This is a genomic window from Pseudoalteromonas sp. OFAV1 (assembly GCF_021532595.1).
Lineage (GTDB): Bacteria > Pseudomonadota > Gammaproteobacteria > Enterobacterales > Alteromonadaceae > Pseudoalteromonas > Pseudoalteromonas lipolytica_C.
This window is the reverse complement of sequence record NZ_JAKGBG010000016.1, coordinates 1-57,671: the sequence shown is the minus strand read 5'-3', so window position 1 is coordinate 57,671 and position 57,671 is coordinate 1. Positions and strand designations below refer to the sequence as shown.

57 protein-coding genes and 1 CRISPR repeat array (1 of these 58 running past the window's edge) are annotated in these 57,671 nt (G+C 34.4%); of the genes, 33 read left to right on the top strand and 24 right to left on the bottom strand.

Translation table 11 applies throughout. The features are described from left to right. The 7 genes from L1267_RS11060 to L1267_RS11035 all read left to right on the top strand — a co-directional run. A protein-coding gene (locus L1267_RS11060; RefSeq protein ID WP_235382859.1) for a hypothetical protein crosses the window boundary here: on the top strand, positions 1-27 show its 3' end. It extends 180 nt beyond the left edge of the window; the window shows 27 of its 207 coding nt (coding positions 181-207); its start codon lies beyond the left edge, outside the window; the stop codon is at positions 25-27. A 108-nt stretch (positions 28-135) separates the two neighbouring features. Continuing rightward, complete coding sequence (locus L1267_RS11055; protein WP_235382858.1) at positions 136-390, top strand: hypothetical protein; 255 nt, start codon at positions 136-138, stop codon at positions 388-390. A 66-nt stretch (positions 391-456) separates the two neighbouring features. Next, positions 457-2,643, top strand: a complete 2,187-nt coding sequence (locus L1267_RS11050; RefSeq protein ID WP_235382857.1) for a preprotein translocase subunit SecA — start codon at positions 457-459, stop codon at positions 2,641-2,643. A 15-nt stretch (positions 2,644-2,658) separates the two neighbouring features. Next, positions 2,659-3,303, top strand: a complete 645-nt coding sequence (locus L1267_RS11045) for a glucosaminidase domain-containing protein (protein ID WP_235382856.1) — start codon at positions 2,659-2,661, stop codon at positions 3,301-3,303. Further along, the gene (locus tag L1267_RS23805) at positions 3,278-3,724 is read left to right on the top strand and encodes a prepilin peptidase (protein WP_442960559.1); all 447 of its coding nucleotides are present in this window, start codon (positions 3,278-3,280) and stop codon (positions 3,722-3,724) included. The genes L1267_RS11045 and L1267_RS23805 overlap by 26 nt, the downstream gene beginning before the upstream one ends. 83 nt (positions 3,725-3,807) lie before the next feature. Next, entirely contained in the window at positions 3,808-5,394 is a 1,587-nt protein-coding gene (locus L1267_RS23760) for a GGDEF domain-containing protein (protein WP_235382855.1), read from the top strand. Between the two features lie 13 nt (positions 5,395-5,407). Then, positions 5,408-5,914 (top strand): hypothetical protein, encoded by a 507-nt coding sequence (locus tag L1267_RS11035; protein ID WP_235382854.1) that lies wholly within the window; start codon positions 5,408-5,410, stop codon positions 5,912-5,914. Positions 5,915-6,059: 145 nt separating this feature from the next. Here the strand turns inward: L1267_RS11035 and L1267_RS11030 are convergent, their stop codons facing one another. Then, positions 6,060-6,635, bottom strand: a complete 576-nt coding sequence (locus L1267_RS11030) for a hypothetical protein (RefSeq protein ID WP_235382853.1) — start codon at positions 6,633-6,635, stop codon at positions 6,060-6,062. An 80-nt stretch (positions 6,636-6,715) separates the two neighbouring features. Here L1267_RS11030 and L1267_RS11025 point away from each other — a divergent pair, with 80 nt between their 5' ends. From L1267_RS11025 to L1267_RS11015, 3 genes are read left to right on the top strand one after another with little or no spacing between them, the layout of a single operon-like run. Further along, positions 6,716-7,222, top strand: a complete 507-nt coding sequence (locus L1267_RS11025) for a hypothetical protein (protein ID WP_235382852.1) — start codon at positions 6,716-6,718, stop codon at positions 7,220-7,222. A gap of 1 nt (position 7,223) precedes the next feature. Next, positions 7,224-7,769, top strand: a complete 546-nt coding sequence (locus L1267_RS11020) for a hypothetical protein (RefSeq protein ID WP_235382851.1) — start codon at positions 7,224-7,226, stop codon at positions 7,767-7,769. Positions 7,770-7,779: 10 nt separating this feature from the next. Next, positions 7,780-8,532 carry a hypothetical protein gene (locus L1267_RS11015; protein WP_235382850.1) on the top strand — a complete coding sequence of 251 codons (753 nt, stop codon included), beginning with the start codon at positions 7,780-7,782 and terminating at the stop codon, positions 8,530-8,532. 30 nt (positions 8,533-8,562) lie between these two features. Here L1267_RS11015 and L1267_RS11010 read toward each other — a convergent pair whose 3' ends face one another. Continuing rightward, on the bottom strand, positions 8,563-9,192 hold the full coding sequence (locus L1267_RS11010; RefSeq protein ID WP_235382849.1) for a cyclic nucleotide-binding domain-containing protein: 630 nt from the start codon (positions 9,190-9,192) through the stop codon (positions 8,563-8,565). Between the two features lie 143 nt (positions 9,193-9,335). Here L1267_RS11010 and mfd point away from each other — a divergent pair, with 143 nt between their 5' ends. Further along, positions 9,336-12,710, top strand: coding sequence for a transcription-repair coupling factor (gene mfd / locus L1267_RS11005; RefSeq protein WP_235382848.1), 3,375 nt, complete (start codon positions 9,336-9,338; stop codon positions 12,708-12,710). A gap of 43 nt (positions 12,711-12,753) precedes the next feature. On the opposite strand, the gene L1267_RS11000 is transcribed toward mfd, so the two are convergent. Beyond that, positions 12,754-13,569, bottom strand: a complete 816-nt coding sequence (locus tag L1267_RS11000; RefSeq protein ID WP_235382847.1) for a fibrinogen-like YCDxxxxGGGW domain-containing protein — start codon at positions 13,567-13,569, stop codon at positions 12,754-12,756. A gap of 211 nt (positions 13,570-13,780) precedes the next feature. Here L1267_RS11000 and L1267_RS10995 point away from each other — a divergent pair, with 211 nt between their 5' ends. The 3 genes from L1267_RS10995 to L1267_RS10985 are packed head-to-tail and all read left to right on the top strand — an operon-like array spanning position 13,781 to position 15,671. Next, a complete protein-coding gene (locus tag L1267_RS10995; protein ID WP_235382846.1) occupies positions 13,781-14,662 on the top strand; it encodes a thioredoxin fold domain-containing protein in 882 nt (293 codons plus the stop codon). A 4-nt stretch (positions 14,663-14,666) separates the two neighbouring features. Then, positions 14,667-15,077, top strand: coding sequence for a hypothetical protein (locus tag L1267_RS10990; protein WP_235382845.1), 411 nt, complete (start codon positions 14,667-14,669; stop codon positions 15,075-15,077). A 3-nt stretch (positions 15,078-15,080) separates the two neighbouring features. Then, complete coding sequence (locus L1267_RS10985; RefSeq protein ID WP_235382844.1) at positions 15,081-15,671, top strand: hypothetical protein; 591 nt, start codon at positions 15,081-15,083, stop codon at positions 15,669-15,671. Between the two features lie 101 nt (positions 15,672-15,772). Here the strand turns inward: L1267_RS10985 and L1267_RS10980 are convergent, their stop codons facing one another. Beyond that, entirely contained in the window at positions 15,773-18,682 is a 2,910-nt protein-coding gene (locus L1267_RS10980) for an AAA domain-containing protein (protein ID WP_235382843.1), read from the bottom strand. Between the two features lie 142 nt (positions 18,683-18,824). Here L1267_RS10980 and L1267_RS10975 point away from each other — a divergent pair, with 142 nt between their 5' ends. Further along, positions 18,825-19,184 carry a TraR/DksA family transcriptional regulator gene (locus tag L1267_RS10975; protein WP_235382842.1) on the top strand — a complete coding sequence of 120 codons (360 nt, stop codon included), beginning with the start codon at positions 18,825-18,827 and terminating at the stop codon, positions 19,182-19,184. Between the two features lie 27 nt (positions 19,185-19,211). Continuing rightward, complete coding sequence (locus tag L1267_RS10970; RefSeq protein WP_235382841.1) at positions 19,212-20,042, top strand: NAD-dependent epimerase/dehydratase family protein; 831 nt, start codon at positions 19,212-19,214, stop codon at positions 20,040-20,042. Positions 20,043-20,048: 6 nt separating this feature from the next. On the opposite strand, the gene L1267_RS10965 is transcribed toward L1267_RS10970, so the two are convergent. Next, entirely contained in the window at positions 20,049-20,474 is a 426-nt protein-coding gene (locus L1267_RS10965) for a hypothetical protein (RefSeq protein ID WP_235382840.1), read from the bottom strand. 194 nt (positions 20,475-20,668) lie between these two features. Next, positions 20,669-20,977, bottom strand: coding sequence for a hypothetical protein (locus L1267_RS10960; protein ID WP_235382839.1), 309 nt, complete (start codon positions 20,975-20,977; stop codon positions 20,669-20,671). A gap of 48 nt (positions 20,978-21,025) precedes the next feature. On the opposite strand from L1267_RS10960, the gene L1267_RS10955 reads away from it, so the two are divergent. From L1267_RS10955 to L1267_RS10935, 5 genes are all read left to right on the top strand, one after another. Next, positions 21,026-21,658 carry a hypothetical protein gene (locus tag L1267_RS10955; RefSeq protein WP_235382838.1) on the top strand — a complete coding sequence of 211 codons (633 nt, stop codon included), beginning with the start codon at positions 21,026-21,028 and terminating at the stop codon, positions 21,656-21,658. Positions 21,659-21,703: 45 nt separating this feature from the next. Further along, complete coding sequence (locus tag L1267_RS10950; protein WP_235382837.1) at positions 21,704-21,970, top strand: hypothetical protein; 267 nt, start codon at positions 21,704-21,706, stop codon at positions 21,968-21,970. Between the two features lie 115 nt (positions 21,971-22,085). Continuing rightward, complete coding sequence (locus tag L1267_RS10945) at positions 22,086-22,937, top strand: hypothetical protein (RefSeq protein ID WP_235382836.1); 852 nt, start codon at positions 22,086-22,088, stop codon at positions 22,935-22,937. 15 nt (positions 22,938-22,952) lie between these two features. Continuing rightward, positions 22,953-23,819, top strand: a complete 867-nt coding sequence (locus L1267_RS10940) for a hypothetical protein (protein WP_235382835.1) — start codon at positions 22,953-22,955, stop codon at positions 23,817-23,819. Positions 23,820-23,849: 30 nt separating this feature from the next. After that, positions 23,850-24,704, top strand: coding sequence for a hypothetical protein (locus L1267_RS10935; RefSeq protein WP_235382834.1), 855 nt, complete (start codon positions 23,850-23,852; stop codon positions 24,702-24,704). 20 nt (positions 24,705-24,724) lie between these two features. Here the strand turns inward: L1267_RS10935 and L1267_RS10930 are convergent, their stop codons facing one another. Beyond that, entirely contained in the window at positions 24,725-25,261 is a 537-nt protein-coding gene (locus tag L1267_RS10930; RefSeq protein ID WP_235382833.1) for a DUF1064 domain-containing protein, read from the bottom strand. Between the two features lie 167 nt (positions 25,262-25,428). On the opposite strand from L1267_RS10930, the gene L1267_RS10925 reads away from it, so the two are divergent. From L1267_RS10925 to L1267_RS10915, 3 genes are all read left to right on the top strand, one after another. Beyond that, complete coding sequence (locus tag L1267_RS10925) at positions 25,429-26,208, top strand: hypothetical protein (protein WP_235382832.1); 780 nt, start codon at positions 25,429-25,431, stop codon at positions 26,206-26,208. 195 nt (positions 26,209-26,403) lie between these two features. Next, positions 26,404-27,648, top strand: a complete 1,245-nt coding sequence (locus tag L1267_RS10920; protein ID WP_235382831.1) for an HlyD family secretion protein — start codon at positions 26,404-26,406, stop codon at positions 27,646-27,648. Beyond that, positions 27,645-29,744, top strand: a complete 2,100-nt coding sequence (locus L1267_RS10915; RefSeq protein WP_235382830.1) for a peptidase domain-containing ABC transporter — start codon at positions 27,645-27,647, stop codon at positions 29,742-29,744. The genes L1267_RS10920 and L1267_RS10915 overlap by 4 nt, the downstream gene beginning before the upstream one ends. 62 nt (positions 29,745-29,806) lie before the next feature. On the opposite strand, the gene L1267_RS10910 is transcribed toward L1267_RS10915, so the two are convergent. After that, positions 29,807-30,676 carry a BspA family leucine-rich repeat surface protein gene (locus L1267_RS10910; RefSeq protein ID WP_235382829.1) on the bottom strand — a complete coding sequence of 290 codons (870 nt, stop codon included), beginning with the start codon at positions 30,674-30,676 and terminating at the stop codon, positions 29,807-29,809. A gap of 124 nt (positions 30,677-30,800) precedes the next feature. Here L1267_RS10910 and L1267_RS10905 point away from each other — a divergent pair, with 124 nt between their 5' ends. Further along, the gene (locus L1267_RS10905; protein ID WP_235382828.1) at positions 30,801-32,252 is read left to right on the top strand and encodes a BspA family leucine-rich repeat surface protein; all 1,452 of its coding nucleotides are present in this window, start codon (positions 30,801-30,803) and stop codon (positions 32,250-32,252) included. A gap of 39 nt (positions 32,253-32,291) precedes the next feature. Here L1267_RS10905 and L1267_RS10900 read toward each other — a convergent pair whose 3' ends face one another. Together L1267_RS10900 and L1267_RS10895 are read right to left on the bottom strand one after the other, a co-directional pair. Beyond that, positions 32,292-32,498 carry a hypothetical protein gene (locus tag L1267_RS10900; protein ID WP_235382827.1) on the bottom strand — a complete coding sequence of 69 codons (207 nt, stop codon included), beginning with the start codon at positions 32,496-32,498 and terminating at the stop codon, positions 32,292-32,294. A gap of 388 nt (positions 32,499-32,886) precedes the next feature. Further along, on the bottom strand, positions 32,887-34,221 hold the full coding sequence (locus L1267_RS10895; RefSeq protein WP_235382826.1) for a hypothetical protein: 1,335 nt from the start codon (positions 34,219-34,221) through the stop codon (positions 32,887-32,889). 64 nt (positions 34,222-34,285) lie between these two features. Between L1267_RS10895 and L1267_RS10890 the strand changes: the two genes are divergently transcribed. After that, on the top strand, positions 34,286-35,680 hold the full coding sequence (locus L1267_RS10890; protein WP_235382825.1) for a hypothetical protein: 1,395 nt from the start codon (positions 34,286-34,288) through the stop codon (positions 35,678-35,680). Between the two features lie 33 nt (positions 35,681-35,713). Here the strand turns inward: L1267_RS10890 and L1267_RS10885 are convergent, their stop codons facing one another. The 3 genes from L1267_RS10885 to L1267_RS10875 form a co-directional block, all read right to left on the bottom strand. After that, complete coding sequence (locus tag L1267_RS10885) at positions 35,714-36,241, bottom strand: hypothetical protein (protein WP_235382824.1); 528 nt, start codon at positions 36,239-36,241, stop codon at positions 35,714-35,716. Between the two features lie 24 nt (positions 36,242-36,265). After that, positions 36,266-37,687 carry a fused MFS/spermidine synthase gene (locus L1267_RS10880; protein ID WP_235382823.1) on the bottom strand — a complete coding sequence of 474 codons (1,422 nt, stop codon included), beginning with the start codon at positions 37,685-37,687 and terminating at the stop codon, positions 36,266-36,268. A gap of 230 nt (positions 37,688-37,917) precedes the next feature. Beyond that, entirely contained in the window at positions 37,918-39,297 is a 1,380-nt protein-coding gene (locus tag L1267_RS10875; protein WP_235382822.1) for a PhoH family protein, read from the bottom strand. 181 nt (positions 39,298-39,478) lie between these two features. Here L1267_RS10875 and L1267_RS10870 point away from each other — a divergent pair, with 181 nt between their 5' ends. Continuing rightward, positions 39,479-40,396: a hypothetical protein gene (locus L1267_RS10870; RefSeq protein WP_235382821.1), complete on the top strand. Its 918-nt coding sequence runs from the start codon at positions 39,479-39,481 to the stop codon at positions 40,394-40,396. A 125-nt stretch (positions 40,397-40,521) separates the two neighbouring features. Further along, positions 40,522-42,195 (top strand): DEAD/DEAH box helicase, encoded by a 1,674-nt coding sequence (locus L1267_RS10865; RefSeq protein WP_235382820.1) that lies wholly within the window; start codon positions 40,522-40,524, stop codon positions 42,193-42,195. A gap of 63 nt (positions 42,196-42,258) precedes the next feature. After that, positions 42,259-43,247: a CRISPR direct-repeat array (repeat unit 28 nt; unit sequence GTTATCCGCCACATGTGCGGCTTAAAGA). Between the two features lie 151 nt (positions 43,248-43,398). Here L1267_RS10865 and L1267_RS10860 read toward each other — a convergent pair. Next, complete coding sequence (locus L1267_RS10860; protein WP_235382819.1) at positions 43,399-44,409, bottom strand: AI-2E family transporter; 1,011 nt, start codon at positions 44,407-44,409, stop codon at positions 43,399-43,401. A gap of 239 nt (positions 44,410-44,648) precedes the next feature. Between L1267_RS10860 and L1267_RS10855 the strand changes: the two genes are divergently transcribed. After that, a complete protein-coding gene (locus L1267_RS10855) occupies positions 44,649-47,015 on the top strand; it encodes a hypothetical protein (RefSeq protein ID WP_235382818.1) in 2,367 nt (788 codons plus the stop codon). A 46-nt stretch (positions 47,016-47,061) separates the two neighbouring features. Here L1267_RS10855 and L1267_RS10850 read toward each other — a convergent pair whose 3' ends face one another. Further along, complete coding sequence (locus L1267_RS10850) at positions 47,062-47,274, bottom strand: hypothetical protein (protein ID WP_235382817.1); 213 nt, start codon at positions 47,272-47,274, stop codon at positions 47,062-47,064. Positions 47,275-47,436: 162 nt separating this feature from the next. On the opposite strand from L1267_RS10850, the gene L1267_RS10845 reads away from it, so the two are divergent. Next, entirely contained in the window at positions 47,437-48,090 is a 654-nt protein-coding gene (locus tag L1267_RS10845) for a hypothetical protein (RefSeq protein ID WP_235382816.1), read from the top strand. 60 nt (positions 48,091-48,150) lie between these two features. Here the strand turns inward: L1267_RS10845 and L1267_RS10840 are convergent, their stop codons facing one another. Together L1267_RS10840 and L1267_RS10835 are read right to left on the bottom strand one after the other, a co-directional pair. Further along, positions 48,151-49,623 (bottom strand): ankyrin repeat domain-containing protein, encoded by a 1,473-nt coding sequence (locus L1267_RS10840; protein ID WP_235382815.1) that lies wholly within the window; start codon positions 49,621-49,623, stop codon positions 48,151-48,153. Between the two features lie 91 nt (positions 49,624-49,714). Then, a complete protein-coding gene (locus tag L1267_RS10835; RefSeq protein ID WP_235382814.1) occupies positions 49,715-50,515 on the bottom strand; it encodes a hypothetical protein in 801 nt (266 codons plus the stop codon). Between the two features lie 155 nt (positions 50,516-50,670). Between L1267_RS10835 and L1267_RS10830 the strand changes: the two genes are divergently transcribed. Next, the gene (locus L1267_RS10830) at positions 50,671-51,210 is read left to right on the top strand and encodes a hypothetical protein (protein ID WP_235382813.1); all 540 of its coding nucleotides are present in this window, start codon (positions 50,671-50,673) and stop codon (positions 51,208-51,210) included. A gap of 77 nt (positions 51,211-51,287) precedes the next feature. After that, positions 51,288-51,554, top strand: coding sequence for an HU family DNA-binding protein (locus tag L1267_RS10825; protein ID WP_235382812.1), 267 nt, complete (start codon positions 51,288-51,290; stop codon positions 51,552-51,554). Positions 51,555-51,594: 40 nt separating this feature from the next. On the opposite strand, the gene L1267_RS10820 is transcribed toward L1267_RS10825, so the two are convergent. The 7 genes from L1267_RS10820 to L1267_RS10790 all read right to left on the bottom strand — a co-directional run bounded on the left by L1267_RS10820 (position 51,595) and on the right by L1267_RS10790 (position 56,534). Continuing rightward, a complete protein-coding gene (locus tag L1267_RS10820) occupies positions 51,595-52,431 on the bottom strand; it encodes a hypothetical protein (RefSeq protein ID WP_235382811.1) in 837 nt (278 codons plus the stop codon). 80 nt (positions 52,432-52,511) lie between these two features. Further along, positions 52,512-52,706 (bottom strand): hypothetical protein, encoded by a 195-nt coding sequence (locus tag L1267_RS10815; protein WP_235382810.1) that lies wholly within the window; start codon positions 52,704-52,706, stop codon positions 52,512-52,514. A 12-nt stretch (positions 52,707-52,718) separates the two neighbouring features. Continuing rightward, the gene (locus tag L1267_RS10810; RefSeq protein WP_235382809.1) at positions 52,719-53,087 is read right to left on the bottom strand and encodes an RNA chaperone Hfq; all 369 of its coding nucleotides are present in this window, start codon (positions 53,085-53,087) and stop codon (positions 52,719-52,721) included. 152 nt (positions 53,088-53,239) lie between these two features. Further along, positions 53,240-54,001 (bottom strand): hypothetical protein, encoded by a 762-nt coding sequence (locus tag L1267_RS10805; RefSeq protein ID WP_235382808.1) that lies wholly within the window; start codon positions 53,999-54,001, stop codon positions 53,240-53,242. 86 nt (positions 54,002-54,087) lie between these two features. After that, positions 54,088-54,906 carry a hypothetical protein gene (locus L1267_RS10800; RefSeq protein ID WP_235382807.1) on the bottom strand — a complete coding sequence of 273 codons (819 nt, stop codon included), beginning with the start codon at positions 54,904-54,906 and terminating at the stop codon, positions 54,088-54,090. A gap of 136 nt (positions 54,907-55,042) precedes the next feature. Further along, positions 55,043-56,176, bottom strand: coding sequence for a PRTRC system protein D (locus tag L1267_RS10795; protein WP_235382806.1), 1,134 nt, complete (start codon positions 56,174-56,176; stop codon positions 55,043-55,045). A gap of 61 nt (positions 56,177-56,237) precedes the next feature. Further along, positions 56,238-56,534, bottom strand: a complete 297-nt coding sequence (locus L1267_RS10790) for a hypothetical protein (RefSeq protein ID WP_235382805.1) — start codon at positions 56,532-56,534, stop codon at positions 56,238-56,240. A 233-nt stretch (positions 56,535-56,767) separates the two neighbouring features. Here L1267_RS10790 and L1267_RS10785 point away from each other — a divergent pair. Next, a partial coding sequence (locus L1267_RS10785) for an RNA-guided endonuclease InsQ/TnpB family protein (protein ID WP_235382804.1) occupies positions 56,768-57,671 on the top strand: 904 nt, incomplete at its 3' end.

The window sequence follows — 57,671 nt, the reverse complement described above, 5'->3', positions numbered from 1 at the left end:
TCATTTAAAAAAATACTCAGTCCATAAGTAGCTTAACTAAAAATACTTAAAATATAATTCTGACCAAAAAAAAGGTAACTGTCCATATAAAACTTAAAATTATCTAACTCAATTCTTGGGTAAATTACACACCATATGGCGACTGTGATGGTTATATTGGATGTTGTAGGTGAGACACTTCGGATGTCGCGAGTTAATGACAAGGCAAAAAATATTATCATTAATAATGAAGCCGCTGAAAATATCCCGGCCACCTTTGGTGAAACAACATTACCGATAGCTAACTTCACCTGTAACGTTAAGAAAATGACTAGAATTGAACAAAAAACGCTCTTAATGAAGATTCTAACTATACTCATGACGATGTACCTGTTTTGGTTATTTATATAATCTCAAAGATACTTTACATAGCATCTCTTATCAAATAATATCCTCACAAATTATAGTGAGGTACTTATGCTTTCAATCGTAAAACAAATTATCAACATAAAGAACAAAATTAATATCAAAGCCTACACAAAACAGGCAAAGAATGTAATTGAACACATTAAAGATATTACACAAAAAAGCGACCAAGAATTGAAAAATTCTTTAAGTAAGACAAATAATGTCAATAATGAGCTTCTTGTTGCGTTGCTGTGTGAAGTGGCAACACGTTCTTTAAGAATGACGCCTTATCCAAATCAAATAAAAGCAATTATGGCATTAATCGATGGAAAGTTTATTGAAATGGAAACTGGTGAAGGCAAGACATTAGTTTTCTCATTAGCATCAGCTGCTCTTGCCATTAAAGAAAGAAAAGTAGTCATATCTTCAGCAAATGAATACCTAAGCGAAAGAGACTACAATTTCAATAAGCCGTTTTTTGACTTCCTAGGTCTGGATACTTCATTAATAAAACACAATCACACTCACGAAGAAAAATCTAAATCCTATGTTTCAGATATTATTTTTTGTGACCTCTCAGAAATTGCGATGGATTATTTACGTTCTGCAATGGCTAAAAGTGTAGATACTTTTATTGATATTAAGACAGATGTTTTACTTATTGATGAAGCCGACAGTGTTTTGCTTGATAAAGCAATTAATGCGATTACAGTATCAAAGCCTGTAGATTTGGATATTGAGTCAATGATGAATGCGTTAGCGTTCGTAAAGGACCTTAATGTTTTTACAAATGCAGAGCAAGAGTTAGATATTTCAAACACAGATTATGATGCTGTTATATATTCAATTAGTAACGAACTTGTAATTTCAGACGCGACTTACTCTAAGTACGAAAACTATTTAATTTCAAAATCTATCATCACGGATGACTTTGAACTTTATAACGCGATTAATCTAATGAAAGTTGTAGCACTTGAATCTGCTATCAGAGCAATGTATGAATACCAAAACGGTAAGCATTATATTGTACACAAAAATAGTGTGGTTCCTCTAGACAGGGACAGTGGTCGTGCTGCCTTTGGTAAGTTTTATAATAGCGGTGTACAACAAATGCTTGAAATTAAAGAAAAGGCTAATGTTACAGAAGAGCATGCGCCGCTAGCTTCGATTTCTGTTCAACGCTTTGTGTCTCTCTTTAACATGGTACTAGGCATGTCTGGCACATTAGTAGAAGACCGAGAAGAGCTTGCGAACTTGTATGGAGCCGATATAGTTGTAATCGAAAGAAATAAACCATTATTAAGAAATGATGTGGGCGACTTATTGTTTGTAGATAAAAAGAGTAAGTTAAAGCATACTATTGAAATGATCCTAGAAGCACATAAAAAAGGTCAACCTGTATTAGTAAGTGCAAGAAGCGAAGGTGAAGCTAATGAAATAGCAAGTTCACTCGATTCGTTGATGATTTCATTTAATCAAATAAAAAGTTCTGATCCATTAAATGAATCACAGATTGTCAAAAAAGCAGGCATGCTAGGCGCAATTACAATTTCAACAAGCATTACTGGTAGAGGTACTGACATCATTCTTGGTGGTACTGAAAAAGTAGACCAACAAAAAGTGATTGATGCTGGTGGCTTATTGGTAATTGGTTACGGAAGGCAGTATTTGGCTAAACTCGACAGACAGCTAATTGGTCGTTCGGGTAGACAAGGTGATGTAGGAAAGACAGTTATTATCAGCTCTCTCGACGATGAAATTTTGGCACCGTACAAAGCCTCTTCTATTAAGAAGCTATTAATTGACGCCGGTGTGAATGTAAATTTACCTATCCAGAACAAAGGGATCTCTAAGTCACTTACAATAGCCCAAAAAAGAGCTCACTCAGAAGCGGTTAAAAGTAGAAAATTGTTATTTTCGATGCTGTCTGAAATGGAGTCACAGAGGGACATAGTGTTCGACATCAGAAAGCAACTTCTTCTTTCTTCTGATGAAGAGTTTAGTATCTACTTAAGTTCAGTTGCCGGAAAGTCTTTAACAGTGGATGAGGCCGTAGAACTTCGTGATACAGCACTATGTATTTTTGATAGTGCATATGAAGATTATCGATTGAAAGTTAAGGATATTATGTCAAATATAGGATTGAGAGGGGCTGTAGTAAATAACATGGGTGTCGAAGTAAAGAAAGAGTTGTTTAGAACCTTCGAAATATTCTTGAACTTATACGATGAAGATATTCGTAATCACTGTCTGTAAATTTTAGGGGGTAGCATGAAGCTATACATGATTTTACCGTTAATAGCATTAACGAGCTTTTCGTCTTACTCATTTATTCAAAAAAGTGTACCGCCAGAGTATAAATCTGGCGTAGAACTCACAGAGTACAAAGCAAGCTTTATAAACTTCTCTAAGTTTGCTTTGGGCAATAGTATGAGATTTATTGATATCAATAGAACCCGCTTAATTTCAATAAGTGAAAAAGATAGTTTATCAATCTCGGATAGAGATTACATTAAATCGATGTCGGAAAAGTACGGTCTAGAAAATGCAGACATCAAAGAACTATTAGAGCGTGTAAACCTAATTCCACTAGGTATGGCAACTGGGTTAATAATTCACAAAACAACGTGGGGAACTAACTCTGTTTTGATGGACCTAAATAACCCATTTGGTGTGGAATTAAATGGCCAACTCAAACAATACAAGTCTATTGAGGATGGTATCGAAGCATATATTGAACTTCTAAATACGAGTCCAGACTACAAGAGTTTTAGAGATGCAAGAGCACAGCTGATGAAACAGAATGACTCATTAAAGACTGAAAAATTATTGCACTTAATTATTGATAAAAACTCAACCGATTACAAAGAAGTTCTATCAATAATTTCTAATGAAAATCTTTTATATTTGGATTGAGAATATGTATCAATTTTTCAATGATTTACGTGAGATGTCATTTCTGTACCCAATATCTTTTAGTATATATTTCTTTTTGATGGGTAGCTGTATCGGAAGTCTTTTAAATTTTCTGATATACAGAATGAAAACGAGTGCTGGTGTGCTTACCCTAAGATCAGGTTGTGACTACTGTCATACCCCGATACCCATTTGGTATAATGTACCTGTAGCAGGGTATTTAATTTTGCGTGGTAAAACAGCATGTTGCAGTAAGAGGCTGGATAAGTCACACTTATATTTAGAGGTTGTGAATGGTATGCTTTACGGTGTGCCTGTGCTTATATGGGGGCTATCAAATAATGTATTACTATACTTTTGTATTTCCACAATAGTCTCTATATTAATTAGCTGGGTGTTCTTTCAGCCTCAAAAAAAATGACAATTATATCTGATTCGATTGGAGTTTTTTCAATCGATCAGATATAATAGGCTGCGCAAACATGAGGAAATTAGGTTAGTTTCGTGACATCAGATTTAATAACAGAACGCACTGTAAAAGAGATGAAGGTTTCTCTCGCCCAGCTTTTAAAAGGTTTGGAAGGAGAGTACCCATCAATTGACGGTCGAATTAACCGAATGCTTACTGAAATTAATAAATCAGAAGCTACATTTGTGTTTTCTCAGGCGGTTAGTGCGTTTGTTAAAGTTAGAAAGTCAGAAGCCTTGAAAGAAACGGGCCGAATTTCTGATGAATTTAAAAAGTGTCTTGGTAAATTAAAAACTATTAACTTAGACTACATTGATCCTAATAGTAGAGATGCAATAGATCAAAGCATTAAATTACTTTCTGAACAAGAAAGCGATGTTACTTTAATCCTAGAATCAATGACTAAGGCGCTTAACTCTCTTAGTCGTGAGAGTGAGAGTGCAAGGCAGAAGTCTAAACAAATAATCGGCGATGACCACGATCATTTAAAGCACAATGGCGGAAATATAGTCGCGGCAGATGTCCAATCTGCATCCCTAAGGCTTGGCAGAGACCTGAAGAGCATATGTAATGCTTTGATAAATACTTACCCAACAGATAAAACGGTTAGGAACCTTCATTCACGAATTCAAGAAGTGGGCGGCAAAGCAAATACGTTTTTCACATCCCTTGAAATTATGGGCGAATTGTCTAATTATTTGAAGTCAATAATTAGCCGTTCAGGCCTGCATACACAGGAGATGCTTGCGTCTATTCAAGAGCAAGTTTTGGAGATGTGTAGCCAATCAGCTGCACTACAAGAATTATCTATTCATTCCAGTAATAATACCGACACAATGCAGGATGATGTTACCAAAAAATTAGAGACTCTAAGATTAAGAGCTAAACAATGTAAAAGCGTCGAAGAGAGTCATGCTTTACTTTCAGAGTCGATTGATAGCGTTAATGAATTAATTGAACAGTATGTTAATGTTCAACAAAAGGTTAATTTATCAAATAGAAACAAAATTAACTCGCTTAATAATGAGTTGAATACAGCTGTTGGCAAAATCAAAAAACTGAATACACAGATCAGTACAGCAAGCGATGAATTACTAATTGATGAACTAACTAAGGTCGGTAACAGAAAGGGTTACACTCGGAGATTGGAATCAGAAATTAAACGCTTGAAGTCAAATAATATCAACACCTTAGCTCTTGTTATCTTTGATATTGATAACTTCAAAAGCGTAAATGACAATTTTGGCCATGTTATTGGCGATAAGGTAATTAGCCGCGTCGCTGATATAACCGTCAATATGATTCCAAAGTCATGCTATTTTGCTCGTTATGGCGGGGAAGAGTTCGTTCTGATATGTCCTGATATTACTAACAAAGTAGCGGCAAGTTTGGCCCATAAAATTAAAAACCAAATTGCATCTAGAGAGTTTAAGTTAAAAGGCAGAGATGAGCCAATCAAGATAACAATATCTGCTGGTGTGTCACAGTTCTCAAGTAATCTTGATTACCCGTCAAAAGTATTTGAAGATGCTGATAGGGCGCTTTATATGGCTAAAAATAGAGGTCGAGATAAAGTTGTTGTCTGCTTAGATCAGCAATTTCTAACGTTAAAAGATAATTAAATAAGGTATTTATATGTTAAATTCACGTTTTTTTTCTGTATGTTTGTTGTTTTTTACAGTTCTATTTTCTACAAATTCATTTTCATCTCAAAGCGTCGAAGTAGCTTCTGAACTCTACAATTATAAAACAAAACAATCTGAAAACGTCAATTTTGAAGGATTAACTAAGGAACAGGCACTAAATTATTTACCTAGTGGCAAATTAATCGAAGAGTTGTTTGATACACATTTATTAGAAAATGAAAATATTTCTTTGGCGCTTCTAAATACATTAATTGACATTCAGAAAGCTAAAAATAAAAATGATCAGGTTGAGATGTTTAGCTTCATTAAAATGAAAAAGGTGTATGTAGATGTATCTAAGTTGAATGAAAAGTCTGCACTTGAGTTTTTGCCACAATCTGACTCTATTCAAGACTTATTTCGTTTTCACCTAAAGCAAACTAAATCTGTTATGAAAGCTTTAAATTTAACGTATAAAGATGCAATGAGTGTATTAAACGAAGTGAACTCGAAATAAAAACAGACTTTTCATTAAGCTTATTCATTTGAAACCCTAAACGCCAGAATTTATCAATTCTGGCGTTTAGGGTTTATTAAGGTATTAAAGTAATTCACCTTTGATATTACGGAAGAATCCAAAGATGTGCAGATTAGTGGTAAGCTTATCTTTTGAAATGCAAGCTAATAGTTTGATGCCCTTCCAAATCATTATTTGATACGTATTTAGAGTACTTAAAGTTTTTTTCAGCATCTCTAATTTCTGATTGAGTTAAGCCTTCAATATAGCTTTTTTTGATTGCATCTTCGAAATATGATTTGATTAGCTCATATTCTGAGTTACTAATTTCTGTTTGAGTAAAGTCATTATTAGATATGCTATAAATTTTACTATTAGAGGCGGGGTAGAACCCTAACTTATCTACTGTATAATCGAAGTATGGATTTAGTTCACCTTCATATTTAATCATTTCCGAATAATCAACAGTCTCACTGTCCACATCCAGAGTGTATGTGATTTCAATTTTCAAGGCGTCTTTTCCATTAAACAGTCTTACATTATTAACAGAACCCGATAACTCAACATTACCGCTATATCTCAGGTATGTGTCATTTCTATTAGAATTGATCTGTTGAACCTGTTTTTCCATAATTGGCAAAGAACTAACGTTTTGAATGATAGAATCATCAGCATTAATTGATGATGATAAAAAAAGTGTCGTAAAGATAACATTTAGCATACTTGCCCACCGTATAAGTTTTAAACAGAATTTAATTTTGCTATTGTAGTTTTACAGATTTCAAATTGTGAAGCAACATTTTGGGAAATATAAGATATCTTATTTTAGAAAATGATGGTGAGAACCGTATAATAAGCGAGTTTCAGACAAATAATGTATGGCTGGCCATTTCTGATGTCTTATTAAAATCTAAATTTAAGGTCAGAAACGGTTTATCTACTAAGATAGAGTTTACTCACAAAAAAGGTGCTTATACGATGGGAGCATTATTTTTTGATGTGTCATTTTTTAGCGAAGATAAGTTAGTGGGTAAGGTAGTATTTAAATCAAAAAAAGCTTTAGAGGATAAGGATTATTGGTCATTGGATACAGTTGATTTGTATGCCGGGACTCAGTACAAAAAATCCCTCATTGTGTATGAAGAAAGGTTGCGAGAGTTCATGAATGAAAGAAGCTTGCTCTTAATTCCATTGATATCTTTTGCTATCAAAAATAAAGATCATCCCATATGGGACAATTACAGTGGTTCGGATAAATCCCTTGGTGGAAATGGTTCGATAGACATTTCAAAACCTTTAGTGAGGTAGTATGAATAAATTATCTGCGATATTGTCAGTTGCATTTTCTATAATATATTTCTACACGTATTATTTTACTGACACCCTAACATCAATGAGTACCAGTGAATTACTTGGGATTTCTCTAATTTTTTCTTCTATATTGATAACTTTTGTTGCCTTGATCTTAAATACTGTTCGTTCAGAAACCCGAGATGAAGGTTGGCCTTATGTTGAGGGCAGAATAACAGAAGTAGAAGAGAAATCGTTCCTTATCTTTAAATCATATAAATTAACATATAAATATAGAATTAAAGATATTGAATACATGAATGATCGATTTAGCACTTCAAAAACATGGCTGTCTCTTGGGCAATTGATGTTAAATCCAGCATTCAAAACAGCTAATGTAGCTCAATTTAAAGGTAAAATAGTAAAGGTTTTCTTTAATCGAGAAAACTATTGGGATAGCGTAATAACAAAAAGTCATAGGGCATTTGTATATGATAATTTGAAATATCCCGCACTATCTTTAATTGCTATAAATATGAATTTTTTAATCTGTTTATTAATTTAGGGAGGTATCAATGTTTACTTTCATTCATATGCACAATTATAACTATAATGCGTTGATTGAGATAGATAATAAGCAATACACTGTACAGCCCCCATTCAAAAAGAAGAAAGTAGCTAGCATAGAAGCTGACAAAGAAGGCTTTCGACGTAGTTTTGCCACAGCTAATGGGTTGAGAGATTATTTACTTTTGCAATATTATTTTCTTGCTTTAGATGGGTTTTATGACCTCATAAAAAAGGTCAATGAAGGCTCTCTTGATATAAAAACTACTGAGCAATTAGAAAGAAAAGTTATTACCAAGCTTGAGAATCAAAAATTTCTATTGCATGAAAACCCGCTTGTGTTAAGAAATTATATGCACACATACTTAATGTTTTTTCCAGCTAATGAAGTTCAAGAATTTTGTGAAGACTATTTTCATGGCTCTAAAATCCATAACTTAATAAATCATGATCTTAAGCTATTAGGTGTCTGGAACAAGGATAAAAAAGCATTTGTAGAGTTATTGCACCTAACCTACCTTCCTAGAATGAAAAAATTTAAGAAATGGCAATCATATATGAAGGCCACATTCTCATTGTGGCTTATAAGTGTATTACATGGATATAAAGATTCAGATGCTCTGAGGATTGAGTACTCTGATGCATGTAAAGAATATGAGAGGAATACAGGGCTTGACCCTAACTACTCGCGATTCCAGAAGTATACCGATCGACGGTCCAGAACGAACTATTACAATGAACACAGAAGCAAGCAGAAGTGATATCTGCTTGCGATACATAGGGACAAAAAACTAGTTTAAATATTTATGAAAGACAACAATGGTTTTCCCGACATACGAAATCTTTGCTTGTTCACTAAGTTCTGACACGGCTTTACCAGCCATTTCTCTAGAGCATCCGATCATTTGCCCAATTTCTTTGCGCGAAATTCTTATTGATTTACCATCTGGATGTGTAACAGCATTATCTTTTTGTGACAGCTCTTTAAGAAGACTCCATACCCGATGAATTACATCTTGCGTTACGATACTTTCTGTACGACTTGTGGTTTCTTCTAGCCTGTTGGAAAGCATATTAAAAAGATAAACCATTGGTTCGTTATCTGTTTTGATATACTTTTTAAAGTAGTCGTATTTAACCTTTGCTAATTTAACTGGCTCTTTACATGATATTCGAGTCGTTCTTTTGTGACCTTCAGCAAATAAGCCCAATTCACCAAAGATGTCACCCCTGCCCAATTCTCCTATGAGAAAAGTTGATGAATCTTTTTCTTTGTGAACAGAAACACTCCCTTCAAGAATTATGTAAAATGAATCAGCGACTGTTCCCTCTAAGAAAACAGGGTTATGCTTCGGTAACTCAATGATTTCTGATGAACTAATTAGATTTGAAAAAATATTGTTGACGCCTATGTATCTCATAAAAAAACACCTTATCTGAATATACTGCAATTTTATGGCTAAATTTAAAACAAAGAAAGTAAAAGTGAGATTAATTTAACTTGACTTTTTTATGTTATTTGGTAGATTTGTAAACAATAAAGTAATAACAAGTAAACATCGTAATGAAAGATTCTCTCTTAATTCCTGCAATTAAAGATATTATTAACCTTGATTCAAATAAAACCATCGCGGTTATAGCACGTGATGCTGAACACGCTGAAGAAATTTATGATTTGATGTCATTTTTCATGCCTAGCGTAAAGAAAAGCATTGTGCCTAGTTATGAGTTATTACCTTATGATAACCAACCTCCGTCTGTAAAGCACATTTCAGATATTAATCAGTCACTCACTAAGATTCTGACTGAGAGCGGTATTTATATTTGTACTGCTCAATCAATGATGGAGAGATACCAGAGTACCGATGATTTTACTGCTAGCTTAATAAACTTAAAGTTAGGTGACTCTTTTGTTGCTGATGATTTCAAAGCCACTCTTGAAGAAATTGGATACATGGATGCATCTACTGTTCGAGACCATGGGACGTTTTGTTTCAAGAATGATATTGTTGATATTTATCCAGTAGGTGAAGATCTTCCGTGTAGGATTTATTTGAAATATAATAAGATAGCAAAGATCGTTTCATTCAATGCTGATACTCAACGGAATGGTCACGAGATTTCAAGTTTCAATATTTTCCCGGCTTATCCAGTTCCGTTTACAGAAGAAGAACGTATTCGATTTTGTTCAAATCATTGGAATCAATTTAAAAATCAAAAAGATGAACGATACTCTAGTTGTAAAAATGGGGAAATGTTTGGTGATGCTTTAGCATTTCTACCATTCTTTACTGAAAAATTATCAACACTCATTGATTACTTTCCTAGTAAGACGCAGTTCATAACTAATATTGACTTAGATGGTCAAGTCGAGAAATTTCAACAGCTATGTGAATTTAGATATAAAGAGCTTTCGGTCAATCAAAACGTTATTAAGCCTAGTGATGTTTTTGCGTACAACGAATTGATAGAGAACTTAATTTCAGTTAATGCTATTCAATTAACAGAAGAGTTTGCATCTAATTTAGGCTTTAAAGACACTCAAATAATAAAGCAAGATAAAGCAAGTGCAACTTTAACTCAGGTTATGAAATGGGGTGAAACTGCTAAGAAAGTTCTATTTGGTGTTAATTCAGAAGCACGTGAAAGGCAGCTAAGAATTCTTTTTAGTATGAAGCGAAAAACGCTTGCTCATATAGAAGATTGGAACGACTTTACGAATGCTGATGACGGCTTCTATTACACGTATTCTAGCTTTTCATCTGGTTACTTTGATGCTAACAACAATATTTTGGTTATTAGTGAAAGAGAGTTCTTTGGTACACAAAGCTACACTGAAATTGAGTACAGCGAAGATGCCAGCAAACTTGAGGACGATATTCTAGATACAGAAATTGGTTTCCCTATAACTCACGCGACTAAAGGAGTGGGCCGTTTTCTAGGTCTAGTTCGAAAACCAATCTCGGATGATATTGAAAGAGAATTTGTTCAAATTGAGTATGCTGACAACTCATCAGTTTTTGTTCCTATCGATAAAATAGACCAATTATCAGAATATAAAGGTCTAGACCCAGAATCAGCACCATTAGATGATGGGAAAGGTGCAAAATGGTTAAGTAAAATAGCTGAGCTACAGAAAGATGTCTCTGAGGTAGCAGAAGGCTTAATAAAAGCAAAAATTGCGCATCATATCGAAAAAAGACCGCCATATGTCAAAAATACATACGAGTACAATAAATTTGCTAGTGGCTTTTCATTCATGATGACCCAAGATCAGCAGGCAGCTGTTAATGACATTATTACCGATCTAACCGGCGATAAAGCAATGGACCGCTTATTAATTGGTGACGTTGGTTATGGTAAAACTGAAATTGCTATGAGAGCGTGTTTCCTTGTAGCTAATAATGGAAGACAGTGTAGTGTCTTGGCGCCAACAACATTATTAGCATCACAGCACTATGAAACATTCAAGCGCCGCTTTGAAGGCACTGGAAAGAATATCTGCTTACTTACAAGTAAAAATAAGAGTGAAGAAAGAGAAACTCTTAAAAAAATTAATACTGGCGAGATTGATATTGTTATTGGTACACATAGGTTACTACAAGCTGATGTGAAATTTGCTGACCTAGGGTTACTAGTTATAGATGAAGAACACCGTTTTGGTGTGAAGCAAAAGCAAAAAATTTCAGATATAAAAGCAAATTTAGATGTTTTAGCTTTAACCGCAACACCAATACCACGAACTTTATCTTCTGCTCTTCATGGTATAAGAGATGTTAGTACCTTAAAAACTGCACCCTCAAAAAGACTAGCTATACGTACAGAGAGCCATGTCTTTGATAACGAGACGATTCGTGTTGCGATTCAACGCGAAATGTTGCGTAACGGCCAAGTGTTCTTTTTACATAACAATATTGAAACAATTGAGGAAATCACCAATTTGATTTCTGAACTAGTTCCAGAAGTAAGAGTTCGATTTGCTCATGGTAAAATGAAAGAAATTGAGTTATTTGATTTAATGTCGAAATTTAGAGCTCATGAGTTTGATGTTCTTGTTTCAACCACCATCATTGAAACTGGTATTGATATTCCAAATGCCAATACAATTTTAATAAATAATCCAGAAAATTTAGGATTAGCTCAGATGCACCAAATTAGAGGTCGTGTCGGTCGCGGTAGAAGACAAGCTTATGCGTATTTACTTACACCGCAAGATAAGACTATTTCAGAAAAATCACGTAAACGAATCGAAGCTATGACTGAAAATTCAAATCTCGGAGGCGGGTTTGAATTATCAAGCGTTGATATGGAAATACGAGGTGCTGGTGAGGTTTTAGGTGAGAAGCAAAGTGGACATATCAACTCACTAGGTTATGACTTATATTTTAAAATGTTAAATATGGCCACAGCTAACTTGGAGCGTGACCCAGAGTTTAAAGCAATGTTACTGCTAGAGTTTAGTAAATCGCGTATTGAAGAGGTTGTTAGCTCAAATGAGACATTAGAAAATAGAGTTGAGTTGGAAACGAACTTGCAAATGGATTCTTCAATACCAAGTTCCTATATTGAAGATGACTCAGTAAGAATGTATGCCTATCGAAAAATCATTAAGGCTAATTCGCAAAATGATATTTCTGAATTGAAAGCTGAGCTTATTGATAGGTATGGTCCGATGCCTCAAGAGGCTGAAGATGTATTTGATTTTTTCCTTGCTAAAAGAACTATTCCGAAACTTGGAATTAAGAGCATTAACCGTAAGTCAAACATATTCTTTGTTACCGGCTTCGATACATTTTCAGATTCTTACGTTGAAAAGTTATCCAAGCAGTTCGGAACGAATGCAACTGTACTTCCTACCGGAAAAAGGGAGATTCAAATAACTCCTACTGATGATGCTTTAGTTGAAATCAAGTTACAGGATTTCATTATAGAGCCTTAACAAAATGGCCCCGGTTCTTAAGTCGGGGCCATTATCATTTTACTTAACGAATAAATATTTTAGATTTTGTTAGCAATAAGTTTTCATCATCAATATCCTGATCATTCAGAATTCTTAGTGAGATTTGCGAGCTAGTAGGTTTATCAAGCTCTCTATAGAACTCTTTATCTTCAAATAATGATTTTTTATAGACTTTATTTTCCCAGCCAGATGATGCATTTCCTGAATCGCACATGTAATCAGTTCCAACGAATGACGGCGGCAATGTTCCACCTTCTGATGGACATTTTGAAAGACTATTACTGCTGGAATTATTGTTTATAGCAACTGCATAAGTATAAATATGGCTTCGTTCTTGATTTTCATTTAATAGCGAAAGGGAGGCGCCATCAACATATGCATAATTAATATCCGAGCTTGCACCATACCTTCTAAATCCGTCAGTACTAGCCACTTGAACTAGCCCTATTTGACCTCTAATTTCAGAGTAATTTATGCCCAAAGAGCTTATAAGGGTTTCACTCACTATAGACTGCTTTTGGCAACCGTTCTCAGTGAATTCAAAATTAGATGGGCACTGACCTTTCTTGAAGTCGTATTCACTTACTAATGTCCATCCACCACCATCTGTTACTTGATCACAAAAGACTTTTTTAGATGGTCCAAAATACCCATATGGAAATATTACTTCATAACCAGAAATAGCATTTGGGTTTATTTCTTTAATTTCACTGCAACTTTTAACATTTTCATAATCGAAAATGGTTTTAGGTATTTCAAAACGATAAGTATTTACAGCGCAAACATTAAAAGAAATGGCAGCAAGAAAAGATATTGCTGCCGCACATGAAAATTTCATATAAGGTCAACTTTATTATTATTTTTATTGTTGGGTGTATTTTATATGATTATGATTCTTTGCAATAAAATGTTTTGAGCTATTCTTCACTATTAATAAACTTTAGTGGTAAATATCTTTTTTTGCACCTTACATAAAAACCTAAAATAACTTGAATACAATTTATGATAAGGTATATTGACGAAATTATTTTTAAGATTGAGTAATATTTATGAAAGCCAGTAGCGTAATTGTTCTAATGTTAGCTAATTTAATCACCATGGGATATTTGTTCTTGGTAGCACCTTCAACTATTGCCCATATGGGGCAAGAGAAAACTTTCACTGAAGAAATCGAGTTAAATAAAAAGATAGGGTTGTTGCTACCCAAAATATACGGCTCAAGTAATGATGCACAAATCCTTGAAATAAAACCTATTAATAATGGTGAACTAATCTCTGTTTTTGTGGCAAATGGTGACCACATTGTTTTCAACTCTACCGCAGAATATGGTGTCTTATCATCACGTAGTGGTGTTAGGGTTATCGATATGATAAACAGCAAAGATATTACAGATGCTCATAGAGCTCAAATGCTGAACTCAATTTTTGATGAGCATGAGGCAATGTTAATTTCAAAGCCTAGTGGTACAGCAAGGGGAACGATTTACATTGGAAAAGACCCTCAATGCGGATATTGTAGAAAGCTTGATGGTGAGATTGATAAAATTGTTGATGCTGGTTATCAGGTTAAATCATATCCTTTGATGATTTCTACAGGCAGTAAAACAATAGCTGAACTTACATATTGTAGTTCTGAACCAGAAAAAACGTATTCATTATTATCTCAAAATATACGCCGAATTAGAGAAGAGTCAAAAGTACTCTCTAAAGTAGGTGACCCGGTGGTTGTTCTTGAAAACCAAATTAAGAAATTCGCGAAGGCCAATGATTTGGTTATCGACTCTGATTGTATTGCCCCGGTAGATGAAATTTCTAACAAGCTAAAACAGATAGGTTTCAAAGGAACTCCTCTAATCTACACATCAACCGGCAAGATTATTAGAGGGTATAAAGATGCTACATTTATCATCAGCCAGCTAGAACAGGGTTAGAATAATGGATTTGATAGGGGTACTTCTAACTATCATTGCTGGAATTTATAGGCTTTATTATGAGAATAAGGCCTATATCTCCTTAAATGAATTTAGCACAACCGAAGCAGAGTTATATGATCTTCGTATAGAGAATAGGTTTTCATATTTGCGATATAAGTTTGTATTAGACGGCATCAGTTATGGGGGAGGGAATGTAAATCCTGTCCTTTCGATTAAGTCTGAAGAGCAGAAAGTTCTCTCTGATTATGTAACTACAATCAAAGCTAAAAGCAAAGGCGTTGGAGATAAAGTTAAAATATTTTACAAACAAAACGACCCTTCAATTAACTATATTAAAGAACCTATGTGGGCACTACCCCTCGATGGAGTATTTCTAGTTGTAGCGCCAATTCTCTACATTATCCTAAGGTAAGATATGTCTTTTTTGTTGTTGTTCTCATTAATTTTACTCCTTACTGTTTATAAAACTATAAATGAGCTGAATCATATCGACTCTAAAATGGAAAAGCATCTAGCTGTATTTGAGTCAGATACTTATGAAAAGTTACCTGCAAGGTTAGTTGATATTGGTGTGTATTCTGCTTATAACTTTCCTAACTACATACCGCCTGAAATTATAAACCATCCTGATGAGAATACAGCTATGGAACTGGCGAAAAAGCATGGAGAAAATATGTACATAGAGGAAAACAAAATGCAATTTGAAAGTGCGCAGGATGGTGTCTTTATTTGTATGGAATATTTTTATGATGGTGTTAAACGTAAAGCTTTTAAAATAACGCCATATCCTAAGGCAGGCTGTTTTAAAGATGTGTTGAACAAGGTCGCTAAAGAAGATAAGCATTTTGTGTACTTTAATCGTCGAACAAATAAAGCGTTCATAAAAAAAATAACAAAAACCGATATAGCAGATTACTTTAATGAAATTAAAAATAAAACGCTTAAAACTGCCGGGATCATTACAGCAACCTCATTAGTTCTAGGTTTAATCCTGACTGTGGCATAAGTAAAGTATCGTAAGCATTTAAAAGCTCATTAGTTGCTTATGCCTCGATATGGGTTAATGAGCTCTAAATACGTTAGATAGAACCTGTCATAACTTTTCATTTAAGCTATATGGGACCGATTTATAAGCTTAGCTATGTTTCCTTTTATGTTACAGAGGTAATCATAATTACCTACAACAATTAGCCTATATCTAGCTCTACTTGCAGCGACATTAATTAAGTTTGGTTTAGCATTAATGAAGTTGTGATTAAATTGCTCATTGGATACAACCATACTTAGAATTACTATATCAAATTCTGTGCCTTGGAAAGCATGCACAGTGCCGATCTTTTTATTATTGAACCTATGGCCTACTAAATTCCTTAGCTCACTCTGAAGGCATATAGATTGGTTTTGGTATGGAGTAATAATCCCAACTTGGGCTTCAATGTCAATACCATTTTCCTTCATTTCTAATAGCATTTTCTTAATTGCTGATATTTCTGAGTAGCTAACATTTCGAGTCTTTGTTAAGTCTGGCTTGCAATCAATAAATGTAATTGGGTGAGCGTAAATTTGCGAAAATAAAGTTTCTTTTATTTTTGAAGCTTTCGTCTTATTTATTAAACCATCATAGCCTGCTATTTCTATGAATAAATCGCTTATTTCTGGCAAACACCTTCTGTGCTCATTAAGGATGATGCTATTACCTGTTTCTTTGAAGCTACTGCTTAAGCAAAAGGCTGAGCGTTGAAAGGCTGAGGATTTCAATGGATGATAGATGGAATGCTTGTCATCTATATTATGTTTCTTGTAGAACTCCATAATCCTATTTTGATCTATATTGATAATCGGCTCTAGTTGTTTTTGGTCCCCTACGACACATACTTTATCTGAGCGTAACAATAAGGTCGGCATACAGAAAATAGGAGACATTCCAGATTCATCACAAATAGATAAACTGAACATTCTTCCGCTAATAAAGTAATTGTCATTAACATGCAATACATTACCAAGGGAAGATAGAGTCGAGGTAATTACTGGAAATATTAGGCCGATATTATTTAAAAACTCTTCGGTGTTTTCAATTTTAGCGTATGTTTTATCCGGATCGATATGAGAGGACCAAGTTTCTAACGCCGGAACAATTGTGTTCTTGTTTAATTTGGCTGATAAAATTAAAAACTCAATCGATAGTTTGAATAAAAGGTATGTTCGTTTAGAGTTTCTTACTCTAAACTCTTCATCTGCTGCGGCTACCTTTCGTTTTTTTAAGAATATATCAAGCAAACTTGTGTATCCATTAAGTTCGTTATTGATATTGACAAGTTGAGCCTTTAATTTACGTGCTTCATTTCGAAGCTCGACTAGTTTAGGCAGATCGTGTAGTTTCAATTCGTTAAGAAAACGTGTGTGACTGTCGATTTTTTCATGTGCGACTCTATTATCTTTTTTTGCAAATAAAGTAATTAGGAAGTTTATCCATGAGCCAATTGAACTTTCCAAATTATGTTCTTTGTCATGGTAGTTAGAAATTAAATCATAATTATAAAAATCATCTTCAAGTAGTTTGTCTTTGATACTCTCAAGTTTGAGTCGTTGAATAATCTCCATAAATTGATTGTATTTATTTTTTACTGTTTGAATCTGTAGTTTGATTCTCTTTCTTTTGTTTAATAGCGAAGTTACATGGCTTTTCGTTGCATTAACAGTGTTAGAGTAGTTAGGAGTTACTCCGAACAATAGTGACACCTCCTCAATTAAATCATTGAGAGTCTTTATTTGCGTATTCTTCGATAGTAATGCGCACCTAGATAGTTCAGATTCAGTAAGTTCATTCGAAATTCGTTGTGTCGATGAGGTTAGACTGTTTCTTGCTTCCAACAGTTTTGTTTTTATCTTATTATATTGAGCAATATTAACATTAGAGCCCTGCAAATTTGCTATTGCTCGTTCAATTTTTTTAGTAGCATCTCTTCTTTTTTCTTTGTTGCCTACGTTTAGGTTAATTGACCATGCTAACTCATCTGGAAAGCTTTCTTCTAATCGCTCAATTACATTCTCAACGGCTTTGTTCGTATAAGATGTTATAAGTATTGGTTTAAAATCAGCTTGACGACCCTCTGCTATTGATATTGCCCTTTCAGTTATTTGATCAGCAATTGCGGACGTTATCATGGTCGTTTTACCTGTCCCCGGAGGGCCTTGAACTGAGACTATATCTTCTGATCTGCGTAGCTCAGATAATGATTGAGCTTGACCATGGGATAAGGGTGTCTCTTGGAATGAGCCTAAAAAGAATTGCTCAACATCCTTTTTATTGGTTTCTGTTCTAAATAAAAAGTCATTGATGATTTTTCTATCTAATAAAACCTTGTTTTCTATATATGACAGAATATCCTTTTTAAAGATAAGTGTGGCATCTGAAAAGTCACTGTACTTTAATACACCTTTGTTAAATACCTTTACTTTAATTGACTGTCTTTCTAAATCTGAAGTAATGAAGGCGAGTAAAGAATCCAAAGCTAACTTGAAATTTAGGTTAAATTCACCGGTCAAAAATTCTATAAAATTAATGATACTGTCATCTAAGTTGATGGCGTCTTCATCATATCCCATTTTTACGAAAGTGTCGGTGACTACACCTATTTTAGTGTCTACAGACCAAGGATTAATATTAAACTCCTGTGATTTATCGCCAGAGATTATTGTCCTTTCAAAATCAGTTAGGTCTACAAAAAAGAGTGGACTTATCTTCCCTTTAATTTCTATCAAAGGAAAGAAAAACACTGGCCTCGAATCGTTATTTCTTAACAGTAAAGATTTTTTATTAGACTTAAGGATCGAAGAGAGCTCTTTAGATACTTTAATATTTACGCTATCACGTTGGTTGGATACGATATTATTTTGATCATCTAAAGATATAAATTGATGACTATTAATTTTGCCACCCAATTCAGTCTTTTGAATATCTTGTTCTCTCACACACGAGAGCCAAAATGCAAGGATATCCTCAGCTCTATTACTCATAACGTACTCACTTTTTGACCAAGTCTTTATTACTTTATACCTTTTTGGGATCAAACTCTCATCATTTTTTTATAAAAGATGTGAGAAATTATTATAATGCGGTTGAAAAATAATAATTATAAATAGAAAAGGTTTTACTTTTATGGAACATTACATAAGCGATAACAGAATTAAAGAATTTGAATTAACACTAAATTCAGAGTTGGCAGCTGCTCGCGCTTCTTTACTGAATAATGAAAAAGAACTTGCAGAAATCCGCGAAGAACGTTGCATAGATATGCTTGATAAGGCATCAAATTCTGATTCTGAACGAAAATTAGAGTCAAGTACAGCTTCTTTGAAAATACGCGCAAAAAAGATCTTAAAAATATTGAAAAGCATGGATGATTTTGGGTATTGTATTAAATGTGGTGAAGAGATTGGTGAGCAACGATTGTCAATTGATGTTACATTTGATTGTTGTGTGTCATGTATGACAAAGCTTGAATCCAGTCCAAAGTAAATCAATAAAATAAATTAAGTGTAATATATGGCTAAAATGTGCGTACTTATTATAGGTGCATCTGGTTTTGTTGGAAAATATGTCGCAGAAGAGTTGATGAATCAGGGGCATGAAGTTAGAGGCACCTACTTTCGAGGCAAGACATTACCAGATGCTAAAGGGACAATTAACTTCAAAGGTTATTATCTTAATAGCCTTTTCTTAAATGATGAGAGTTATTTGCAAAGTATGGTCGAGGGCGTTGACATTATCCTCGATTGCACTTCTGTTGACCTGAAAAATAGACTAGAGCTTTGTAATAAATTAATTTCGTATAACAATAAAGTTCAATTCTTCCTTTTAGGAAATGGCCTAAAGCAAGTAAATACTGCTAACGTTTATGTTTTGAACTCCTCGCCTATTATTGGCTTAAACTCAAAGTTTACTAGCGAAGTTGTGGAAAATAGTAAATCTAAGATAGTTCTATCACCAGTTCCAAGTCTGGCCGCAGGTTACCCAATTCATATTCATGATTTTGCAAGTATTGTTTGTAAGTTTTTCGATTACATTCTTGATAATGAAGCAGCCATGCTGAACTTGCCTAGAGAACTTTATATAAAAGGTGAACAAAAGATTACTATAAGGTTTATGCTTGAAACTATAGCAAAGGTCTATGGAGAAAAAATCTTAGGTTCATTCCATTTAGGTAAGCTATCAAATTCAGCAAATAAATTTTTATTTGAGCATGCAGATAAAGGATTTTCAGAGGATAGTTGGCAGATCATGTCTAATTACGATAAGAAATATGAAGGACCAAATTTAGCTGATTTAGTGGATTACAAGTGTTTGTCTTTATCATCAAGATTAACTAATAATTAGTTAACTTCAATCTTTAAGCTTATTGAAACCTAGTGGGGCTAAATTTTTTTTATCATTAAATTTAGCCTTGTTATGGAAGTGCCAATTTATCAAATTATCGATTCCTTTCTCAAAAATAGAAGCTTCTGTTGGGCAGTTTAATGCGCTCTTTTCTAGTGCTTCTTTGAGGAGATTGACCATAAAGTTGAGGTCGTTAACGTAATCAACATAATGCAAAGACTGACTTTTACTCCCGTTCATTATTTCTATTTTTAGTCCGACACAGGAATGATCTTCTTTTTCCGACGCACTATCGAAAACGAACCAAACTATTGATTTCAAAAAACCTCCGTCTATAAACTTCCTTGTATTCGGCATGTTTATAACATCAGTAGCTGAATTGGGTGAGTTTTTGAAAAACAAAGTTATGCCTTTTGTTTTGCTTGCATGCATTTTTGTTGCTTATTACTTTTATGAATATTACCACGGGTAGGTTACTTTACCAATTCTTAATTGGCGGTAATGGACTAGTTATGTAGTCAAACCTAAACCCAAATTCGTAAATGGATTTTTAAAAATCCAAAAATAAATCAAAGCAATATATAGGCCAACTTTTTGGCGCTCAGTAAAGTAGTTAAGTTTCTGTATTATTTTAGAGGCCTTTTCGGTATGCCCATTGCGTTTAATAAAGCGCTATCATGTCCATTTTTTATTGCATCATCGATTACTTTTTCCATAAATTCATCAAGTGACCATGTTTCATGCAAATATGCCATATATTTGATTTTATTGAAATTTGACCTTTCTTCATTCAGGCAAAAACTTTCAAACGTGTTGGGATCTACTTGAAAAGTTGCAAACATTGGGATTTTGAATTGCTTTGCTACTTCAGATACGACATTCATTTGCGGCTTAATTGAACGTTTGTATTCTTCACTAATCCTGCCTTTGGCCATAAAAAACACTCTTTTGGTATAATCATTAAAAAACATATTAAATTGATTATGATCTTTATTACACCCCAAAAACAGTTAAGTTCTTCACCTAGTCGAAAAATCGCCGAAGAGTACACTCGTAAAAATTTGGATTCTGATGCCCTAGCTGAATATTGGGTAGAGCAAATTACAGAAGGCTACAAAAGTACAGTTTCAAATGAAAACAATCTAATTATTTCTGTTGATCATTCAATTTCTGTTGAACAAAGTGTGTACAAAGATTTAATTGCGCAAGCGACAATTTTAAATCTCGCATTTCCAAAACAGCACTATTCTTTAAAAACATCTGTTAGTCTAGGGTTTTCATGCCCTTCAAAAATAGAATCAGAGTTTAAGAATTTAAAAACGGGCATGCCTACTCACCAAAAGCTAAAAGCCGTTATTTCTCAATTCAATTCAGATAGTGGTGATGATTTCAAATTTTCAAAAGAAAACATGGCTTGTATTCGATTTAAAGCAGAATTTGAAAAGCCAATGTTAAGTTCAAAAATTGAAGGTATAGAAGATCAAAGTGAAAGAATGTTCGAAACACTAAAGAAGCACATCACTTTTAAAGTTAGAGAGCTTCTATCTGAATTAACAAATGAATTTAAAATTAAAATAAAAAACGAAAAAAGTTCAAATTTTTCTTTAGATAGGTAAATAATCGACTATATACTTAATTGTGTTAATTAAGGAACGTGAAAAATGAACAGTTACTTTGAAAATAGAACAGCTTTTAAAAAAGCTCAAAGCCAGTCTGAAGTAGTTGATGCTAGAAATTATAAAATTTCACAAGCAGATATACCGTTAAGTAAAGAAAATGTAGAGCAGTTCTTTACTGATCATCCGCAATATAGAAGTTTTCCTCAAATGGTATCATTATTGAGTAACAATGATGGACAGCAGAGTGATGCAATTATTAATCTCTATGAGTTCGCAATTCATAAGGATAGAACAGCTTTTATTTTTTAGAAAGTAAACGAGATACTATCTAGTTGTTCGTTTTGCGTCCTAATTAACATATTTAGATTTTCCTTACTTGTTCTCGAGCTATAAAATAGTAATAAAAAAGTTAGTCGAGAATAAAATGAACATTTCACTTTCCACACAAAGTAAAGCCACTCTTTATCTATCAATAGGTTTAGCATTGTCTGCTATATCTTTTAATTCATCTGCTAACTCTTACCTAAAGCCAGCTAATGCAAAAGAGCAGATCGAGAGCTACTTCAACAAACAGAATAAGACTAATCAATATGATGACCCTTTCTTGAAGTTAAGCTTAGAGTACAAGGATATTGAGCTAGAAGAACGTCAAACTCAGACGTATCCACAAGTTGATAGCAAAGTATTAGATTATATTGAGAATATGACTGAGATCATTCAATCTAGAAAAGTCGCTCAAGAGCAAGAATTAACTGACCTTAGAGACACATATTCAAACTTTTTGAATAGCGATGTCGAAAATTACCTAGAACTTATGTATGCTGAATATTTTTCGTACTATGACGCTGAAATTGATTTAAGAAGAGAGACTATTAGAGATTCTCAAATTGAAATGATGTATAGCACTGTAATCACAAATGACAACACAGTTGGAGACTTAACTGAAGATTATCAGAGCTCAACTTATAACTTTTTAGTTGCATACAGAGGAATTCTAGAAGACAAGCGCGAAAACCTCTATGGCACCGACTTTAATAGTCGAATTGATGATTTTAATGCTAAGAACAATAGAATTTTAGGTGTTCTTAGTAATGCGAATAATTATTTAGGTTCTTGTTCGGCATGTTTAACAAGTTATACTTTGCCCGAGCAATCATCAAAATTAGTAAAGGAAGAATTAAAAGATCTTCAAGCTCCTGAAAGTATTCCTGCTTACAGATGCATGAGTGATACTACTGGCGTTTATCAAGCGATGTGTAGTCGATTAGGAAATTAATTCAAAGGTGATTCTATGTTTAATAAAAAATATATAGTGGTTCTATTATCAGGAGTTTTAATCTCTACATCAGCCTTTGCCGGTTCTCAGCCAAAATCAGGTAAAGACAGACACAACGATGCTCATACACAAAGTGGTGCTCAAGAAATTTATGAACAATGGAAAAGTGATGCGTCACATGAGAATGATCCTTTTAAGAGAATTTCTGAGGGTTATGAAATCGATAAAAGAACATCAAGTGATCAGTTTTTCACATCAAGTATTGAAGATCAGGTAGAGGTCTTTAATGAGTTAGCAAAGAGTAATTTTGAAGATAACCTGAAATTACGACAAGAAAAGAGAAATGAAACAATTCAAAATGCCTATGAAACATCATTTGATAAAGATGGTAATTTCAATTTAGAAACATACAACGGCATTATGGAGGATTACTATTATACTAAGGAGAATGACTCTTTAGCATATTATAATCAAAGACAAGCTAACCTCTCTAATGTTGGTGGAAATGCTACTTCTACCATTGGTGCTATGAATTTGAATATTTCGACGTCATCACACAATGCGACAGTTAATCTGCTTAGTTTAATGACATCAGATATGACATCGAAGAAAAATGAAATCATTGCTTCGTTATCAGATAATGTAAATAGAGCGAACCAAAGTATCGTGTACGGCAATGATGCAATGACATTTGCAAATAATTTCTCAGATGAATGTCCTGCTTGTGCTTTTGATAATCCAGAGCCGTTGGAGCCTATTGGTGAAGTCGAAGAAGAGGAAGACCCAGTTGTAAGTAATCCCTCGATCCCGGTGATTGACTGTGGAAAGCCTGACCTTAAGCCTTGGCAAAGTGATACGTGGATGAAGTGGAAGTGCCCGTAATAGTTGTTTATAAATATAAAAAGGTGATTTATGTACATTCAAAATAAGCTTAAGGTATTGGCATTACTTATGTCACTTCCAATGGTATCTAATGTTTACGCAAGTGAAGCTAACTATGCTCACGGCAATGCTCATATTGCTTCAAATGCAAAAGTTATGTATGACTACTGGAAAAATAACAAAGATACTGGGGCAACAGACCCATTCCAACGTATTTCACAGGGTTACTCTCAAAACAGTGCTCAAGATAAAGACAATGTTGAAGCAACAACTTTATCTGAGATATACGCAGATTACATTGAAACGGCAAGTAAATTTACGACGGACGACATTAAGAGTCGTAAATTAGAGAGGGACGCTTCTGTTGAAAGTGCTTATGAGTTTGCATATGACTATGATGATGAAGTACTTAATAATGAAAAGTACAACCAGAAAATTCTAAGTTTCAGAGATCGTAGATTGACGCAGTCACTCATTCATAATGAAGAGCGCCAACAGCGGATTGCAAGTATTACTTCCGTGAAAAATAGAAGTATTGATAATATCAATAGCTCAATAAGTCAAAACTCATATAATGCAACGATCAACTTTATTGCATTAATGAAATCAGACTTAAAAGATAACAAACAAGCTATTTATAACAAATTCGGCGATAATATTGTTAAGGCTAACTCGGTATCTTCAACCACATCGGATACTTTGAGCATGGCGATGGATTTCTCAAACGAATGCCCAGCTTGCCAATTCATTGCTGATCCAGTTGTAATTGAGCCTATAGCACCACCACCTGATGAAGTAGATGATCCTATCTATAATCCACCTATTGAGCAATGTGGTGGCCCTGAGTGGAGAGACGGGATGTTGATTTACTTTAATTGTAAATAATACCTATAAGGGGAATATTGCTATGCTGTTATATTTCCCTTATTTATTTCCTGAATAGTTAAGTTGTAGATTGCTTTTAATAGTTTCTTCTTTAACATATACATAGGCAACCTGCGTCCTTTTACATCTTCGATAACATCAACAGATTCACCTTTCCTTTTGTAAACAAAGTCTGCGAAGTAGCAGCAAACCTTTTGATCGTTAATGATGATATCGTAAGGTTCTTGTATCCGTAATTCAGAAATCTCGCCCGACTTCACTCTACTCTTAAGTATAAGGTAACGCTTACCTTCCAAAATGCTATCAAAAGTAATACCATCATGCACAACTTTCTTGGCGCCATGTTTATTAGGTTGGCCATTATCTTTCTGTGCTACAGTTTTAGGCTTTGGTGCTGTATTATTTGAGCTTGAGGACTTTTTTGACTGTAAGGCTTTTAACTCTTTTAGAGAAATTCTATCGCCTGATACTAATCTAGGATCGATACTTTTTAATCCCAAAGGATCTTTAGGGTTTGCTGTTTTTTCAGATGTATTTGGTTTTCTAAAATAGGCCATAAAATCACATAAATTAACTTATTATCTTATAAATTCTAAAGAGGCTTTATACAATGTCAAATAGAAACACGTATTCCTTTAATCTATTTGTTACGTTACGTGGAATTGACTTTTTTTATAAAAGACACTAAGTTACTACAAAACAACAACTGGGCTGTAAAGACTTAATGCTAACAAGCAGGACATTTTCTCTCCAACAACTCGCAGTATCTGCTACGTCATTTTTAAGCGAATCAAAGGGATTTACTGATCAACACACAAAAGATCTCTTTTATAAAACGATTGAGATTTGTAAGAGCAAGGGGCGCTCTGAAAAGGAAATAATTCAAAATATTTGTGATCAACTGAGTGCAATAACGGGTATCCCTTATATTGAATGGGCAAGAGAATTGTTTCCATTGGATAAAACAATAGAGTTCTCATCAGTGCCAGAATTAATTGCTGGGTTAGCTCCATTTTTATCAAGAGACGAAGCTCTGTATATTAGAAACAGTAAGGTTTCATCCGTAGATCCTGTTAAAAATCATGAAGTCATGAGTAAACTAGAAAACATGTTGGATTTTGACTTTGCTGATCAAAAGTGGGCCTTACTTGCTATTTTCGCCGAAAGAGGCTGTACATTAAGTAAATTAAGCATCGCTAATCTTCTTTACCCTCTTGATTGTGATAATGATCCCATAATCTCTAACTCTCCAGTACTATCAGAAAAGTTATTTAATGAGGCATTTGAGGCCATATCTGATAACAGTGAATGTCATTTAAATTTTATAACGCAGTTCAATACACTGATCTGTGAGTCTAAGTTGAAGTTAGCCCTACTTCAGATAGATAAAGGATTTATAACTCAGGCAAAGTTACAAATAGACTATGTCTTAAAAAATGCAGCAAATTACTCTAGAGCTCGACGTTACATAAAAGAGCACTCAATTTTAAAGAGTATAAACTAAGCACTTAAATACGATTCAATTAATTCCGCGTAGCCTAATATGGTAGGCGCGGAACATCTCACTGCATAACCCTCTGCATCCTAAATCATCGTAATCTAATATTTATTTCAATTTGATTGTTATAGATTCCCAATTCATTAAAATAGTTAATTAGACAAGATTAATTATGAAATTAAAAGATATTAAGAGGTTTATATGGGTTCTATATTTAGGCAGAAGGTTATCCATAAGAAAACAACAGGAATAAAAGGTGAAGTCTTTTTAAAACAGCCTATCAACTTAACCGTTACAACCCTTATTCTTCTCGCTTTATTTTTAGTAAGCATTACTTTTGCGGTCAATCTAAAATATGGTAAGCACTATGTTGTGTCAGGGTGGTTTAAAGTGACACCTGAGATTCAGGAGATTAAATCGAATGATGATGGAATTATAAAGCATCTATATGTAAAAAACGGAGATGTGATAGATAAAGGTATTGTAATGTCTATTGTTGAGCATCCTGAATTTGATAGGTACGGAGAACTTCTTCATGTTCGTAAAATTGAACAAGAAAAACTTTTGCTATCTGATATATACAAGCAATATGAGATAAAAAATGCTGAGCTTATTGAAAAGATATCAATTCTTGAAGACAGGATGAACCTTAACAAAATTGAGGAAATTCAAACTTATGTAAGTATCGAAATAGCCAAAGAAAACCTAAAACTTTCAGAAGCTCAAACTGACCGTATTAAGCAGTACTACGAGCAAGGCAATACCTCACGTAGCGATTTTGAACGCACTAAACAAGAAATGCTCAATGCTAAGGCAAGCGTCAATAACCTAGAACTTAAATTGGTCGCAATATCGAATAATATTTTGACCCAAAAAGAGCAATTAGCAAATCTCAAAGCGCAATTGGGCACACTTGATATTGAGAAGGAAAAACTAATTACTAGCAAGAAAAATGAGATTACAGCGCTAGAAGAACGATATTTTACGACAAGTAAGAGTTTAATTTCTGGAGTTGTAAACGGTATTAAAAAAGAAGTTGGTAACTTAACTAAACCGGGAGAGGTAATTTTTACAGTTTCTCCGGTTAATTTAGAATGGTCGGTTGAACTTCTTCTGCCTACGAACCTTTCAGCAAAAGTAAAAGTTGGAAATGCTGTAAAAGTAGCGGTTTCAGCATTTCCTTCAGAAACATATGGCCACCTAATTGGAAAAATATCTCAAATTGACACAAATGTAGTAACTGGAAATGATAGTAGCGTTATTGGCAATGTAAATCACCCTTCATATAAGGCTGTTGTGACAATTGACAATCTTGTTACAACTAAAGGGAAGGAGATTGAACCACAAAATGGCCTGAATGTAACAGTAAGCATCATTACGGATATTGAATCGACCATGGATAAGATATTAAGACCATTTAAAGATATTGGAGAGCACTTGGAATGATTGATTTCTCACTGATCAAAAAAGTACCCTTAATAAAACAATCTGAAGTTGCCGAATGTGGGCTTGCATGTATTGCAATGATTTCAAGTTTTCACGGATTTAAGACAGATCTAGCGTACATAAGAAAACTTGCTGGTTCTACAATCAAAGGAATGTCTTTAAATGACGTTATTAGTGCATCTTTAAAGCTAAATTTAGCAGGCAGAGCATATCAATGCGACATTGAAGATTTAAACCAACTGCAATTACCAGCTATTCTGCACTGGGATATGAATCACTTTGTAGTTCTAGTTGAAGTAAAAAATAAAGGCATCGTTATTAATGATCCAGCTAAAGGAACTAGGTTTGTTGACCAACAGGAGCTAGATAATAACTATACAGGTATAGCCCTTGAACTTACACCGACTGAAGATTTTTCAAAAGATGATGTACGAAGTTCACTTTCTTTATCGACTTTATGGTCCAAGATAACACACTTCAAAAGGAATGTAGCAAAGATCATCGCACTATCAATTATAGTTCAGATCGCGACCTTATTAATGCCTTATTATAGCCAAACAATCATTGACGATGTCATGGTCTCTCATGACTCTGATTTATTGCTCGCACTTGCGCTGGGCTTCGGTTTATTAGTTGTTTTTGAAATTCTAGGACGAACATTAAGAGGGTGGTTAACGTTAAGGCTTTCGACGACACTAGGCTTACAAATTGGTATCAATATAATGAATCACCTTTTTAAGCTTCCTATATCGTTCTTTGAATCCCGTCATACAGGTGATATCTACTCGCGCTTTGGTTCATCACAAAGTATACGTGAAACACTCACACGAAGCGTTTCTGAGGCTTTAATTGATGGTGCCATGACAATTGCTCTATTATTCGTTATGTTTTACTACAGCTGGGAATTGACATTAGGTGTCTTAGCTGTAGGCGCAATTTATACAATTTCTCGTATCGTATTTAACAAATCTTATCAAAGGCACACTGAAGATGGCCTAATCGCATCAGGTGAAGAGCAAAGTAACTTCATGGAGTCATTGCGAGGAATGCAAACAATAAAGCTATATAATCATGCTAGCAGCCGTATTTCAGGTTGGTTAAATAAGTTCACTGCCTTAATAAATACTGAAGTACGAATTGGCAGGTTAAAGCTTGGCTTTGAAATGCTAAATCGACTCTTATTTGGAATTGAAAATGTTGTAATAATGTATTTTGCAGCGACATTTGTGATAGATGGTGACTTCACTTTAGGCGCCATGATGGCATTTCTAGCTTATAAAAGAAACTTCACAGAAAGCTTTGTCAAACTTGTCGATAATGCAGTTGAGTTAAAGTTATTAAAACTTCATGTAGAACGTATTTCTGATATAACGAATACAGAGATAGAGAAAATACACTCAGCATCCATTCCTTCGGTAAATAGCGATACTGAAAGTGTTAATGGCGATATTGAGCTGATAGATGTAAGCTTTCGATATGATGATAAATCCCCATTTCTATTTAGAAACATAAATTTGATTATTAAAGAAGGTGAGTCTGTTGCGATCACTGGACCATCCGGTCAAGGTAAAACTACATTACTCAAAGTGATGATGGGGCTATTAGAACCATCGGAAGGACGAATATTATTTGACGGTCGCGATATAAGGGAGCTGGGCATACAAGAGTATCGAAAAAAGATTTCTACAATAATGCAGGATGATAACCTATTCTCAGGCACATTATTGGATAATATAGCGTTATTTAGTGAGTCGGTAGATTTTGATAAGGTGAAGATGTCCGCATTTAGAGCATTGATACATAAAGAAATTGAGCAAATGCCTATGGGGTATGAAACGCTTGTTGGAGATATGGGTTCTTCATTGTCTGGTGGCCAAAAGCAGAGAATCATGATCGCTCGTGCTTTGTACCGTGACACACCCGTTTTGTTTATGGATGAAGCTACAAGCAGTTTAGATATTGAAAATGAAAAGAAGGTTGTGGCCTATTTAAAGTCATTGAAAAAGACACGAATTAGCGTTGCTCACAGAAAAGAAACGATTGAAATGTCAGAACGTAAATTAACATTACTTAATGGAGTATTGGAACAAAGTTAAGCTTAATGTGCCCTCAATCGCATTTGAAAACAATTGAGGGCATTTCATATCTAAAGGAATAATTAAGGCAATATTGGCTTATGCTCTGGTGATAACACAGATCCACTAGCAAAGTTCGATTTTTCAGTTGATGACATAGGGGCCACTGAGTCTAGTTGCCAGTTACTAATATCTTGATCAAAGGCATTTGAAAATTGAAACATTGCACCTATTCCGACAACATTTGACATATCCCATTTATCTAACGGCTGATTAAAGGTAAGTGTCGCTTGAAACATGGCGTGAGTTGAAGTCACATTAGGGAATTGCCAGTTATTGATGTCCTGATTAAATGCTTTAGCATATGCAAACATATAAGCTAAACTTGTTGCATTATCAAGCTGCCATTGGTCTAAAGGTTGGTTAAAGGAATCTGTGCCATGGAACATTTGAGTGAAGCTTTCCACATTTGAAACATCCCAAGAATTGATATTTTGGTTAAAACTTTTCGCAAACGAAAACATGTTTTCCATTGTTTTGACTTTTGAGACATCCCATCTACTAATATCTTGATTAAACAAAGTCGCGTTAGTAAACATTTTATCCATTCTTACCACATTAGATACGTCCCACATGCTAATATCTTGATTAAATGACCCATTTTGAAAAAATAAAGCGCTCATGTCGGTAATATTAGAAGTGCATACACCTGTAACATCTTCATTGTTAGCAATCATACCTTCAAGTTCTTCGCGTGTAACTCGCTTGGCTCCATCTACACAGTTAATCTGACCATTTTCTGGCTCAAGTGGCGTGTTCGCGGATGAGCTAATGTTTGACGATAGTGAGTAACGAAGATTTAGAACTTTATAATCCTTCATTAAGCTTGTTCCTGCACTCGCGGTAAAACCGATGCCTAGAATTATTGAGCTAATCAAAAAATTGAATTTCATTCTATGCTCCTAGTTAGCATATTTTTGTAATAATTCTTACAATATATATTACAAATAATGTACACTTAATTATTATTATCTGAAACTATGACGTATTTAACGTATTTAAAGGTACTATTTGATTATGCAACTTTCATTTCAACATTTCGTAAAACTAACGGGGCTCCCCATTTTTATTTTAAGCCTAAGCACTACCAGTGCCATAGCAAGTGATTTTCATAAAGTAGAAGATGGCTACACATATAGATTTAAAGTGTCAACTTCAGTAAACGCCAGTAACAAAGGTTCAGGGAGTGACGATAGTAAATGTACTTTAACTAAGTCACAGCTAGTTGAAAAAATTAACAATAATGACGATGTGACCGGTGCATGTACCTCGAATATAACTGACATGAGCAACCTTTTTGCTGGTAACACATCATTTAACCAAGATATTAGCATGTGGGACGTTTCTAACGTAACTAACATGACGGGGATTTTTAAAGGAGCACATTTATTTAACCAAAATATCAATTCTTGGGATGTGTCTAATGTAACCAGTTTGTCTCAGGCGTTTATGGGAGCTTCAGCATTTAATCAACCTCTTGATAACTGGAACACCTCGAAAGTTGCGTCAATATCCTCTATTTTTAATGGTGCATCATCGTTTAATCAAAATATTAATAGCTGGGATACATCAAGTTTATTTACGGTTGAAGGAGCATTTGCACAAGCTGACTCATTTAATCAGCCGTTAGATGAATGGGACACATCAAATATTTGGTATATGGACAACTTATTTTATCGTGCAGGAAGCTTTAATCAAAATATTAATAGCTGGGATACAGGTAAGCTCAAATCAATGGACGGAATTTTCTATTATGCGATATCTTTTAATCAACCGCTAGATCAATGGAATACTGATAATCTAACGTCTCTTGAGAATGTTTTCAGCCTTGCTAAATCGTTTAATCAAGATATTAGTAGTTGGAATGTTTCAAATGTAAAAACGTTTAAAAACCTCTTTCATGATGCTAAGTCATTCAATCAGCCGCTTAGCAGTTGGGACACTTCTAATGTTGAACTGATGATTAGTGCATTTGCGGGCGCAAGCTCATTCAACCAAGAGTTAAATAGCTGGAATACGAGTAAAGTTGTCGATATGAGATTCATGTTCTCGGGGGCAAGTGATTTCAATAGAGCAATTAGCTCATGGAATACAAGTCAGGTCACGAACATGAGCTACATGTTTAATAGGACGAATGCCTTTGATCAGCCTTTGTATAATTTTGATACATCAAAAGTGACAAAAATGCATAACATGTTTAGTGATAGTTTGGCATTTAATCAGCCAATTAATCATTTCAATACAGCAAATGTAGATGATATGAAAAGTATGTTTAGTGGTTCAAAATCGTTCAATCAACCAATTAACAGCTGGAATACAGGAAAAGTCAGTAATATGAGACAGATGTTTTCATTCTCTAGTTTTAATCAGGACATATCAAATTGGGACGTTAATTCTGTGACAATTTGGGATAATTTTGCATCAAATTCAGAATTAACTGAGGATAAAATCCCAAGTAAGTTTAGATAAAATATTATGCCTCACTTATCAAGTGAGGCAAACAGAACTTTAAAGCGTAACGGAAGTATCTTTATTGTCAGTATCGCAATCATTTAATTCTAAGCATGGATTTTCCACACTGTTCATTTCTTGCTTTACTTCAGTTGGTTTCGCATAGTTATTGTAATCAATATCACTGAGAACATAGTTATGGAGTAATTCTGCGGTTAAAGTGAAAATTAATACTGTAAATATGCAAGCAACTAGGTACTTCACGTTTGGCTCCTTATAAAAAATTTAATGATATATCTTATCAACTCAAGAAACAAAAAGCTATCACTAGAGTTAGTAAAATAATGATCTTAGAATTTTTAGTTAGTAAATTCTTGTTCTCGGAACCAACATAAAATGGGTGCTTTAGTAAGCATTTGCTGAATAATTAAACAGAAAGTGCAGGAAAAAACGTATTCAATCGGTATTTAAAGTCACCACAAAACAAAAAATAATACTTAGTAAAATAGTGATCCATGGCAAGCAACGAGGCTTACCATATACTTAATTATGACTTTCTAAGTCACCATCCTATAAGACTATTCCCCTCCCTGCATTATGTAGGGAGGGGAATAGCAAAATGAAAAGATTTACAATAGCGCAAATGAACCACTTAATTTTTCTTAACGAATAACTCCCAGCAGGCTTTTTGTTTGGAATGCTCACTGCGACTGTGATCAGGCTTCTTCGTTATTAGTTCATCAATATTAGTGGAGGCTTGTTCCGAAAGGTTTACTGGCCCAATTCGAGTATAGTCAAAACTTGTGCCTAGTTTCTTTTCTACTTTTCGCTTTTTAGCTTTATTTTGAAGTCTCTTTAACTGTAACTTTAGTTCTTTCCTCTCACTGATGCTTTCTCGGATAGCATTTTCAGAATTAATATAAAGCAGTGACTTTGCCAAGGCCTCTATGATTTTAATCATAGATTCACCATCCGTATCAGACATTACTAGCTGGCGGTTTATGTTGAGTCCGTCGAACTCATCCTGATACACAATGTCGGTTTGAGTTGGTAAGATCTTTTTAAAATACTTTGTATGCCAGTCAATTAATTCAGAAACGCTTTTGGTATCATCCTGATACATAATAGTAAAACATAAAGTAGCATCATCGAAATTACTCTCTTTACCTTGAGGAGAACCTGTCGCTAAAATTTCGAGTATGTGGACATCACCCGACCCTTTATTTATGTAACCGGTTTCTAAAGCATGGCTAGTCATATTGTGTCGGTTATCAACTTTATTGTTTGATAAAAGTAAGTTACCAGTATCAATCTCTCTGTCTAATTCAACCTGTGTAAGGATAATTTCATTCACGTACATACCCTCAAAAGAGTGCATGCCAGAGGAGTTATTGAAAATTTCAATAGAAGATAGTGGTGATTGTCCAAACTCAATGTATTGAATCGGATGAGGGCATTTTAAAAAATGACACTCTGCTGATTTCCCTATATCAACATCGAGGAGCTGATCCACTAATGTATCGGTAACAGAAAAAAAAGGGGCCCCTAACATTTCAAATCTATGTGAAAAGAATATGTGGTCGATACCGGCCAAGTTTGTATTCATCTCCGGGAAGTAATTATTTACTCCTGAAATATAGCGACGAACATCAGAAGAGTTTTTAGCAAAAAAAGTGGCAATATTTCCAACACGAGCATCAGGTTGACTTAAAGCATCAATTATATGCAATACAGCATTGAGCTCTTGCATTAATCCAAGTTCAACACTTATCGGGAGCATACCCAACCATCGCTTCCGTCTTGGAAGTGATACTTCCATCACTTCTGGATTTGAATCATCTATTTTTTTTGTATACTCGGAAAAAAAGGATTCAGAGTTTTTGCTTATACATTTAAAAGCTTCCTCTTGATCCCTAAAGTAGCTAGAAACGATGCGGTTTGAGACTTCTTGTGGAAGAATATGAATATCAGTTTCCAATTGCGCCATTTTAATTCCCTATTTGCCGAATGTGATATAATGTTTAAACACAGTATTATAAAAGGCGGATATAATGTCAACAAATAAAGATATTCTATGGATACCTACTTCAAAGATTTCTCACCTGATTGATAAATTTAATCAATTAGGTAAAAAGGCATACAAAAATAACTTAACGCCGCCTAAGTTAGAGCTTACTGATGAAAGAACAACCAAAACCTATGAAATCACAATAGCTGGTCATGTTGGTGGCCCCTTTGCATACAAGCCTAAGCGATATGAAGTGCCACTTCGAAAAGTTGAAATCGAGGGCGAAATGCCAGTTATAAATGGTTGGAAATTTCTAGCATCTATTCAGCACTCAGACCAAAATAATCATCATTCAGTGAATATGGTTAATACAGCATTATTTAATACTGATTTCGAGAAAAAATTAATTGAGAATGAAAAAGATGAGTATGAAAAATGCCCACCAAATTGTGAGCATTGTGACCTCTCTCGAAAAAGAAATCAAACTTTCATTCTAATGAATAACGAAACGCTTGAGACAAAGCAGGTTGGTTCCACTTGTGTGGATGATTTTCTGGGCGAGAATTCTCTTAAGAAAGCGCTCATTATGTACGAACTTGATGAGTTACTTACTCGCGATTATGTGTATGAATATGTAGAAGCTCATTACACTGGTAAAACACAAAAGAGCTCATATTTGGTCCCTATCGAAATATTTGTAGCGCAAGCATCTATGTTGATTGATACTGAAGGATTTGTTTCTAAGCAGAATGCTGAATCAGAAAACCCTGCTACAGTAAGGCATGTACTTGAAGCATTTAGAAACCCTAATGAGGCTCAAAAACGTCTATTTGATGCATTTGATAGAGGTGTTAGTCATAAGCAATTAGATAAGGCACGAGAAGCCATGGACTTCTACAAATCAATTGATAGTTATGGGAAGTCTTTCATTCAGAACATACAAAACATTGTCACTCGTGGATATGTAGATTTAAATATCGGATTTCAGACCGGCATTTCAACTTATATTCCTGAAGGCTATAATCGTGAGTTAGAAAGACTTCAACAGATTGAGATCGAGAAGGCTAATACTTTAGATGAATTCTATGGTGAAGTTAAACAACGTGGAACATTAAAATTAACACTCTCTAATGTTAGGGAGTATACAAACGTTCAATACCCATATGTCAAATTTACATTCAAGGATGATGACAAAAGAACATTTGTTTGGCAGGCATCGTATGATAATTTTCCTGATCTAGAAGAGGGCTTAACTTACCAATTAAAGGGAACTATAAAATCACATTATGAAGGTAAGGCCGGTAAGGTTACATACTTGAATAGATGTGCCAATATCGAAGAAGTCGCCATTGATTCTGAGCCGCCAGTATTCATTGAGGAAAAGGGCGGTCGGAAGAAAGTTAAGAAGGAGTTGGACAGTCCAGACCTCTCTATGTAAGAGTATTCTGGACAGCCTATTTTTACCTTTAACTCAAAGTTTTTGAAGTGAATCTTCAATTTTAAGGTCAATTATTTTGGCCATATTCTTTGCTGGTTCAGAATCAATGCCATGTTTACGTAAACGATTAAATAGGTTTAGCTCACTTGTCCTTGATTTTATTAATACATCATTAAACCATGCCGAGTAGTTAGGGCACTTTAGCTCTTTGAATGTACTCGTATTAAGTAGAGTTTCAACGATTTCAGGTTTATCTTGTGCTGTTATTAGTTCAGAAAGCAGTTCGCAGCTTGATTCCGGTGACAATGACTTTGATCCAAGTACAATCAAACTAGCTTTAATTTGCTTTTTGTCGCGAAGGTTATTTAGTTTTTCTACCTTCGATAATGTCGGATTATTTAATACTTCATCTACTTCAGGTACGTTAATCACTTTCTCAATCAATTCTTCTTGAACAGCATTAATTTCTCCTAACATTAAAAACTCTTCCCAGCGAAATGCAAAAATCATACAAAGCATGATGGTGAATGAAACAAAGATTAGGCCAATTAACTTTTTCATCTCAATGTATATCCTTAATTTATTTTAATATGAAGGGTTAAATGACTTATCATCCACATAGGGCTTTAAGTCATTATCGCTTTTACTAGGAAAACATGCGTAAATAACATTATTGATATCACGCTTTGTGTTGGGTTCAATTAGCTCTGCATCTACTAAACAGAATGGAAATACTGTTGAAATTGTATTGTGCATTCTTTTTGTGTGTTTATTTTGAAATCTGAATTTTGAAATTATATTAAAGCTAACCACTCCGTCAGGCTTCACATTTTGTTTAAGTAAGTTCATAAATTCAACCGTACTAACTTGCCAAGGCATACTGACATAGTGACTATAGAGATCGACAAAAATGACGTCATATTTTTTATGGTTAAATTTGAGAAATGAGCGAGCATCTTGAGCATAAAAGTCACCATTAATATTTGTATTCAAGAAGTAGTTTTCAGCTACACCTTTAATTGCGGGATCTATATCCACATAAGTAAACTTATTGCCCGATGTGTCGTTATGAGACAAAGTAAATCCCCCAGCACCAAGAACTAAGACTTCACTATTTTTATAATTCAAATTGCTGAATAAGATTTGGCGTACCCGCTCGATATACGGAGTTGAACGTTCACCTTCACCCTCGCCAAATAAGCCGCTTGCAAATTGATTATTTACAATGAATGCCTTTCTTTGCTCAAATGCATTTTTGTCCAAATAAACATTATAAGTATTGTATGAGGTTTCTTTTATTGAAATTGTATTTGATAAAGTTAGGTTTAACCATCCTGTAAGGAGTAGGATGACGGTAGTCGCCATGAAAACATACACATTTCTATGAGAACAAATAAGTGCCAAAACAACCAAGGAAATAACAACAAGGTAAATTGTACTCGATACGCCAAACACAAAAAATAAGACTAAGCTTGTGAATATAGAACCCGCTACAGACCCTACTGTACTTAAGGCCATTGTTTTGCCAGTCGCTTCATTTTGATTGTTAGCTTTTATATGACTACTTAACAGTGGCACTGTCATAGCAATTAGGGTTACAGGAATGCACATACCTACGGAAAGGTATACGACAATAATTGGCAAAGACTGTAGAAATGAATTAATACCCAAAGAGCTCAATGTTACATTGAGGATAAAGGTAGAAAAAAACACTCCAATAAATGCGGATGATATCACAAAGGCACCACACATAATCTTTAAAGTGTCGTATTTAGACCTATTAAAGATACCACCGAGCCAATAACCAATAGACAAGGAAGCTAAAAACAAACCGATAACAAGACTAACAGGTTCGCTTGAGCTGCCAATATAGGGCGTTAGCTGTCGCATAACAATCATCTGAAATGAAACTGACACAAACCCTTCTAAGAAAAGAATGAATAGGATCTTCCACATGGGAATAGTATTGGGCACTGGGGGGCCAAAAGCATTTTTGGTAGTAGTCATTATATAAAACCTTACGTGTTAAAATATCGCCATTCAATAGCGCTTTTAATGCTACGTGTATTTAAAATCAAGTCAATAAAATATCGATTTGTTTCTTTCACAGGTGTATTTATTTGGATAGATATTTTGTGTGATGAATTGATGACTGTAAACTTCTACCGGTCATTCATAGTAAAGTGACAAAAAAAAGACTAAAACCACACTAAATGGTTTTAGTCTTGTATTAATTGCTATAGATACTTTTCAGTAAACTCAGCTAATGGTCCTCGCTCAACTTTGTCCAATAGAGTTACAGAGCCATTAGGATAATCTCTATATATCGTTGCTACATCGGCAAAGGCAGATGAGTGCGCTGTAATTTTCTCATTATCACATTGAGCTAAATTACCTAGTAAAATAGTTTTACAATTCTCAGAGCTACGACTTAAAGCTGCTTTATGCTGCTTTCTTGACATATTCTGTGCCTCATCAACGATCACAATAGTGTCTTTAAAAGAACGGCCGCGAATATAGGATAATGATAAAACTTCAATATTTGCTGACTCAATCAAATACTCTACTGTTGCTTTAGTGTTTTTATTAGTGTCATTTTTTGACATTTGCTCTAAAGCATCAGTGAATCCACCAAGAAGAGGGAGGGTTTTTTCAAGCATATCTCCGGGTAAATATCCCGGATCCGAATCAACAAAGTCACGACTACGTGTAATGACAATTTTAGAATACCTTTTTAGCTCTAATACTTGATGCAGCGCCGACGCAACTGCTAAAAAATTCTTTCCGGAGCCAGCTGGGCCAAGTATTATATTCAAATCTAAATTAGGGTTCATAAGTTGTTCTAAAACGATGCGCTGTTTTGGATTTTTTGGTGTAACACCCCACGCATTTATTCTTACATCGGGTAGAAACTTGGTATAAACATACTTGTTATCAACAGATTTAATGATGCCGAAGTTCATTTCATCATCGTACCAATACATATTACGCTTTACATCATCGCCGAATAAATCCTTGTTAAAGCGATACTGTTCACCTTCAATGTGGAAGTCATTTTCATTTTCTAAGTTAGAGAAAATATTGTTTTCAAAGTGAATAACGCCACTATGCAGCAAATCATCATCCTTAACGTCACTATCATCTAGTGAAGAATTGATGGCATTGACTCCAAGAAGTGTAGCAATTGCTCTAAAGTTAATATCGTCAGAGACAACACTTACATCATCTTGATGAAATTGTTCTTTTAGCGTCAGAGCCACGCTAATGATTCGATTATCATTAGTATCGAGACTGGTTATATCCGTAGTGGAATGTTTGAATGAAGGATGTAAATCAATCTGACTAAGGTGAAGTGTTGCAAAGTGTTTATTTATGGGAGTTGGTATAGGGATACCGGAGAGTAAGGTTTCTTTGTTGCTTCCAGTTATCAATTTATCAATAATTCTGATTGCGACTCTGGCTGAATAAGAAACCTCTTTATCTTTTTTTGACTTTAAGTGATCTAATTCAGAGAGCGTGACAAGTGAAATATAGAAATGAGCATCTGGGTAAGAAATAAGGATATTAGGATTTTTAACCAATGCACTCGTATCTAACACAAGTATTTTTCTAGTCATATAAACACCTTTATGTAATACAAACAAACAATGAATTTGCTGTTATCTCAAGTATACCATAATCAAAATTAATTCTATTTTAAAACAAAAATGAAGAATAATTTTCTCTACTAGTAGCTTGAATTTTGTGCAATATAATTATAGTCTTTGTTATAACACTAACAACATAAAAAACCTTCCTATGAGCTTACGTTTAAACGTTGATGGCATCAAAGCTGATATGATCTCTATAATTTCTGACATTAAGGATTCTGGTCAGCAGATCCAATCTATGCTTATGCAGTTTGACGAGTCTTTATGCAATATCATCGTCACTGACATGAATTTTGATACACGTGAGACAACAATCCTAAATGGCATCGAACAAGATAGCGCTTTACATATTTTTTCGACTGTTTCATACAAGAAAGACCAAGACTCTAAAGAGGCTTTTAGAAGACCGGGTATCATTCAATGTAAGCCTACTCTCAAGCATATTTTGAAACCAGAGCTTCAACGATACCAATCAATCAAAGCAAGGGCCATTGCTACCAATAAAAGGCTTATAGATGAAATAAAAGGTGATAAAAATATCATTAAAGAGCTTTGGCAAGAGAGTTGTTCAATGCTTTCTTTAAAACAAGCTTTTAGACAATTACATTTTGTAGAAACAAACCTAAGCTATGCTGGATTATCGATTGTAAAGAAACCGGTCGTTCAGAGTCTAACAAAGTCTCAAGCGATAGCTCTTTTGTATGACAAGCTAGACAGTGTATTGGGAACAAAAGCAGAAGAAAAAATAAAACAACAGATTGCTAAATTTAAAGGAACATCCGAGTCGAGATTTAGGTTCCGCTTAGCAAGAAGAGGTGCGCCAAGGCCTGTTTTAAATATTCGCAGTGTGGAAGGTGTCAATAAACAATTAATGGCTAGCATGCCAGTGTTTGTTTTTACGGATAATTTTGTAAAGGTTGGTATGCCTAAGATAAGAAATCGTGTCCGTAAATCAAGATCTGATTGTAAGGTCGTTTTAAATGAAAACAAAGGCACCGAGTTAATACTTTTACCTGCGTCATCCGAGAATCGATTTCATGCAGCAAATAGGCAAAATAACAAATAAATCGTAGTAGGTGGCTGTTCATTAACCCTTAAGGTGAAAGTAGTAATAAAGACTTCAATTTAATTGAAAAATATAAAATAGACATTATAATATTGATTACAAAAAAAGATAAGGTCTATTTTATTATGATGGCAGCACCTAACATTAACTCTTTAAACATAGAGCAGCGTATAGCATTCGAATACTGTAAGCTAGGTTTAAACGTTTTTATTACGGGAGCTGGTGGCGTGGGTAAAAGCTATCTTATTGAAGTAATCAAAAAACATTTTGATTGTACCGCAGCGTTATCTCCAACCGGTAATTCTGCGTTAAATATAAATGGTGAAACTTATCATAAATTTTTCAGTATTAAATCAAATTTCGTTAGACCTGAAGAAGCTGAATGCATGTCAAAATCGCTGATAGCCAAGCTGAGAAAAGTTAAAACTATCATATTAGAAGAAATTTCCATGATTAGATGTGATCATTTAGACATCATGGATAAAAGGTTACGTATAGCAAATAATACCAATAAACCATTCGGTGGTAAACAAGTAATAGGGTTAGGCGACTTAGGACAACTAGAACCATTCTGTGACCGTTCTGATGTCTCATATCATCATATTTGCGATAAATACAATCAAAATCCAATTAACCCTATATTGTACCCAACCTCTGCTCACGTTTGGGATAAACTAAATTTTACTTTTGTTCTGTTAACTGCATCATCTAGGTTCCATGAAGAAGATTACATCTCAGCATTACGTAATATTCGCCTAGGAAGCCATCTGGAAAGGTCTGTAGCGTTTTTAAATAAGAATGCCAACAGAAACCCTAGTGACGATATTTTAAGGCTATTTACAACCAATAAGAAGGCTGAACTCTGGAATAATGAGTGTTTGGATAACATTAAAGCCTCTGGTAGGACATATTCTGCTAATGTCTCAAGTAAATTTAATGTAGAAAACACTCAATTACCATCACCGGTAAAACTGTCATTAAAAGTTGGCGCTATTGTCGTATTTACTGCAACAGAAAAATTCCGCCGAGCTTATGTTAATGGTGATGTAGGGAGAGTCATTGCCCTCTATCAAGACTCTGTTAGGGTTAAATTAAATCGTGGTGGTACAGTAACGGTCACTCGATTCAAATGGGAAAGTTTTACCTACAATTCAAAACTTGAAGCTATCCCTACAGGTGCCTATGAACAGTTTCCTTTACGTTTAGGTTATGGAATTACGATCCATAAATCACAAGGCATGACATTAGATTGCGCAGCTGTTGACCTGTCGGGAGGTACTTATTCTAATGGCCAAGGTTACGTCGCAGTATCTCGTGTTAAGACATTAGCGGGACTTTACTTATTAAATGACTTGAAACCAAATGATTTTATGTACAGTCCATCTATTGTTAAATTTATCTTTGAAATATCAAAAGATGCAATGGATCGCAGAGAATCCGATATTAAACGATTTAGACTAGAATCATTATTGAGCGATTCAAAGCAAGATACAGATAAAATAATTCTGCAAGAGGCAGACCTTTTACAGATAATAAGTGATGAAAGTTGGGACCAAGACAAAAATTTAGAAGTAACCTTTTCTAACGCAGAATCAATAGGTCTTAAGTTCTCAATGAAATTTGATGATAAGGATGCTATATTAACCACTGATTTTATTTATAAAGGCAAACAGATTAGTGACATTGATGTATTAGGCTTGCCATTCGCAAAATGGCTAATACATAGAGGAGTACTGTTGAAAAATGTAATTTCAAAAGACTCCCTTAGGTCTAAAGTTAAAACTATTGATGAGAAATAATCGTTTTTTGACAAAAAAATTATAAAGTCTTAATATTAAGAGGCTTTTTGTTACTTATTTCTAGTTATCCGCCACATGTGCGGCTTAAAGAAGTAACTCAGTAAAATGATTAAGCTATTTCCAGTTATCCGCCACATGTGCGGCTTAAAGATTTAAATCGCTTATAAGCAGTTCAAAAGATTCGTTATCCGCCACATGTGCGGCTTAAAGAATCATCTAGTTGAACATTATATTGCTCAGCATGTTATCCGCCACATGTGCGGCTTAAAGATTTTATGAGTCATTTTCAGAATACGTGCGCAGGTTATCCGCCACATGTGCGGCTTAAAGATAAAGACAGACGAGCTGATTTACCTGACTACTGTTATCCGCCACATGTGCGGCTTAAAGAAAGTCGAGTGCTGCGCACTCTAAAAAGTGAAAGTTATCCGCCACATGTGCGGCTTAAAGACAATTTTTTTAAGAACGCCTCAATTGCATCGAGTTATCCGCCACATGTGCGGCTTAAAGAGGGAAAGCAGTTAGATGTAAAAACTGTTAGAAGTTATCCGCCACATGTGCGGCTTAAAGAGCAAGTTATTGAGCACTCAGAATACAAAGGCCGTTATCCGCTACATGTGCGGCTTAAAGATATACAAATTACCTTTTGTTGCCGTTGTGGCGGTTATCCGCCACATGTGCGGCTTAAAGAAGATGACTATTATTTATACGCGTTTTTGAGCCGTTATCCGCCACATGTGCGGCTTAAAGAGCCAACGGCAGCTAAGCCTGAACTCTTTAATTGTTATCCGCCACATGTGCGGCTTAAAGATAAGTAGCTAAAAAGCCCTGTTCGCAGCAGGGGTTATCCGCCACATGTGCGGCTTAAAGAATAGCTTTAATTTGCATATAATATTCTGCAAATGTTATCCGCCATATGTGCGGCTTAAAGAAGATAGTGATAATACTTACTGTCGAGATTATGGTTATCCGCCACATGTGCGGCTTAAAGAAGTTAGTCTCAAACAATGCAACTAGGCTTTTGGTTATCCGCCACATGCGCGGCTAAATAGTAAATATTGTGCAAGTTAATGATTTTAATTAATGGAAACTGAAAAATGGAAGAAGTTAAATATCCAAATGTTTTGATGATCTCGATTGAAATTGAATTCCTATTAAAAGAGTTGATTGCCTACAAAAAATTGCTGGCAATCACTGCAAGTCTTATCGAAGCACTTCTGACAACCAATTCCACCTATCACTTTTATCAGCTGCAATTTTAATAATCATAGTAAGCGGGATTGCCATTAACATTCCTGATGTACCTAAAATGTACCCGAAAAACACAAGTGACAAAAATACCGCTAGGGTAGAAAGGCCTAAATTCTCACCCATGAAACGTGGCTCAATTATGCTTCCTATCATAATATTCACAACCCCATAAAATGCGGCTGTAATGAGGGCATAAGTAGGGCCAAGTACTATGAATGCTATGGCTATTGCTGGTATTGCAGCTACGGCTGATCCTATGGTTGGTATAAAGTTCAGAAAGAATGCGATTACGGCAAATAGAATAAAGTGTGGTACTCCCATAACGTAAAGCCCAAATCCGATTATTAGGCCTGTAGCAAGGCTAATTAAAGTCTTTATTAGAAGGTACTTTCTAACTGAAGATGTAAAGCTTAAGATTTTATCAGGAATTTCAGTATTCTTAAGGCTGAATTTTTGAACCTTACTTTTAATGGCATCAACTTCAAGAAGCATAAATGCTGTAATTATAAATACAAGCAAAGTAGAGGCGGTCATGCTTGAGAGTACGCCCAGTACATCAACGCCAAAATTCATTAATTTTTGGGCTGAAATCTGCTCTTTTAGAACATCAAAGCTCAATCCATAGTTAGAAAACAAATCTATGTGAGGCAATGTATTTAAAGTCACAACAAACATTTCATAATATTCTTTGGAGTTGCTAATAAGTGTTTTGAGTGATGTATAAAAAAACTGACCTACAACAACCATAAACGATAATACAAAAAGTAAGCTAAGTACTACAGAAAAACCATTTGGGATTTTTAACCGCTTAAATACGTTCACAATAGGCATTGTAATAACTGCCAAAAAAAGTGAGAAGATAAACGGAATAATAATTGAGCTTGAAGCTTTTATGCCTGCAAGTGCAATCACAACGAATGCAACCGTTGCTAATCTATTGTTATGATAGTCTATAGTTTTCATAAAAACCTCTGTAAAGTAATTCAATATATGAACTGATTTCATATTTAGTCAATTAGATTAAAAAGAGAACTTCGAGTCAAGCAAATTGAATGATTTGTGGGTTTGAGGTTCGGTTACAGGAACAGAACAAAGTGATCTTTAAAATAACACTTAAAAAAAACTAATTTTTATTGTTGCAACTCTCATTAAATGTAAAACTATTTAGGATTTATAAATAAAATAAGGTGTCGGACTTTAGCATGGGCTCATTACAACAAGATATGGTTAAGTACCAGAAAACTATACGAAGTTTAATCCCGTATGCAGAACATAAAAGATTGGGTGAACTTATAAATAAGCTTGAAAAGAGTGCCAATAAGTCTGTTCAATTCCTTATTAAAATGGAAATCAAAAGGCTGTCAAAACCATGTAATCGAGTAATTGATTTAAGATACTTATTCCCTGACGCGAAGCCTTACTTCTACAATAATACAAAACATTATTTTGATAATGACTCACTTAGCGATTTTAAGGATCTATTGAAGTCATCATCAGGGATCTATACTATTTTAATTTATGATAAAATTTTAAAAAATGCATATCTTCGATATAATTTACAAAAAGATAAATCTAATAAAGTAAATGCTGCTGCGGCAAAGAATAATCAACCTCTCCAAGTTATTGAATTGTATAATAAATTAGAGCTCTATAAAAAGCCCTGTGATGTATGTTGCGAGTTTAACTTCTATTACAAAGATATTTCCAGAGTAGCAACACCATCGAGGTACAGCATTCCATTTATGTTTGATAGTAAGTTAGTTAACATAAACAAAGATTTTTTGGCTTTTGATGTAGACAAAGATTCTGTTATTGAAGGTGAAGTTTTCTTAGTTATCAATAACCAAAGTAGAAGCGTAGGATTCATTGAACAAGTTTGCATTGGAATAAAAGCGCTCTCTAACAAATTAATAAACACAAAGCATGGTGATAAAAAAAGATATTACTTCAAACTAGACAAAGAAATATCAAGAAAAGATGAAATAAAAAGATATATTGATTTCATCAGGTGCTTTGAAGAAGCTAAAAATAAACATCTACAAAATCACATTGAACCAGTGAAAAACAATGTCAAAATTAAGTATGCCGAACAGTTTATTATAAATTCGACTATTTCTATACCAATGACCTTATCAAAGCAGGAAGGGCGGTGGCAGTCTTCATCGATTTTACAAACATGGCTAAACACAAAGCTTTTGAACCACCTTATGTTAAAAAATAGGTTTATCATTGATGCAGCTCTACAAGAGTCAAAATTTCAAAGGTTAATATTAAATAAGAAATCAATTGATTGTTGTATAGTCATATCAAACATCGGAAACACATTTTACTATCATGATTTTGATAAGTATGTATCAGGTTGTTACTCAGATTGGATTTCAAAAAACAGTATTGATGATTTGATGATCCTCCGACTTTCAGGGCATACTACGAATATACAAGAAGACTCTACAATTCAGTCCAAACTCCCGAATGATATCTTACAATCTCTTGGAGTGTTTGATATACAGCTTTCCAGCGAATCAAAAAATATACTAGCCATGTCTGAGTATTATCTGGAGGTAAGCCCTTTAACAGAGATTATAGGCCATCTAAGAGGCAATTTAGCATCTAACCAAGAGTCACCTTTGCTCTTGGAATCTAAATTGATAAATGAAACTTTAGTTTCTAATGCTAAAGAAAAAGATATACGTTCTGAAGACCGCTTTATGCACAGTTTTCCGATCAAGCTAAAATCTAAGTATATGACATCTATTGGCCAAACAATCAACATTTCACCAAAAGGCCTTTTCATCAAAATAGAAAGGGATATAAAGCTATCCCCCGGTATGGAGGTCGCTATTGAAATTGATATGACAGGTATAGGGGGGAAAAGGCTGATTAATCAACCCTACTTAGTGCTGGGTGGAGATGTAAACTCTGGGTACAGACTAACTATAAGCACAGTATTAAAAAAGCATTTAGCTGGTAACATTATTAAAAAATTTATAATGAGAGACTCGTATAAGCTATCGCCAACTAACAATGAGAGCTCGACATCTTTCCAGCTATCAAAGCATTTAAGAAGTATTCATGCTAGAAATACATCGGTAGGACACGTACTAATCAGCCGCAACAAATTGAATTGGCAAATTAAAGGATTCATTCCACCAAACAACAAATGTAATAACTTTATAGACGGGGAGTTTTCTAATAGTGAGGTATTAGAGCTGTTACTTGACAATAGTGTATTTAAAAAGAAAATCGAAAACGGAATTGTAGCTTGTGAACAATCAAGTGATTACGTATACAAAAATATTATAATGGCAAGTCCAAGTCAAACGGGTTCTGATGAATTTGTAATAAGTACATGTAAAAATAATCTTCTTCCTTTAGTTAGAAGAAAGGAAATTAAGGGGAGTTCATTTTTAGAAATTAGAATTGAAAAAACAATTGAACCTTTTTCAAGATTCTACAAGGATGAACTTAACTTTATAGAGAGTGTATCCAAGCAGGAATTCAACAAGATTGAGGATGATATAAATTCTATAAACTTCATCTTATCCATAAGATTTTTCAAAGGCCTATAACAGGCCTTTAATAAGTCTTTAATAGGCATTTAAGGCTAGATGGTAACTACGTTGAAACATGGAAGTCTTCAAACATATGAAGTTGTCTGGAGAACATTTCCCCATCCTCATTAGAATATGTTGCCACTTCAACCCACTCACCTGATTCTAATTTATGTAGACCAAGGTGCTCAGTGTTATAAGTTGTATTTCTCCCTTTACCGGTATAAATGATTTGTTGTTTATTATTAACTGCTTCTTTAATAGAATTACTGTCCATAAATTTAACCTAACGTAGTAAAATTAATACAAAAAGATTATCATAGAATGCTTCCATTGTTTAGCTACATTGTAATAAATATTCTTTAGGAAAAACCCGCATACTTTCTTGATAATTTTGCAAAATTAGGTAGGATCACCTCATAACATAATGAGGTTTTTAATGGCACATATACAACAACTGATAGATCATGTGAATGCTCTATGTAAAAAAACATACAAGGAAGGTGTTTGGGTTAAATCATACATTACAAAAATAGGTAAAAACAGTAAGGGTGTAGTGTTCTTTGAGTGTATTGATGCTAAGAAATATGACTTAAACAAACCAGCTGCAAAAGTTGTAATGAGATTGATGGATTTAAATATACCAGAGTATTTTAATTTCCTCAGCAGATACAATATAGATCCTGAATTAAAGAACCCACATTCTTTGCCGCCCGGTAAAGTATTTTTATCTTTTAAAATTCAACCAGCACTGCATTTTGAAAGGGGCTTTATGCCTATAATCAAAGATATTTTCCCGAATGATGATAATGTAGCCCGAAACAACCTAAAGTTAGGTCTCCGAATTGGTATTGAGAACACACAGTTAGGCAAGCCAGAAAATCACTATACAGAATGGTCTGAAAAAGATAATGCCAACCTTGAAAACTCGATAGGTAAAGGTCTTTCAATTGAATCAATTTCAATCCTACTAAAAAGAACTCCAATCGCGTGTATTGAACAAATACAGTCTTTAAATTTAGTTAATATGCAGGTTTTGTCTGTCATGAGAAAAGATGCATTAAAGCTAAAGGAATTGTCTGATAATGACTAGCAATCAAAAAAAGCTTTACTAAAAATTAGTAAAGCTTTTTTATAGAGGGTAATGTAAGTATTAACGAGATACGTGTAATTTCTTTTTGTGTAGAATCTTAGTCTCAGACTGCATAAGATTCATTCGAGCAATCTCTTTAGAGTCATCAGATGGCATTTCACCTTTAGACTCGAGAAAAGATACAACATCTTTGTGATTATGCTGACAAGCTAAATTTACAGCTCTAGATTTATCATATGTAACATCAGCACCTTCTAAAACAAGAAGTTTCAAGATATCTAAATGGCCATACTTAGCTGCATTGGCCATAGACTCGTTGAGATTAACCGGTAGAACGCCTTCATCAAGTAAGGTTAGTGCATTTATTCCATTCCCGTATTCAAGGGCGACATCTATATATTCTGGCTTAATTTCAATACCATTTGAAATCACAACCTCCATTAACGAGCGGTCCTTACCAAATTTTATAATGCGATTTAGAATATCGACGTTATCAAGAATATCAGGATTAAATTCCACAATGTCGATAGCTGCTCGCCATTGTTTGCCATTAAGACAGCGAATAACCATGCTTTGTAATGTCATACTGTTACCCTCATTTAGAATTTCTCTGAGGATCAGTCTAGTCATACCATCTGCATCGCCGCCACGATTGGCATCGTATTTTACCTGAAAGTCATTAGCTTTCTTTAAGGCCCTTTGAAGACCGATATGCTTATCATAATCAGTATTTTTTAAAATATAACTAACAGCTTCAAGTTGATTAAATCTAACCGCTTCTGATAGCGCTGCTACCTTTTCGTAGTTGATGTCGGCACCATTATTTAGAAGGTACTTCATTAATTTAACTTGACCATAACTTGATGCTCTAACCATAGCTGCTGAACGAGCAGTAAAATCAAGATCACGTTTCTCAATAAGCGTTACAAAAACGTCTAGAAATTCATCTCCTTTAGCTGCCATACGATTAATAGCGTCGTAAATATCGAAGCTATGAGATTTCTGTTGATAGCCACTATTATTCTTTAATTCCGAATCTCTAGCGTTGACAGTGAATGGGGCGCCTGATTCAAGTAGGTAGACAATAGAGTCAACATGCAGGTAGTGTACAGCCTTTTGGAACGCTGTACCTGCATTCGCCTTAAAATTGAAGCCAAACTTTGATAATGACTTTAGAGAATTAAGTCGATTGTACTGAGCTGCAACTTCAGCAAGCATGCCGCCATTGATATTTGGATCAATATGCTTCTCGGTCAAAAAGTACTCTAAGATCTCAGTATGGCCAAACTGTGAAGCCATTCTGGTCGCAGAAAGGCTGCACGGAATGTCGTTATCAGAAAGCTCTGCTAAGCCTTTAGTTAAAGAAAGGTGTCCATGGCCAGCAGATTTCATTAATGCTGCACGATATTCATCTTTTGTGTAATTTTGGCTTGCAATAATTTCAGCAACAAGACGTTCATTGCCCGATTGCGCAGCTGAGATAAGATTTCCACTAGAATTACTAAACGAATTAACTTTACTGACGAATGCCATAAAAAACCCTTACTTTTTGTTGTTAAGGAAAGCATAACAGGATTTTTATAATAGTCAATTCAAAAAAAAGATATTCTGTAAGTTGTTACTTTTAGTGGAAGCTTTGTAAAATAAGTGTTTTTTCTGTAATTGTTTTAGCTTTTTTTATTAATGATGTTGGCGGTATATCTTTATAATCAGCTAGAAACTGGATGTGCTTGTGTTTTTTTGCTTGCTTGAGTAAAGAATCTACACTCATTTTTTCAAATGAAGCTAATCCATAAATTCTTCGGTATTGACAATCTGATTCTAAAAGTTCAAAAACATTATCTTTAACATAAATTCCAATCCTTTTTAAATTACTTAGGCATGACATGTCGCCGATTTGCGTTGCTAGAATTACAAATTCAGTTGAAGCATCAATTATATGTTTTTTGTTATTTTTAAGTAACATTTCAATGAAGTCAAAATCATTAATTTGAAGCAAATCTCTACATATTGGCTTTAAGTTGCAATTATTGAACCATTCTTTATTTAAAAGGAAGGTAAATAATTCAAATCGATCATATCTAAGACTCATTGAGCCTTGATAGGTGGCTTTGATAAACTCGGAGTACCCAATTTGGGATTTTGCTGGCAGATCAAATTTATTGATACAGCAAAGTAAAAGTAAAATTAAGCGGTCCTTCATGTTTGATTTTGTTGGTAGATTAATTCGGCCAACTAAATCATCACAATCAGGGTATCGCTTTGTATGCTCGATGATAAAAGCTTCATTTTGGTTTACCCATTCAATAATTGAATTATTTGGACAGTCAGAAACAATTAGGCTCAACAAAAAATTAAGTGAGTCATCAACTTTTGTCGTATGACTAGAATTATTGAATAACTGAATTAACCTATTTGTATCCATATAAATTTACCTTGACCTAGAAGTGAAATATTATTCTCGTAAAACTTTGTTCTTAGAAAGTAAGAGGTAACTCACTATAAAGGGAAAAATAGCGGTGTCAACAAGAGCTATTTAGATTTATAATGTGTGAATCAATTTACAAACAATTTCGTGATATGAAAAATTTAATTTCTTTAGCCTTAGCTACATTTCTTTTGGCAGGGTGTTCATCTAATCATATAGACAGCATTTCTCTATCTAATGAAGATGATAGTTTATCTCGACAGGAGTCTATGCTTTTAGGAAAGGAAAAGTTGATTGAATACCTGTCACAAAAGGATGTCTTAAATCCTGAGTTTGTAGACTTTCCATTTGTTGGACCGCAAGGTGTAATAATTTATGCCACGGAAAGAGAATTCTACAGCCAATCAGAGAGTTTTAAGCAGTATTATGATATTGACCATGTGGGTATACGATATTTGTATTACGCTAAACTTACTGAAGATGATGTTGAAGTACTTCCTTTTGCGAGTAAAGGTGGAACTTTCCCTGAGTTCGAAAATAGCTTAAAGGCTAAGATACATAAATACAAAAGTTATAAAACATTTAGAAATCAATTTCTGATAGTTGAAGTTGTAGATAATATGAACTCTATAAATAACAAATTAATTCTACTTGATTCAGAAACCAACAAGTTTATAGGTGTGATTCAATAAAATATCTTATAAGTATTGACTTTTACTTATTTATAAGCGATAAAGATATTGAAAACTTATTTAGAAAGGAAATGAAAATGAACAAGTCACAATTAATTGAAGCAATTTCAAAAGAAGCTGAAGTTTCTAAGAGTGTAGCTGAAAGCTGTCTAAACGCTTTCATGAGCACAATTGAATCTGAAGTAAAAGAAGGCAACACAGTTTCTCTTATTGGCTTTGGCACATTCTCTCTTAAAGAGCGAGCTGCTCGTAAAGGCCGAAACCCTCAAACTGGTGAAGAGCTTCATATTGCAGCTAAAAAGTTAGCCAGCTTTAAGCCGGGTTCTAGTTTGACAAATCTATAGATCTTATGACTATAAAAAAAGCCTCTATGAGAGGCTTTTTTTATAATTCAAAACCTTGGCCACTTTCAAATATTTTTTTGGTTTTGATCTCATCTTTTAACTTGCTAGGATCAAAACTCTTTCTAAGTTCACTAGTATTTATCAAAATACTTTCAAGGTTTCTTTCATTTAATGTGTTTTTACCGATATCAGACTTTAGTAATTCAATGCTAGGTTCAGAACCTTTGATTTCATCAAGTGCAAATTCAAAAATATCATTACATAAATCAATAATATTTTCTTGTTGATGACACAGTTCCGTTAATTCTTCATTTAGTGATATTAAGTCTCTAAATAAACCTTCATCACCGGTACTCATATATTCTTTAATCAAAGCATTTTTTCTTTTTAGAAGTTCATCTTGCCGCTTAGTTAAGACAACAACCTCTTCTCTAACCTCCTCAAGAAACTCCTCAAACAAATCAGGCTGAATTTTAATGACGTAAAGGAGTTCTTCCTTGTCTTTATCTTCTTTGGGGCTTAGATAATGCTTTACGCCTACTCTAAATTCATTCACAAGTTGATCACTTGATGAATCATTTTGTAATTTTGGCACTTCTACATTATGACACTGTTTTATTGCAGTTAAGAATCTTTTAAATTGTGGGGCGTTCGGAATTTCAATCTGGAAATTACTGATATTATCAGAATTGATGTGGTTAGGATCTGTAAGCTTACCGTCAGATTTAAATAATATTGCACTTGCTGCTTTATCCAAGCCTAGGCTAACAAGCCTATTGCGATAAAATTGGATAACGGAAATAAGTTTTTGCGCTTGTTTATTTGGACTCTCACTATCATGTTCAAATAAATTAATGCTCAAGTTACTTGTTTTCATAAAAACCTCTTTATTTATATTTTAACATAAAGAGGTTTTTAATTACAGTTTAGCTAAGAGTATGTAATTGAAATTTCTAATCAAAGCGAAATAGAAGTGATCGTATCAAGCGCTAAGCACATTTCATTACCGTTTTTATCATTGACCAAGAGGCCATTATCATCAAAATCAATGACTGGAGAGTCTATACAAATACCAATATCTAGATAAAACCGCAAAGAATTGCCTTGTAATTTCGAGTCTTGAAATAATTTTTTTTCATTTTTATCAAGCATTTTTTTGACCTTTTAACCGTGTTGTCTTTGTTCGTGAAATCTTTGCTGTTCAATATCAGAAGGCGTCAACATTAGTTTTGAGCGACTTTTTGATATAATAACGGGCTTCTGAGTTTTAGAAGGACGAGGATTATCATATGAAGTGCTTATCTTATCTTGATAACTTTTATATTCAGCGAATTCTTCTAACTTACCTATGGTACTAACTTTAGAAAAGTACACTAACGAACCGCCTTTATTTTGGCAAATTAACATAAAAGTTCTGTCGTCTACATTAGAGACTTTCCCTTGTAATTTCTTTCCGTTTTTTAAGAAAACCTCGAAGGAGCTATCAAGATTTGTCGAGATGTATTTTCTCATTAATTGATAAGAGTTTGCCATATTTGTTCCTATTCTTATAAACTTCTTATGATGTGTTTATTCATAATAACAAGATATTTGTGAAATACAACACATTTTATAAAATAAAAAAGGCTCCATAATAAGATGGAGCCTAATAAAAGTTTAAATATGCCAAGAGGTTATTAGATTTACTAACGAATTCGCTTTACACCATAGTCTGTCATATAAGACTCATCAATGCTAACAATTAGTTCTAAAAGGTCTTTTCGATTTTCCTCAAGTAAATATGATGCAATAGAATAAAGTTTTACAACAATACTACGCATGTTTCTACGTTTTTTTGGATCCTCGATAGTTTCAGGATCTGGTGCCTTTAAATAACTAATATAAGTTCTCATTGCTATACCAGCAAGCGATGACATGAATGCAGTAAGTGGCAATTGTTCCTCTTTAGATGGCTTAATTTGACCTCTCTTAGTGGGACCACGGCGTAATGTAGGATCTTCGAGATCCATATACTCTGAGATTTCCTTCGTTAGTTTTGCTAACTTTGACCCGTTATTTACAGGAGTACCAATACGGTTCTCGAAAAGATCTTCAGAGCTCAGAGCAACAGTATCTGGCATTTTCTTTGGAAGTGCAATTGGAGTTAGAGCTGCTTCTAATTCATCATTTTGGCCAGTTTTTAGTAAATAGTTGATTAACGTAAACAGTTTTAAGTGCCATACTTGAAGTAATTTCTCATAGATTGGTAACTCACCATCTTTAGGTTTTACGACTTTACCATCAACTTTTTCTTTTTTGTAATAAACATGATCAAAGATATTACTTGGCGAACAATCCACTAAAACAGCAAACTGTTCCCAAGTCTTGATTCCCAGTTCATTACGTAAATTTTCTAATTTTTCGATATCATTGATGATATATTCATCAATATTAATTTTGCTTGTCATTAATTATCCTCTTCGCGATTGCGCTTTGTCTATACCATAAAGGTAACAGCGAAAGATAAAATGTCAAGTAAAAATATCTTTTTTTATCAAGCCAAAAAAGATAATATCTTTCTATTTACATGTAAAGGGACATTGAGGCGGAGAGCTTTTATAGGATTAAGTCCAATCACCCCTAGAATAATAGCCAATATTGCAGAATCTTCATTGTCGGTAAAATCTAATTCAGAAAGGATTGATTCTTCTCCTTTGCTTTGCAATAAAGATAAAAGGACTAATGTGAAATTTGAATCTTGCTCGCTCAGTATCCTGTAAAGTAATATCTTAATTTCACCAAATTCATTAAGACTATAGTTTTCAAAAGTGACTTGATCAAGATAAGTATCAGGTAAGTCGTTTAAATGAAAATTGATATGTGAAGTCAGAGAATATATATCTTTTTCAATTGAACTACCCAGTGTTGCCCTAGAATATTGAATTAGGTACTTAAATAAGTCACTTGAAATAACGTTCTCAATAGAAGAAGGTCCCTTTGCTATGAATGCAGTCACTAAGGTTTCAAATGAATATTGAGTTCCCAGTTTCGATAATGGATTAAAATGATATTCAGAAGATGAAAGTAAATTGTCTGCAATCAAAAAAGTGTCTAACTGCGAAGATATGATACTTTCACTCGACCATTTTGTAATTACAGTTTCACCTGACTTTCCTTTAATGCTGAGAAGAGGACTTAAATCGATCTCAGAATTAGTAATGTGAGGCAGATTTGCATGAATAAGGTCGATAACTTCTGTATAGAAACCTTTATTTGCAACTTCAACTAACGCTTCAACAATTAAGTTTGGGTTTTTAGAATCATTGATAGATTTTAGTGCTTTAGCGAAAGTGTGCTTTAACTCATTATTCATGTACGGTTCTTGCTAATCGTTGTTTATATAGTAATCGTAACAAAAAAAGAGAAATGATTCAACTATTATGGGTAAAATACCTGACTTTTTGAATAAGTATGTGCCCATATTCGTTCATATGGGCACTAATATTCTACTAAGCTTTTTGTAATAGTTTTGCTAATAGTACTAAATACCCCCAAATAGCATAGCCACGACAGTTTGAGTAAATACCATCACTCATTACAATTAAGTTTTGGTTTGGGAATGCCTTACTTACTTCATTCCTGAAAACAACTCCCGGCCCACCACTTAAAATTATTGTTGAAATATCGGTTGTATCTTGAACGGTACTTTTCAAGAAATTTATATTTTCAATTATGATCGGCCGAGTTTTCTTTACATGCTTTTCTAGTGGTACTTCTTTGTCGTAAATATATAAAGAACCGCGACTATTCTCTGGTGTATAGTTCGCTAAATCAAGACACTGGTCGATTTCATTGTAATCTTTATACTTTACACCCGTCTCTTCTTCAATACTCTCAGACATCGCCTTTAGGATGCTAAACATACCGCCCGGTCTAGCATCTGATCGTTCAAAGTTAATTTGCAGCCCTTTTGCGGTTAAGAAATCGAATGTATGGTAGCCAGCATCTAAAACAACAGTGTTTGTTTTCATTAGCTTTTGTACATTATCACATCTCATAGAATAATTGTATAAGGCGCCTAATGGCTGAGGAACTACCACGACATCTTTAACGGTAACGGTAAGTTCGCTATTAATTTTATGAGTACCCTTAGCGAAGGCAATAGCATCCGACTCTTTACCCATATTTGAGACAGGTAAACCTAATACTAGCAAATCAATTTCTTGTTTCCCTATATATGCCAGAGCACCTTTCAAAAGGATTTTATATTGCTCAGTATTGACGTAGTCATCATGTAAAACTCGAGTTTCACTCTTGCTAGCTATTGTCGGTGAGTCAGGCCCAACTTCCCATGTAACTCCGGGAGTCTCAACTTTTACAGTGTCTCGTTTAGCAAAATGAAAGCCAGTAAATTCCGTAGCAGGCTCTTTTGCTACTCTAGAGGGAAAAGATTTAAACTTCAGTTCACCCTTTTTATCAAACCCATTAGAGAACTTGACTAGGCCGTACCCAATATCAATAGATTCTACATTTAGGACACTACTTAGATCTAATGATTCAGATAGTGAGTCTGTATGTAAAATTTGTTTTGCGATTACCTCATTAATTAATGAGGAATCTAATAAATTGCCAATAGATACCATTTAAAAACTCCTGAAATTATTTTACTTCAGGATATCTATTTTCGAATCTATTACAATTATTTTAGTGAATCATTAGGGCTTTTTTTTGACCGTTTTTTGAAAGGCATTGAGATAGAAAGGCATCAACCTTAAAGTCTAATAATAGCAATTCACCTTCGTGACTTTCAACTAGTTCTTGGGCAAGTCTCTCACTATCCTCATCTACATCAAGTTCAAACAATGACAGTTCATTTTCCGTGAGTGGGGTAATAGATAAGCCTAACTGAACTAATGCTTCTAGACGAATATCCTCATTTGATACAATAGAGGTTTGGATATTAAGTGGATTTAATTTTTCTTTGGTTAAGTTACTTAGCATTTTAATTTGGTATTTAATAGTAAGACACTATACCTTTATATAGTCGATTTTAAAAAAAAATAAATTAAAATGAGATAAATTGAACGGATAGACTTTGAGTAGGGGCTTTTGTTTGAACAAATGTTCGCCACATTCTCGCCTGCTTTAGCTGCGAGTCAAGGCGAACGGTCTTGACTTTAATGAAGTAGGAATTATTATATACTGTATATGCATACAGTTAAATAGAGGGCGATTTGTTAACCGGTATTCGTTTTCGTGCCAACCCAACATCATATCAAAAACTTGTACTTAGCCAGTGGATGGGATGTGCGCGTAGCATTTGGAATGCCAAAGTTGACGAAGAAAAGTATTTCCGCACCTTTGCACGTAAATACTACCCAACGGGCACTTATGCTCCAATTGACCAGAAAACATCACAATTCAAGTCGAAGGAGTTAACTCCTTGGCTATCTAGATGCCCTAGTCAGATCATCCGCAACAGCGCAGTTAACTGGTATCAGACTTACCAAAAATTCATGAAAGGTATGTGCGGGCGACCTAAGCGTAAACCTAAAACTGATCGCGGTAGTGTCTATCTAACCCGTGAAGTGTTCAGCTTCGAACGTTGCGAAGATGGAAACCTACGACTATTTATCGGCACAAAGACTAATAATATTGGTTACTTATCCTTTAAAGCGCATGGCAAGTTCGAAATCCCAAACTCGCTTTATATCCGTAAAGAGCGTGGTCAATATTATGTATCTTTCTGTTATGAAAACGGCAATAGCGAAGAAGAACTTCCTAGCAATGCTGAACACCTGTCCTTTCTTCAAGGCTCGACAAGAGAGTATCTGGAGGAAAATACTATTGGTGTAGATCGTGGTGTTGCCATTCCTGTTCACGCAGGAGTGTTGGCGTTCGATTTATGCGAAAACCAGAAAAAGAACATGAGTAGATCTGACCGTTACATTAAGCGTTTGCAGCGCAAACTAGCGCGTCAGCAAAAAGGCTCGTATAGAAGAAATAAGACAAAACATCGCATTGCTACGCACCATGCTAAAAAGGCGAATATCCGTAACGATTTTGCACATAAAACAAGTCGTTCACTTGTTAATAAGGCTAAGGTTATAGTGTTCGAGGCTTTACGAACCTCAAGCA

Excerpts from the sequence above, each read along its gene's own strand:
- L1267_RS11055 (WP_235382858.1), top strand. The coding sequence starts at position 136 with ATGGCGACTGTGATGGTTATATTGGATGTTGTAGGTGAGACACTTCGG.
- L1267_RS11050 (WP_235382857.1), top strand. The coding sequence starts at position 457 with ATGCTTTCAATCGTAAAACAAATTATCAACATAAAGAACAAAATTAAT.
- L1267_RS11045 (WP_235382856.1), top strand. The coding sequence starts at position 2,659 with ATGAAGCTATACATGATTTTACCGTTAATAGCATTAACGAGCTTTTCG.
- L1267_RS23805 (WP_442960559.1), top strand. The coding sequence starts at position 3,278 with ATGAAAATCTTTTATATTTGGATTGAGAATATGTATCAATTTTTCAAT.
- L1267_RS11035 (WP_235382854.1), top strand. The coding sequence starts at position 5,408 with ATGTTAAATTCACGTTTTTTTTCTGTATGTTTGTTGTTTTTTACAGTT.
- L1267_RS11030 (WP_235382853.1), bottom strand. The coding sequence starts at position 6,635 with ATGCTAAATGTTATCTTTACGACACTTTTTTTATCATCATCAATTAAT.
- L1267_RS11020 (WP_235382851.1), top strand. The coding sequence starts at position 7,224 with ATGAATAAATTATCTGCGATATTGTCAGTTGCATTTTCTATAATATAT.
- L1267_RS11015 (WP_235382850.1), top strand. The coding sequence starts at position 7,780 with ATGTTTACTTTCATTCATATGCACAATTATAACTATAATGCGTTGATT.
- L1267_RS11010 (WP_235382849.1), bottom strand. The coding sequence starts at position 9,192 with ATGAGATACATAGGCGTCAACAATATTTTTTCAAATCTAATTAGTTCA.
- mfd (WP_235382848.1), top strand. The coding sequence starts at position 9,336 with ATGAAAGATTCTCTCTTAATTCCTGCAATTAAAGATATTATTAACCTT.
- L1267_RS11000 (WP_235382847.1), bottom strand. The coding sequence starts at position 13,569 with ATGAAATTTTCATGTGCGGCAGCAATATCTTTTCTTGCTGCCATTTCT.
- L1267_RS10995 (WP_235382846.1), top strand. The coding sequence starts at position 13,781 with ATGAAAGCCAGTAGCGTAATTGTTCTAATGTTAGCTAATTTAATCACC.
- L1267_RS10990 (WP_235382845.1), top strand. The coding sequence starts at position 14,667 with ATGGATTTGATAGGGGTACTTCTAACTATCATTGCTGGAATTTATAGG.
- L1267_RS10985 (WP_235382844.1), top strand. The coding sequence starts at position 15,081 with ATGTCTTTTTTGTTGTTGTTCTCATTAATTTTACTCCTTACTGTTTAT.
- L1267_RS10980 (WP_235382843.1), bottom strand. The coding sequence starts at position 18,682 with ATGAGTAATAGAGCTGAGGATATCCTTGCATTTTGGCTCTCGTGTGTG.
- L1267_RS10975 (WP_235382842.1), top strand. The coding sequence starts at position 18,825 with ATGGAACATTACATAAGCGATAACAGAATTAAAGAATTTGAATTAACA.
- L1267_RS10970 (WP_235382841.1), top strand. The coding sequence starts at position 19,212 with ATGGCTAAAATGTGCGTACTTATTATAGGTGCATCTGGTTTTGTTGGA.
- L1267_RS10965 (WP_235382840.1), bottom strand. The coding sequence starts at position 20,474 with ATGCATGCAAGCAAAACAAAAGGCATAACTTTGTTTTTCAAAAACTCA.
- L1267_RS10960 (WP_235382839.1), bottom strand. The coding sequence starts at position 20,977 with ATGGCCAAAGGCAGGATTAGTGAAGAATACAAACGTTCAATTAAGCCG.
- L1267_RS10955 (WP_235382838.1), top strand. The coding sequence starts at position 21,026 with ATGATCTTTATTACACCCCAAAAACAGTTAAGTTCTTCACCTAGTCGA.
- L1267_RS10950 (WP_235382837.1), top strand. The coding sequence starts at position 21,704 with ATGAACAGTTACTTTGAAAATAGAACAGCTTTTAAAAAAGCTCAAAGC.
- L1267_RS10945 (WP_235382836.1), top strand. The coding sequence starts at position 22,086 with ATGAACATTTCACTTTCCACACAAAGTAAAGCCACTCTTTATCTATCA.
- L1267_RS10940 (WP_235382835.1), top strand. The coding sequence starts at position 22,953 with ATGTTTAATAAAAAATATATAGTGGTTCTATTATCAGGAGTTTTAATC.
- L1267_RS10935 (WP_235382834.1), top strand. The coding sequence starts at position 23,850 with ATGTACATTCAAAATAAGCTTAAGGTATTGGCATTACTTATGTCACTT.
- L1267_RS10930 (WP_235382833.1), bottom strand. The coding sequence starts at position 25,261 with ATGGCCTATTTTAGAAAACCAAATACATCTGAAAAAACAGCAAACCCT.
- L1267_RS10925 (WP_235382832.1), top strand. The coding sequence starts at position 25,429 with ATGCTAACAAGCAGGACATTTTCTCTCCAACAACTCGCAGTATCTGCT.
- L1267_RS10920 (WP_235382831.1), top strand. The coding sequence starts at position 26,404 with ATGGGTTCTATATTTAGGCAGAAGGTTATCCATAAGAAAACAACAGGA.
- L1267_RS10915 (WP_235382830.1), top strand. The coding sequence starts at position 27,645 with ATGATTGATTTCTCACTGATCAAAAAAGTACCCTTAATAAAACAATCT.
- L1267_RS10910 (WP_235382829.1), bottom strand. The coding sequence starts at position 30,676 with ATGAAATTCAATTTTTTGATTAGCTCAATAATTCTAGGCATCGGTTTT.
- L1267_RS10905 (WP_235382828.1), top strand. The coding sequence starts at position 30,801 with ATGCAACTTTCATTTCAACATTTCGTAAAACTAACGGGGCTCCCCATT.
- L1267_RS10895 (WP_235382826.1), bottom strand. The coding sequence starts at position 34,221 with ATGGCGCAATTGGAAACTGATATTCATATTCTTCCACAAGAAGTCTCA.
- L1267_RS10890 (WP_235382825.1), top strand. The coding sequence starts at position 34,286 with ATGTCAACAAATAAAGATATTCTATGGATACCTACTTCAAAGATTTCT.
- L1267_RS10885 (WP_235382824.1), bottom strand. The coding sequence starts at position 36,241 with ATGAAAAAGTTAATTGGCCTAATCTTTGTTTCATTCACCATCATGCTT.
- L1267_RS10880 (WP_235382823.1), bottom strand. The coding sequence starts at position 37,687 with ATGACTACTACCAAAAATGCTTTTGGCCCCCCAGTGCCCAATACTATT.
- L1267_RS10875 (WP_235382822.1), bottom strand. The coding sequence starts at position 39,297 with ATGACTAGAAAAATACTTGTGTTAGATACGAGTGCATTGGTTAAAAAT.
- L1267_RS10870 (WP_235382821.1), top strand. The coding sequence starts at position 39,479 with ATGAGCTTACGTTTAAACGTTGATGGCATCAAAGCTGATATGATCTCT.
- L1267_RS10865 (WP_235382820.1), top strand. The coding sequence starts at position 40,522 with ATGATGGCAGCACCTAACATTAACTCTTTAAACATAGAGCAGCGTATA.
- L1267_RS10860 (WP_235382819.1), bottom strand. The coding sequence starts at position 44,409 with ATGAAAACTATAGACTATCATAACAATAGATTAGCAACGGTTGCATTC.
- L1267_RS10855 (WP_235382818.1), top strand. The coding sequence starts at position 44,649 with ATGGGCTCATTACAACAAGATATGGTTAAGTACCAGAAAACTATACGA.
- L1267_RS10850 (WP_235382817.1), bottom strand. The coding sequence starts at position 47,274 with ATGGACAGTAATTCTATTAAAGAAGCAGTTAATAATAAACAACAAATC.
- L1267_RS10845 (WP_235382816.1), top strand. The coding sequence starts at position 47,437 with ATGGCACATATACAACAACTGATAGATCATGTGAATGCTCTATGTAAA.
- L1267_RS10840 (WP_235382815.1), bottom strand. The coding sequence starts at position 49,623 with ATGGCATTCGTCAGTAAAGTTAATTCGTTTAGTAATTCTAGTGGAAAT.
- L1267_RS10835 (WP_235382814.1), bottom strand. The coding sequence starts at position 50,515 with ATGGATACAAATAGGTTAATTCAGTTATTCAATAATTCTAGTCATACG.
- L1267_RS10830 (WP_235382813.1), top strand. The coding sequence starts at position 50,671 with ATGAAAAATTTAATTTCTTTAGCCTTAGCTACATTTCTTTTGGCAGGG.
- L1267_RS10825 (WP_235382812.1), top strand. The coding sequence starts at position 51,288 with ATGAACAAGTCACAATTAATTGAAGCAATTTCAAAAGAAGCTGAAGTT.
- L1267_RS10820 (WP_235382811.1), bottom strand. The coding sequence starts at position 52,431 with ATGAAAACAAGTAACTTGAGCATTAATTTATTTGAACATGATAGTGAG.
- L1267_RS10815 (WP_235382810.1), bottom strand. The coding sequence starts at position 52,706 with ATGCTTGATAAAAATGAAAAAAAATTATTTCAAGACTCGAAATTACAA.
- L1267_RS10810 (WP_235382809.1), bottom strand. The coding sequence starts at position 53,087 with ATGGCAAACTCTTATCAATTAATGAGAAAATACATCTCGACAAATCTT.
- L1267_RS10805 (WP_235382808.1), bottom strand. The coding sequence starts at position 54,001 with ATGACAAGCAAAATTAATATTGATGAATATATCATCAATGATATCGAA.
- L1267_RS10800 (WP_235382807.1), bottom strand. The coding sequence starts at position 54,906 with ATGAATAATGAGTTAAAGCACACTTTCGCTAAAGCACTAAAATCTATC.
- L1267_RS10795 (WP_235382806.1), bottom strand. The coding sequence starts at position 56,176 with ATGGTATCTATTGGCAATTTATTAGATTCCTCATTAATTAATGAGGTA.
- L1267_RS10790 (WP_235382805.1), bottom strand. The coding sequence starts at position 56,534 with ATGCTAAGTAACTTAACCAAAGAAAAATTAAATCCACTTAATATCCAA.